A 57,671-nucleotide genomic window follows, 5' to 3' on the forward strand; every position below is an offset into this window, starting at 1 on the left:
AACCAGTTCATGCGCCGGATTGACCTGATAATAAGTACGGGACAAATCCTGTAGCGCATTAAGCAAGATATTCACGCTGTCATCTGTATCACCTGGCGTGATAAGGCACAGAATATTGTACATGTCGCTAAGCTCTACTTCGATATTATAATGCTCACGCAGCCAGTTCTCGGTTTCGTAGCCTGTAATGCCGAGATGGCGCACATGAATCGTGACTTTCGTTGGGTCATAATTGAAAGTGGCTTCTGTGCCTAACAGTTCTTTTCCGAAACAGTATAAGCCATCAATGTCATTGATTGTACGCCTTGCAAACTCAGCAAGATCAATCGCCTTTTGCGCAATCTCATGACCATGGAGCGCCAGGTTGCGTCTGGAGGTGTCCAGCGATGCAAGCAATACGTATGACGTGGATGTGGATGTCAGCAGGCTGAGAATGGTCTGTACACGTTGTGGGTTGACATACCCGTTCTTGGTATTCAGATTCAGCACAGAGCTCTGTGTCATCGAACCACCAAGCTTGTGCACACTTGTAGCAGCCATATCGGCTCCAGCGGCCATTGCAGACAGCGGCAGATCCTCATGGAAATGAATGAGTACCCCGTGTGCTTCGTCCACCAGAACAGGCACTTGATAGCTGTGAGCCAGCTCTACGATGGACTTCAGGTCTGTACATACACCGTAATAGGTCGGGTTAATGACCAATAAAGCTTTGGCATCCGGATGGCGCTCAAGGGCACGACGGATCGATTGGATGGTTACACCGTGATCGATGCCAAGGTTAACATCCTGTGCAGGAGAAACAAATACAGGTTTGGCTCCTGAGAAAATAATGGCAGACAGGACAGATTTGTGTACGTTGCGGGGTACGATAATTTTGTCCCCAGGTCCGCATACCGATAGAATCATCGTCATAATCGCACTGCTTGTACCCTGTACACTAAAATAGGTATAATCGGCTCCAAAGGCATCTGCGGCAAGCATCTGTGCTTCCCGAATGACAGCTGTGGGTTGATGCAGGTCATCGAGTGGTGCGATATTGATTAAATCTATGGAGAAGGCGTTATCGCCTATAAATTCACGGAATTCGGTATCCGCTCCCAATCCTTTTTTATGTCCCGGAATATGAAACTGTACGGGATTGAGTGCCGCGTGATCTTTCAAAGCGGTAAACAGCGGCGTACGGTGGTGATTCATCAGTGCTGTCACAACCCTTCCTAAGTAAAATGGTAAACAAAGATGAGTATAGCAAAATAAGCACTGAATGCAAGCGGTATGAACGACAAATTTTTGAATTGGTGAGATTTGCTTGTCATGCCCCCGGTTACACTATGTGTAGAGGAACGGTAAATGAACCTTGAAAGGGGAAAAAGAATGCAAACCGACATCAAACCAGCCAAGATCTTAAGATCGCCTTTTTTTATTGCGATGTGGCTGACACTTTTTCTAGTGGAGATCATCAAGGGGGCACTGCTGGTCGCCGTTCTCCCCGTATATATGGACAATATTCTGGGGTTGTCTGCTGGCGTTATCGGCGTAGCATTTGCTCTTCAATATCTGGGGGATAATCTGTTCAGAGCCCCTTCAGGCTGGGCAGCAGAACGAATCGGTTTCCGCGCCACGATGGTAACGGCTCTGATCTGTACTTTGATTGCCGTGATCATGATTCTTTTTCTCAAAAGTGCAGTTGGACTATCTATGGCTTGTCTCATTCTCGGAATCGGCACGTCACCCCTGTGGCCCTGCGCAATGACGGGAGTAACTGCAATGTCAGGCCCGCAGAATAAAAATGGAACAGCGATGGGTGCGCTGGAAATGGCGGCTTTGGGAGGCACGGGGCTCGGGCCTGTTGGCATGAACTGGCTACTGGAGCGGACCGATCATGATTACCGTACAATCTTCCTAGTTCTGATGGGATGTGCGATTCTGGTCATTCTGGTCGCTATGATTCTTCCGGGCCGCGTTGTGGCTCAGGGGGAACAAGCAACAGGAGCAGGAGATGCTAGAGAAGACCGAATGTCTGCAAATCAGAAATATCCAGCCAAGCCGAATCTTCTTACTCCGTTTATTCGGTTACAACAGAGCGTAAAGCGTACATTACACCGGGTGCGTAGCACACTCAACGTTAATCCGCTGGTCTATCCTGCGCTGTTTATGCAGTCGTTTGTGATTGGTCTTCTTAGCCCTGTCATTACGCTGTATACACGAACAGATCTGAATATCTCACCGAATCTGTACAGCCTGTTGCTCATTGCAGGAGGAGGAATTACCGTCGTTGCACTGCTTCCTGTTGGCAAAATGGTGGACAAGTTCGGCACGAAGCCGTTCCTGAATATCGGGTTTTTAATGGCGGCAGCAAGTTTGTTTGTTTTCTCGACAGTGACAGCCATTCCTGTTGTTTTTGGCATTGTAATGCTTGTCGGCGTCAGTTATGCGATGATTCTTCCGGCTTGGAATGCATTTGTTGCCACACTGATTCCAGAAGGGGAGCGCGGGGCAATTTGGGGATTTTTCCTTACTTTGCAAGGCTCGGGTATGGTTGTAGGTCCGATTGTGTCGGGGTTGTTGTGGGATCACATCAGTCATCCGGCCCCGTTTATCGCGAGCGCTATTGTGATGGCAGGACTTTTCGTCGTTCACTTTGTCTTGGCGCGCAAGCCTTACCGTACCGCACCTACTGGATAGATGAAGGATAGTAAACTAGGAGATCCCTAGACCCTGATCAGGGTTGAGGATCTTCTTTTTTTGATTTTGTCGTGATGCCTGGGAGGTGTCAATTAGTGCAAACGAAGTGAGATATCTCAGCTACACAACACAATGATCATGATTTCGACACTTGTACGATTGGAGCAGAAGAAATTCGGAATTTTTCTGTGCCTTTAGAAAATTAACAGCCTTTTCCTTTCGCGTCCGTTATACGGTGAATTTCCGGGGGCTTGCCCCTGTGCACCTGCGGAAAGCTTCAATTCAGATTCGTATTCCGTGAAAAATAGTCAAATAACCAAGTACCCTTACATAAAATGAAGTATAAAATAGGGTAAGCCGATGTAACACAAGCGCTTGAAACATGAGGCCGGAGCAGATCCGGTACAGATGGAGGGAGTGCCGTGAACAAGAGTTATGAAGTTGAATATTGCAATCTGGAGCTGCGGTTCAACCGTCGGCATATCCAAAATCTAATCAAAGACCTAATTCGTGAGGGGTATTCACTATATTGGAGCGAGGACGAATCCTTCTTTATCCTGTCAGTCCGCACCGGACGTAAGCTGGTAAAGCTCCGTTTTCAACAAACACGCAGTGGGAACTATAAAATGACAGGAGATTATCTGATCAAGGATGCCAAGCTCGCAGAGTGGTTGGAGAAACTGATTGGCGATACACGCGGGCATGCTGTGGTGAAACGCTTCAAAGATCAGCAAATGACGGTGGAGAATATTCTGTTTGGTGAAGTCATTCGTCTGGTGGAAGTGTCGGGATTTAAGCAACGGGTTATTTTTCAAAAAGAACCTGCGCCTACGGCGGAAGAGATGGAAGAAATGTTCCTCTCGCGCGAAGGCGAAGAACGGCTGATGCTGCTGCGTATGGAGATCGATGATGAACTGGAGCGCCTGTATAATGCTGTACAGATCGATAATACAGAGAAGGCCAATGCCTGCCGTGAAGCACTGCAGCGATTGTCCGGGCATCTGCTGATGCTGGAAGGATGAGACAAAGCGTGTTTGAGCATCGTTTTTGTTGAAAGGGGCTGTTCCCAAAGGTCATTAACGGACTAGGGGCGGCCCCTTGATATGTAGAGGGAATGTTAGTTTTGGATTCTGAATCTCTGGACTTGTACTTTTCCGCTCGTCTACGGACGCTGAGGATCAATAATGGAATAGTCCGAACTGTCTACATGAGTATCAAATTCCACAATCCCTTGTTCCAGGATTAGATCTGCCTCATCTGGGGTGATCGGAATGACCCACAACAGAGGGACTGTCTCCTGACCAATTTGAATAAGTTCGAGAGCTTCCTTTTCTCCCCGCAATTCGTCAATAAGTAAGGCAGTCGCATTCCATTCTGTGGGTGCTAGCGTACTTGATTTCATCACACGCGGGATATCCGAATCTGGAGCATTTTCGATATGATGCGTAATGATATCTGCCAAGTAGGTGTTGACACGTTCTACACTTACACCGCCTAAATCGGAAGGTAGCGCAAGCATCCACTCTGCGGAGACTTGTTCCCCCGAAGGTCGGATAGCTTGAGATAAACCTACAGTAACAAATCGGGAGATCTCTGATTGCGACGTTGCAGGGAAATAATAGATTTCCACATGGACGTTGCGCTCTGTTTTAGAAAGTACGATTCTGCTCTCAGGCATACCCCATTCATTCATATACGTTCCCAAAAGAAAAGTTCTACGGATATCCAGTGAAAACCGTTCTTCGTTTGAAAGCTGCTCATAGCTCATTCACAAGTTCCTCCACTCTGATGGTGATTCATTACTCTTACTATAATAACGTATTTTATGAAAATACGATGAACACCTTTGCTGATTACAGCGATTTCCCGCTATCCTGCTCGGGTGGAGGGTTCACTTTCATACATAAAACCGTTAAAATGGGTGTATTGTTGAGATTTTTTTTCAATAAAATTAATTGGAGTAAAGGATGGAGGACCAGATGACAAAACAACAAATCGGCGTAATCGGCCTGGCAGTCATGGGTAAAAATTTGGCCTTTAATATTGAAAGCAGAGGATTTTCAGTATCGGTATTCAACCGTTCCCCAGAGAAGACACATGACCTGCTGAAAGAAGCCGAGGGTAGAAACCTGACAGGTGCATTCTCCATTGAAGAATTCGTAGCCTCCCTGGAATCCCCGCGCAAAATTCTGATCATGGTACAAGCAGGTAAAGCTACAGATGCTACTATCGAGCAATTGCTTCCTCATTTGGATGAGGGCGACATCATCATCGACGGCGGAAATGCCTATTTCCCTGACACGGTTCGCCGCAGCAAAGAACTGGAAGACAAAGGCATTCGCTTTATCGGTACAGGCGTATCTGGCGGTGAAGAAGGTGCACTGAAAGGACCTTCCATTATGCCAGGCGGACAAGAAAGTGCTTATAAACTGGTGGAACCGATCCTGACGGCGATCTCGGCCAAAGTCGGTGACGACCCATGTTGTACATATATCGGACCAGACGGTGCCGGACACTACGTTAAAATGGTGCATAACGGTATCGAATACGGTGACATGCAATTGATTGGTGAAGCCTATCACCTGCTGAAATCGGTACTGAATGTATCGGTAGAGGAATTGCATCAAATTTTCACAGAGTGGAACCAAGGCGAACTCGACAGCTACCTGATCGAGATCACAGCGGATATCTTCTCCAAATACGATCCAGAAACAGGCAAACCAATGGTTGATGTTATTCTGGATGCCGCTGGACAAAAAGGAACAGGCAAATGGACAAGCCAGAGCGCGCTTGATCTCGGCGTACCACTGTCCATGATTACGGAATCCGTATTCTCCCGTTTCTTGTCGGCGATGAAAGACGAGCGTATCGCTGCAAGTAAAATCCTGAGCGGACCTAAGGCAGAAGCGTTCTCCGGTGACAAAAAAGCGTTCATCGAGAGCGTGCGCAAAGCGCTGTTCGCAAGTAAAATCGTATCTTACGCTCAAGGCTTCGCACAGATGCGTGCCGCATCTGACGAATATGGCTGGGATCTGAAATACGGCAACATCGCGATGATCTTCCGCGGGGGTTGCATTATCCGTTCACAGTTCCTGCAAAACATCAAGGAAGCATACGACAAAGATGCAGCCCTGAAAAACCTGCTCCTTGATCCATACTTCCAAAACATCGTGGAATCCTACCAGGATGCATGGCGTGAAGTGGTAGCCGTTGCGGTGAAACAAGGTATTCCGGTACCAGGCTTCTCCAGCGCGTTGTCTTACTACGACAGCTACCGTACAGAACGTTTGCCGGCAAACTTGCTGCAAGCACAACGTGACTACTTCGGCGCACACACATTCAAACGTGTCGACAAAGAAGGAAGCTTCCATCACAACTGGATGGAGTAGTATTCGAATCATAGCATGTAAAGAGGGACTTGGAGGATCGGTTTAAACCGACAACCACCAGGTTCCTCTTTTTTCATACGATAAGAGAAACTAAAAGTCTGTTGAGTAACATTAATGAATGAAGATCATTGGGAGAGGAGGGACAGTATATACGGTCGTGGCTCGAAAGGAAGCTTGGTACAAGCATGGCCTTCCCCCGTTCGCAGGGCTGTGTTATGATAGGACAAAAGTGCTCACGAAATGCTTGAATTAAAGGAGTGTACACCTTGAGCAAGTCTAAAAATATTATTCTCATTGGCATGATGGGAACGGGCAAATCAACTGTTGCTGATATGCTTTCTCATGAGCTGGGATACCGGTTAATCGATGTGGATGCCGCGGTTGAACAGGAGGAAGGCTGTACCATCCCGGAATTGTTTTCGGGCAAGGGAGAAGCGTACTTTCGTGACGTAGAGAACCGGGTGTTGTGCACGGTCCTTAAAAACGAAGGACAGGTCATTGCAACTGGAGGCGGGGTCGTACTTCGTACGGACAACTGTGAATCGATGTCAGCGAATGGCTGGGTTGTTGCCCTAACCGCAGACCCTGAGGTCATTGTGGAACGTGTGAGCGGGTGTGATAACCGTCCACTACTTGCAGGTAATGCCGAGGAACGCATTCGCACGATAATGGAAGAACGCAAAGATGCATATCGTTTTGCGGATTACACGGTGGATACTACTGCGTTGTCTGCGGCCGAAGTGACTCATTTAATTTTAGCGCATTACCGCGTCTAAGCTTGTTATCATCGAAGTTGAACGAGAGAGGAAGATTGAAAAACGGGCCATGTGGGCCCGTTTTGGGAAAGGCAGAGTGTGTGCTCCATTGGAAATTAACACTTTGAAAGGTTCGCCAGCGATAACAATGGCCCTAACTTTTTAATCTTCTTGTTGCCACTCCAGCATACCGCCGACCATATTGGTACAGCCGTTGTATCCAAGCTGTTGCAGATATTCACAAGCTCGTTCACTGCGATAACCGCTACGGCAGATGATCACGATCTCACCGGACTTATCAATCTCCGACAAGCGATCTGGAATCTGTCCCAGTGGAATATGTTTGGCACCGGCAATCATGCCTTGCGCGACCTCTTCGTCCTCGCGGACGTCTATCATCTGTAGCTTCTCCCCCGCTTGTAAACGGCGACGTAGCTCGGATGGTTGAATTTCTGCGATTTGTGTCATATTCAGGTCCTCTTTTCTATATGGACTTAACGCCTATAATGATACCCAAGGGAACCAGGGGATGTCAATTTGGCCTTACAGAGACTCACTAAAACCATTTATGCAGCTTCACTATTACAATCAATAAAAGGAGAATATCATCCATGGACGTTATTGTTAACCCTACCCCTAATTTGAACGGGGAAATCGGAGCTTTGTCCTCCAAAAACTACACCACCCGTTACCTGCTGGCCGCTGCGCTGGCGGAAGGAACAAGCACGATTCATTTTCCGGCACATAGTGAGGACAGCGATGCGATGCGCAGATGTATTCGCGATCTGGGCGCTGTGCTGGAAGAAGACGACAGCAAAATCGTCATTCAAGGTTTCGGAAGCCACCCCCGTGATGTACGTGAATTAAACGTAGGCAATGCCGGGGCAGTACTTCGTTTCCTGATGGGGGTTACCGCACTATGCCCTGAGGTAACTTTTGTGAATACATACCCTGATTCACTGGGTAAACGGCCGCATGATGATTTGATTGATGCACTTGGTCAAATGGGGGTACAGGTAGAGCATCAGCAAGGACGACTGCCGATTACAATTAAAGGCGGTCAGGCCAAAGGCGGACATATTCGCGTGTCTGGTTCTGTAAGCTCTCAGTATTTGAGCGCCTTGCTGTTTGTTACTCCGTTGCTTGCTGAAGACAGCACAATTGAGGTTCTGAATGATTTGAAATCCAAAGTGGTCATCGGTCAGACGCTGGAGGTTCTTGAACAAGCAGGGATCATCATCCACGCAAGCGATGATTACATGTCCTTCCGTGTACCTGGCGGACAGGCATACAAGCCAACAACGTATACTGTGCAAGGGGATTACCCTGGCTCGGCTGCCGTACTTGCTGCCGCAGCAGTTACACAGTCTGATGTGAAAATTCTCAGGCTGATGGAGCAGAGCAAGCAAGGGGAACGTGCCATCGTCGATGTGTTGCGTATGATGGAAGTGCCGCTCACTCATGAGAATGATGTGGTTCATGTTCAAGGAAATGGCCGATTGAAGGCGGTTGAATTCGACGGAGATGCGGCTACGGACGCCGTATTGGCTATGGTAGCGGCAGCAGTATTTGCGGAAGGGACGTCACGGTTTTATAATGTAGAGAACCTGCGTTACAAGGAATGTGACCGAATTACGGATTATTTAAATGAACTCCGCAAGGCCGGAGCGAACGTCGAAGAGCGTCAGGCTGAGATTATCGTACACGGGCGTCCGGAAGGTGTCGAGGGCGGGGTAGAGATTAATGCTCACTATGACCACCGTGTCATTATGGCGCTTACTGTCGTGGGTCTGCGAGCCAAGCAGCCTATCCGAATTCGGGATGCACACCATGTAGCCAAGTCATATCCGCAATATTTTGATCATTTGCAGGCGCTTGGCGCCTCGGTTCAGTGGGTAAAAGAGTAAATTAACACGTTAAGCAGAAAAGGATGGTGCTTGAACATGGAATTTAACAACCCTACTCGAGAAGAAATTGGACACATTTTGCGCAATGCAGGCAACATCGCTGTTGTCGGCTTATCGGACAAATCAGATCGTACCTCGTATATGGTCGCGGAAGCGATGCAGAGCAGAGGATACCGCATTATCCCTGTTAATCCGCAAGCACAGGGAGAGATTCTTGGCGAGAAGGTGTATGCCACACTCGCAGATATCCCCGAGCCTGTAGATATTGTTAATGTTTTTCGGCGTGAGGAGTTCTGCGCGGAAGTCGCTCGTGAAGCTGCTGCGATCAAGGCCAATGTATTATGGCTTCAACTCGGCATTCATAACGATGAGGCTGTCCAGATTGCGGCAGAGAACGGCATGACTGCAGTCACCAATCGTTGTATCAAGGTAGAAGATTCCATCGTTCTGCGCGGCGCTGGCCGCGGCTAAGAGGCCATGCTGTCGTCATGAATTCGTTCTTGGCATCGCATATCCAATTCAGGATTGTAATGAACATCCCGCGTCTTTTCTAAGACACGGGATTTTTCCTGTTAAACATGATGCTTTTGCTTTGACAAAATGCTGTGTAAAGCTTACCATCTAGGATAGAAAGGAGAGGTCGCCATGAATTGGCTCGGATCCTTGCAGCAGCTCGGAAGAGCGGTTATGCTGCCTACAATGGTCCTGCCCGCTGCTGCCATTTTGCTCAGTGTGGGCAGTCTGCCCTGGGACGCCTGGGGAATGAGAGTTGTTGGTGATGTGTCTACCGTGGCCGGACACGGTATTTTTTATTTTTTGCCGTATTTGTTCGCTGTCGGTGTGGCGCTGGGGCTCTCCAACCAGGCCGGTCAAGCTGGACTTGCAGCGCTGGCTGGTATCGTTATCTATGATCAGGTTACCCGAAATTTCGGGGATGGCACGGTGCAACCTGCATCATTAATTGGAATTATACTCGGTGCGTTAGCCGGTGGAATGCATAATCGGTTCAAAAGTATCAAACTGCCTGAAATCTTGCAATTTTTCGGCGGATCAAGGTTTGTTTTGCTTATCGTCGGACTCTGTTCGGCTCTTTTTTCCTGCTTTATGTTATGGCTTGCTCCGGTTCTGCAACATGGCCTGAATTCCATTGCAACATGGGAATACAGTCTTGGCGGTTTCGGATTGTTCATCTATGGTGTGTTATACAGGGTGCTGGTTGCTTTTGGGCTTCATCATCTGCTGAATAACGTATTCTGGTTCCAGCTAGGAACCTATGAAACGCCGAGTGGCAATATTGTGCAAGGGGATTTACCACGTTTCTTTGCTGGTGATCCGTCAGCTGGATTTTTTATGGCTGGACTTTTCCCGATTATGATGTTTGCTATCCCTGCGATTGCATTTGCCATTATTCAAGAGGCCAGGGAAGATTTAAAACCAAAAATCAGAAAAACGTTTCTGACTTCTGCATTGGTTTGTTTTTTAACAGGGGTGTCCGAGCAGATCGAGTTTGCTTTTCTTTTCGCGGCGCCGTATCTGTTTATCGTACATGCAGTGATGTCCGGGGTGGCTATGTGGCTAAGTTATTGGCTAGATATAAGGCATGGTTTCTCATACTCGGCTGGCGTTATTGATTACATACTCAATTTCCATCTGTCTGAGAATGCTTGGAAGCTCATTCCGATTGGCATACTATATGGGTTGGTCTATTATTTTCTGTTCCGCTGGGCGATTCGTACGTTCAAAATTCCGACACCAGGGCGAGAAGAAGGGTCTATGCTGGAAGATTGGGTTGGAAATATCCCTTATCAAGCCCCGTTGATTCTCGAAGCATTGGGCGGGAAAAGCAACATCGTGCAGGTGGAGGCATGTATTACACGCCTGCGTCTGACGGTTCACGATGATCGGTTGATCGATACGGGTGCAATGAAGAATCTGGGTTCTGCTGGACTGATCAAGCTCGGCGGTGGTAACGTGCAGGTTGTATTCGGCACCTATTCCGAACTGATTCGGGAAGAGATTGCGAAGTTGCTGGAACGGGATTTGCAACAGGTACTGTTCGCAGCACCTGTGCAGGGGAAAATGCTCCCGATTGAGGAAGTTCCAGATCAGATTTTTGCAGCCAAGCTCGTTGGAGACGGTGTTGCTTTTGTACCGGAGCGAGGAGAACTGGTGTCGCCTGTCTTTGGAACGATCATGCATTTGTATCCGACGATGCATGCCCTAGGCATTTCTACACGAGAGGGACTGGAGGTTCTGCTTCATATCGGGATCGATACCTCACAGCTGAAAGGGCATTTTGAAGCGTTTGTGCAAGAAGGCGATACGGTTGAGCCTGGACAACTGCTGATCAAGTTTGATCTAGCCGTACTACGTGAACAAGCTGCGTCACTCACGACTCCAATGGTCATTACGAATCCGGATCGTGTAAAATCATGGAGTTTTGCTCCATTCAAGCAAGTGAAGAAAGGTCAGGCATCCGTCATGTCCGTGGTGCTCTATGACAGGAACGTTGGAGGGGTAGAATGAAGATACAAGGCATCAATGGAGCTGCAGGCATCGCCATCGGCAAAGCATTTGTCCTGCCCAGCTGGGAATGGGATCTACCCGACCAGAAGATGGATTCGGTGGATCTTGCCCAGGAATTCGAACGGCTGTACGAGGGGATACGGACATCGAAGGATGAGATCGAATATATCAAAAATGAGTTCAAAGAAGTTGTAGGACCTGAGGAATCCAGCATCTTTGATGCGCATCTGGCGATTCTGGAAGATCCGGTTTTCATGAATGAGATCCGCGGCATTATTGAGCGTCAGTATAAGGCGGCAGAGGTGGCGGTAAAAGAGGCGATAGACCACTTTGTCACCATGTTTGACCTTCTGGAAGATGAATATATGAAGGAGCGGGCGATCGATATCAAGGATGTCGGTAACCGCCTGCTTAAACATCTTCTGGGTGCACCTGAGATTACGTTACCTTCAGATACACAACCTTACATTCTCGTTGCTAAAGAGCTGTCACCGTCTCAATTGGCGCATTTAAATCCAAGCTATGTTTTGGGTATTGTTACGCTTATTGGAGGTAAAACGTCTCACTCGGCCATTATGGCACGTGCACTCGGGATTCCTCTCGTTTCCGGATTGGAAGCGAGTCTTGGCATGCCGGTCGAAACAGGGGACATGCTTGTCGTTGACGGTGATAATGGGTTGGTATTCACAGACCCGGATCGCAAAACCATTGAACGTTACACGATGCTTCGCAACAAGGAGATGCAGAAAAAAGAACAGTTGCAGGTGCTTGCCACCGTAGATGCGGTGACCAAGGATGGATCTGTGCTGAAGCTTGCTTCCAACATCAGCTCCGTGAAGGAGCTTGATCTGGCTTTGAAACACGGAGCCAAAGGTGTAGGTTTGTTCCGCACTGAATTCCTGTATATGGATCGTTCGACCTTCCCTGGAGAGCAGGAACAGTATGAGGTGTACCGGCTTGTTGCCGAGAAAACAGCTGGACAGTCGGTTGTGATTCGCACACTCGACATTGGGGGCGACAAGGAGCTCGATTATTTTGAATTACCGGAAGAAGATAATCCGTTTCTGGGCTATCGAGCCATTCGAATCAGTTTGGATCGCAAGGATCTGTTCAAAACGCAGCTGACGGCCATTCTACGCGCAAGCGCAGCGGGCAATGTGAAAATTATGTATCCCATGATCTCATCGGTTGAGGAGTTGCAACAAGCCAACGAAATCCTTCGGGAAGCGATGGCTGATCTGGATGAACGGGGCTTGGCCTACGATGCAAATATTCAGGTAGGCATCATGATTGAGGTCCCTGCTGCCGTGATGATTGCAGATCTGCTTGCGGAAGAAGCAGATTTCTTCAGTATCGGAACGAATGATCTGGTACAGTATGTGCTAGCAGTAGACCGAATGAATGAACAGATTGCTCATATGTATCATCCGTATCATCCGGCTGTGCTGCGTATGCTACGAGCGACCGTAGACGCAGCACATACGGCTGGGATTGACGTTAGTGTGTGTGGTGAGATGGCAGGGGACGAGCGCTCCATTCCGCTATGGCTGGAACTCGGGATTCGTCATCTCAGCATGTCTCCGCAATCCTTGCTGCGCGTGAAGCATAGAGTTTTGAATACTACGGCTGCTGATGCGAAGGAGGAGGCACGCAAGTGTTTTACCCTCAGAACGAGCAGTGAAATTGAACAGCGTTTGCAGATATTTAATGATGCGAGCGGCAGTCCTGACGATCAGAGCGGATCAAACGCATCTTAAAGTAAACTGACTGCACGCATTAGTAGACGAGCAATACCTTTAAATTAATATATTCACTTTTGTACCACTTTTTCCAAAAGATATAAAAACCGCCATGCATAGGATTGCATGGCGGTTTTTACTTTATTTTCGTTTTAGCTCGCTTTTATTTGGTAGCTTTTGCAGCGAGTGCATCACAGAAAGCTTTTCCATAAGGAGGGAGATCCGGTGGACGACGAGCGGAGATGATATGCCCATCCACGACAACGGCTTCATCTTTCCATATCGCACCTGCATTCTCCATGTCGTCCCGAATGCCTGGCGTTGAGGTTACGGTGACTCCGTTCAAAATTTTGGCAGAGATGAGTACCCAGCCTGCATGGCAGATTTGCCCGATCGGCTTGTGGTCTGCATGCATCTCTTTTACAAGCTCCAGCACTTTGGGGTAGCGCCGTAGTTTATCTGGAGCCCATCCTCCCGGCACCAGTATTCCATCATAATCGGAACTGCTGAGCTCACCGAAACTGTATTCAGCGGTAGCAGGAACACCATATTTGCCGACGTATGTTTTTCCTTTTTGCTCGCCAGCCAGATGCACTTCGGCACCTTCTTCACGGACGCGGTATACCGGGTACCACAGCTCCAGATCTTCAAATTCTTCATCAACCAGTGCGATGACTTTTTGACCTGATAATCTCATATATGAACTCTCCTTCGATAATGAATTTGGCAGATCGCGTCTTATATTGTACCAGATTTGCTAATTGGCTTCCTAATTTAAGTATGTTTAAGTACAAGTTCTCATCTGGATAGAACGATTTCAAACCAACCCGAGCCTTCATTCGACAACCTTCATCTGGTGACAGTGGTAATTTGTGCAACCTTTAGTTTACAGCAGGATTTAGGCGGAAATAGGTCGAATGGTACATACATAGAGAGTAAAGAACGAATGAGGTGATGGTTGTGCGCAAGTCGTGCAGATGTGGACATGTAATGGAATTGGAATTAAGAACGGTCGTATACGCCAAGAAGGTAGAAATTCGTAATGTACCTGTTTTTGCGTGTGCAGACTGTGTATCATACGAGGTGTTGCAGCCGGTGAAACCGGATTTGACAGAATGTATTAGCAAACTGGGTGAACAGCCCGTGAAGCAGGATGTCTCTTTTGGGGAACAGAATGAACTGGCTGACCTGCTTCACGAGCAGCTTCTGGCCTGGCCGGAGGCCACGGATCAAGAAATGGAATACCGAATGAAAGAGGCGGTAGAGGCACGAATCAATCTATTGCTCGATATTATGAGCTACGCACACAAAGCGGAAGACAAGGCGTGGATTGAGGATACGGAGCGCAGACTGGCACAGTTGTCGGGTTTTGTATGGCAGGCGCATTTCTCAAATGCCGTCTAGTTTTGACGTGTAGAATGCTTGTTTTCATGAAAATTGGATTTTTTGCTCACTTTTTGTTAAGATATCGAAGAGTGAAAACGCTCAACAAGGCGTTATTGCTGATTAAGGGGGATGTATAACGAATGGCTGACATGACTAAAATGACAAGTATTGAACAGCTAAACTCCGCTGTGCAGGCGACGGAGGATCAACCCTTGCTTCTGTTCAAGCATAGTACCCGCTGTCCAATCAGCGCACATGCTTATCAGGAGATGAATGATTATCTGCATAACTCTCCGAATGAAAGCGTGAAATATGGCATCATCTATGTGGTGGAAGATCGTCCGGTATCTAACGAAGCAGCTGAGAGACTGGGTGTTAAGCACGAATCTCCCCAAGTTATTTTGGTCAAAAAGGGAAATCCAGTATGGCATACTTCCCATTCAGAGATTACCAGTAAGATGCTTGCTAACACTTTAAGTGAGTCCTAGAGCCTATTTTAATTGATTAATGCAATAATTTGTCGTAATATAAATCTTAATGAAAATGGAATGAAAATTTACTGGTAATGGAGCGAAGTACTGTGACGGTAACCATTTATGATGTGGCACGTGAAGCTGGAGTGTCTATGGCAACGGTATCACGGGTAGTCAACAATAACCCTAATGTCAAACCGCAAACGCGGAAAAAAGTATACGAAGCAATTGAACGACTCGGATATCGTCCGAATGCGGTAGCCCGTGGTCTGGCGAGCAAAAAGACAACGACAGTTGGAGTCGTTATTCCGGACATTTCGAACTCCACCTTTGCGGAGATTGCCCGCGGAATCGAAGATATTGCGAATATGTACCACTACAATATCATTCTGTGTAATGCGGACAAAAAGAAAGAAAAAGAAATTCGTGTTATCAACACCCTGCTGGAGAAACAAGTGGATGGACTGCTCTTCATGGGCGGTACGGTAACGGATGAACACATTCAAGCGTTCCAGTCTGCAGCAGTTCCAATCGTATTGTGCGCAACAAGTGATGAGAAGGGCACATTCCCTTCTGTTGATATTGATCATGAAGCAGCTGCGTTTGATGCTGTCAACACACTCATTCGCCACGGTCACAAAGAGATCGCGATGATCAGTGGAACGTTGCAGGATCCGGCTAACGGGTTTGCACGTTTCCAAGGGTACAAGAAGGCACTGGAAGCAGCGGGTATTGAATATCAAGAGGATCTGGTACGCATCGGTAACTATCGTTATGAATCCGGTGTGGAAGCGATGAAATACTTCCTTGGACTCAAGAAAAAACCGACTGCGATCTTTGCTGCAACAGATGAAATGGCGATTGGTGCAATTCACAGCATTCAAGACGATGGATTGAAAGTACCGGATGACTTCTCCATCATTAGTGTGGATAACATTCGTATGGCTTCCATGGTGCGTCCACAGTTAACAACTGTTGCACAGCCGATGTATGATCTGGGCGCGGTAGCGATGCGTTTGCTGACCAAACTGATGAAGAAAGAAAATGTGGAAAATCCAAGAGTGATTTTGCCGCATGAAACCATTCTTCGTCTGTCTGTAAGTCACGCGGGTTAATTGACTATTTTATTAAGTAAGCGAAAGGGAGATTCAATTCTCTCTACATAGATATTGATTGTGCAGGAGCTCCGGAAACGGAGCTTTTGTGCTTAAAACGGCTTGGGTAATGACATGATCTCACATACAGAACGGGAACAGGGAGGATACAACAGTGCGTGAAACGATAGGAATTATGGGTGCTATGGATGAGGAAGTGGAACTTCTGCTTCAGGGCATGAAACAACTTGAAACGGTGAAGCAGACAGGGATTACGTATGTCGCCGGTGAGTGGCTTGGCAAGCAGATTGTGGTATGCAAGTCAGGCGTAGGGAAAGTAAATGCGGCGGTAACTACGCAGATTCTGATTGATCGTTTTCAGGTGAATCGAGTGATTTTTACAGGTGTGGCAGGAGCGGTTCATCCCGAATTGAACATTGGCGACATGGTTATTTCTTCAGTGTGTGTGCAGCACGACATGGACGTAACGCCACTAGGATTCGAACGTGGAGTGATACCGTACCAGGAGACATCGGCATTCCCGGCAGAGCCTGCGTTAATCTCGCTTGCTGAAGAAGCATGCAAGGCGCAGGGCGCTCAATATCGGATTGGCAAGGTGTTGTCGGGTGATCAGTTTATTGCCAGCAAGGAAACCGTAAACATGCTCTATAGAGAGATGGACGGAGCTTGTGCAGAGATGGAAGGGGCTGCGGTGGCTCAAGTATGTCACATGAACCGTGTACCCTTCGTTGTGCTACGTAGCATGTCTGACAAGGCAGACGGTTCTGCACATGTGAATTTTGCCGAGTTTACGGTGCAGTCTTCTCAGCGTTCCCATCGTATTGTTGAGCACATGCTTGAACATATGTGATTCGAAACACGTGACTTACCCGCAATGAGACACGAATAAATCGAAATGAGACACCAATAAACCGCCTCACAGATGCATTTTCCGTTTACGATGGAGAATGATCTGTAAGGCGGTTCTTTTATGTATTCAATTCGCGATTCGTACCTTTTATCTTTTTCTTTAATACATAAACCGATGACGAAAGCGGACACGGTCAAACTGTTCCTCCGAGGTCATGGGTACTTGACTGCCGATCCGAACCATAAGGCAATTCGCAGGATGGGAGCAGATTTCAGGATCATCTGTCGCGTACCAGGTCATATCAATGTTTTGCATAAGCCGCTCCATCATTTTGCGATAATCCCATACCGATAGTCCGCTGCCTTTCAAGTCCCAGTGCCAGTAATACTCTGTCGTGAAGATAATGTAGTTCTCCATATACGTATCTTGCATCGCAGTAAGGAGCATTTCACGGCCTACACCAAGAGAGCGATACTCGTCTGCGACTTCGATGGCTCCAAGCTCGATTAGGTCTGTCATGTTGCCCTCGGACCAGCGTTCACACTCATCTGCGTAGTGAAAAGTAACGTATCCGATGATGATATTATTCTCATGGGCAATTATAATTCGCCCTTCGGGTAAGGCAGCAATCTCAGCAATGGCTTCTTGTTGCTCTGTTGGGCGCCGAAAGGCATCCAGATCGGAGTGAAACGTCAATTCCATAATCTGTTCAGCGGGCACGGGCCCCTCAACCGTAATTCGGTGGTCGGACTTGAAAATGGAACGTATATGATGCTTCTTGATATGCTCCATGGTTCATACCCCTCTCTCCCCCTACTTATAGCAAAAAACCAAAAAAATGAAAAGCCGTAGACGATGTTTGATCCAATTTGCTATAATTGCGTTGACAAAAAATGTTCACAATTCAACACCGTTTGAGTGCATCGGTTGGGTCAGGCAAGTACATGACGAGAAGTTCTCTCTACTAATGTAAGCGCTAACTGGAAGTTCAGTCAACACAAAGGCAATACGAATGAACCCTGAAGGGAATCGAAATGTCGAGTTGAAGGAGGCTGGCAAGCATGAGTCAAGCACATAATGAGATGCTGCAAACGGTGGTGTCTGAATCGAATCTGGGTGATTATACAGAAGCAAGAAGCCGGTTCGATTGGGAAACGGTAGAAAGGCACTTTACGTGGCACGCCAGCGGCAAAGTGAATATGGCACATGAGGCGATTGATCGCCATGTCCTGGAAGGCAGAGGTGGGAAGACAGCCTTGCTCTACAGCGATGCTTCTCGTGAGGAAGCTTACACTTTCGCAGATTTGAGCGAGCAGTCGAGTCGTTTTGGTAATGTGTTGCGTAAATATGGCGTAGCTAAAGGAGATCGTGTTTTTATTTTTATGCCACGAAGTCCTGAGCTGTATTTCAGTTTGCTGGGAATTTTGAAAGTGGGCGCTGTAGCGGGTCCTTTATTCGAGGCCTTTATGGAAACGGCGGTGAAGGATCGGCTGGAGGACAGCGGAGCGGTAGCGCTTGTGACAACGCCGGAGCTTCTGGGACGGATCAAACGTTCCGAATTACCAGAGCTGAAACATATTTTTGTTGTTGGTGGCGGCCCACAGTCTGAGGATGGACTGATTGATTTTGATGCAGAGATGTCTGTGGCTTCAGATGATATGGAGGTAGAATGGCTGACGCGTGAGGATGGACTGTTGATTCATTACACCTCGGGTTCAACAGGGAAACCGAAGGGTGTGTACCACGTTCAGAATGCGATGATTCAGCATTATTATACAGGTAAAGTTGTACTTGACCTGCGAGAAGATGATATATATTGGTGCACAGCCGATCCAGGTTGGGTAACAGGCACGTCGTATGGCATTTTCGCCCCTTGGCTTAACGGGGTAACAAATGTGATTCGTGGGGGACGTTTTAGTCCGCAGGACTGGTATAGCACAATCGAGAAAAACAAAGTAAGTGTATGGTACAGTGCCCCTACGGCGTTCCGTATGCTTATGGGCGCAGGGGACGAGACGATTGCCCAACATGATTTAAGTAGCTTGCGTCATGTCATGTCGGTAGGGGAACCGCTGAATCCGGAGGTCGTACGTTGGGGGTGGAAAGCGTACGGTCAACGAATTCATGACACATGGTGGATGACCGAGACGGGAGCACAGTTAATCTGTAACTACCCCGGTATGCCGATTAAACCAGGTTCCATGGGACGTCCTTTACCGGGTGTTGAAGCAGCTATTATCGATGATCGTGGACAAGAGCTCCCTCCATACAGTATGGGGAATCTGGCGATCCGCACACCTTGGCCGTCGATGATGGCAAAAATCTGGAATAATCCAGCGAAGTATGAGGAGTACTTCAGACTGACAGGCTGGTATGTATCCGGGGATTCAGCGTACATGGACGAAGACGGATACTTCTGGTTCCAGGGACGCATCGACGATGTCATCAACTCTTCAGGTGAGCGCATTGGACCATTTGAAGTGGAAAGTAAACTGGTAGAGCACCCAGCGGTTGCTGAGGCTGGCGTGATCGGTAAACCCGATGTGACACGCGGAGAGATCATTAAAGCGTTTGTCGCGCTTCGTGAGGGGTATGAGGCGACGCCGGAACTGAAGGAAGAAATCTATCGGTTTGTAAAAGAGGGCCTGTCCGCTCACGCTGCACCGCGTGAGATCGAATTCAAAGAAAGACTGCCGAAGACTCGTTCAGGCAAGATTATGCGCCGTGTGTTGAAGGCATGGGAACTTGATCTGCCAACAGGTGACTTATCCACCATTGAGGACTGAGTAGCTAGCATGTAGAATTAAAAAGGACATGAACATAAACAAAGCCGCATGTCAGTGTATTTACACTGGACATGCGGCTTTTTCATTCGTTTACGATATTGGTTTGTCAACGGGTTTGCCACCCGTATTAAGGCTGATAGTGTATCGCTTCCGAGGATGCGGACTCTCCTACACTGTTGCTGGCAGATACTTTGAACCAACCCCCCGTTGATGAAGGTACACCATAAACCATACTGGTGCCTGAAGTGGTGCCAATCTTGGTGAAGGGGTCCGAACCTGTCTCGCTATAGAAGACAGCGTAGCTCTGCACGCCGTCCGTTTCCGAGTTCGGTGCCCACTGAATACGAAGCCCTTGGGAGAGCGCTGATACGCTCACTTGGCCTGGTGTGCTTGGAGCCGCCGTTGGTGCATTGTTGTTACTGACGGTTTCTCCAGGGGTTACCACCGTACCAGGTACCTCAATAGGCTCTTTGACTTCTGTATCAGGCGCACCAGCGCCTGCACTGCTCACCGTCGCACTTGGAGCAGATTCCTTGCCAGCAACGTCTACGGCAGTAACATAGAATGCAAAGTTGCCACTAGCTGTTGCGTAAGCTGAGAACGATCTGGACTCACCTGTCAGTACAACCTGGCCTTGATTCTGGAATCCGGCACCACCGACTGAACGATAGAGACGATACCCAACAACATCACTTTCAGGTGTAGCATTGAATGTGATGGATGCCCGTTCTCCCGAGATGGAGATGCGGACATTGCCAGGTGCATCTGGAGCTTTGCCGTTATCCTTGCGTGGATCAACCTCAGTTGGCAGATCAGCACCGGCATCCTCAGGCAGATAATATGCAAGCGACTCATGACGACTCATCCGTTTAAATGCATTTTGCAATTCTTTGATGAGATCGGAGATCGGTTTCTTACGCTTGACAACCGTTTTTTCCTTCAACATATCCGCAGGTGTTTCATCACGTGGAATGTAATTTACACCGTTGTAGGTAATATATTTCGCTTTAGCGACAGCATCATCACGGTCCTTCGGAATAAATTTGCTATTGAAAATGTCAGTAACAAATTTATCGGTCAGGGATGTTGGTAGCTTGCCACTGTATGCTGAGACCGTTCTGGTTTCAATACCAGAAGGTTTTTTGAATGAATTAGTAACAAACAGATCCTTCTGTGTTTCGACGACTTCATTCATAATTTTGGCCCAAAGCTGCTGAGCACGTTTGCGTTGTGATTTGTTTTCGAGTGTATTAATCGGCTGTTTATAACCAACCCACACACCGAGCGTAACATCTGGTGTATATCCCTCAAACCAGACATCGGCGTAGTTCTGGGTTGAACCTGTTTTACCGACAATAGGCACACTTGATCTGTACTTGTAGTTTTCCCGTACTTTATCGGCTGTACCTTCTGTTATAACGGTACGTAACATGTCCGTCATAAGATAGGCCGTCTGTTCCGAAAATGCCTGTACAGGCTCGCTTTCGTGTTTGTATACAATATTGCCTTTGGAATCCACAATTTTGCTGATCATATAAGAATCGTTGTAGACCCCTTTGTTAGCAATTGCACCGTAGGCATTTGTTAGTTCTTCCACAGTTACACCATATTGAAGTCCGCCGAGAACACCGGTCTGGGCCTGGTAATCCTGCTTCTGGATCGTTGTAATGCCAAGCTTTTTCGCAAAAGTCCAGGCTTTATCGATGCCAACTTCCTCATTAAAAAGCTTCAGAGCCGGAATGTTCAATGAGTAGTTCAATGCTCTACGAGCGGTTACCAAACCTTGGTAACGGTTGTTCGCATTCTTGGCGATATGGTATCCGCTAGGGCCGTCTTTCAAAATAATTGGCGCATCGTCGATGACGGAGGCCGGTTGAATAAGACCTTCCTCCAGAGCTGGCAGATAAGCCGCAATAGGTTTCATCGTAGAACCGGGCTGACGAATCATTTGAGTCGCATAGTTCATCTGTTCATCCTGGAAGCTTCGGCCTTCAATCATACCGAGGATTGCTCCTGTTTTATGATTGATCAGCATCGCTGCAGTCTGCTCTTTTCCCTTGACAGGATCATCTGCTGAGAAGTTGCTGTTATCTTCGGCAATCGTACGCATCGTTTTGTAGATGTTCTTGTTAATTGTTGTATAGATGCGATATCCGCCTGTGCGAAGCTGTGACTGAGCCTCTTCCAGCAGGGCACTGTTTTCCTTTTGCGATGCCTCGACGTCTGTACTTTTGCCTGTTGCCTTAGTTTTGTCGGCATTCATCTGCTGCATGATAATCTGTGCTGCTTGACGTTCCGTTTCCATCATAAGGTATGGATAAGTGTTATAGGCTTTAATGGTTTTCGGAGCAAGCGAGCTTTTGATATCAAAGGCAAGTGCATTGTTGTATTCCGATTGCGTGATTTTGCCAAGTTCCAGCATGCGGCGCAGAACCAGTTTTTGACGATTGATTGCGCGATCAAATTTATCCTCTACAAAATCGCCTTTACCGTTAAAGGCGGAGTAGGAAGAGGGAGACTGAGGTAATCCAACCAAATAAGCGGCCTGAGCTATATTTATTTTTTCGAGATCATTGATATTAAACAATCCCTTGGCGGCTGCTTTGATTCCGTAAACGTTGTATCCGCTGGAACCATTGCCGAAAGGCACCTTGTTCAGGTAAGCGGTCATAATCTCGTCTTTGGTTAGAAAACGTTCCAGTCGAAGGGAAAGCAAAATTTCCTTTACTTTACGATCTTCCGTACGGTCCAAATTCAGAAATACACGTCTAGCCAATTGCTGCGTAAGCGTACTGCCACCCGTTTGTACTGATTCTTTCAGCACTTTTTGTTTCACGGCACGCAGTGTTCCGCTCATGTCTACACCTTTATGTTCGTAAAAATGATTGTCTTCAATCGAGATCACGGCATCAATAACTTTTTTGGGGATCTGGTCAAAGGTGACCGGACGTCTGTCTTCTTCCGTGCGAAGTTGACCAATCGGACTGCCGTCAGAAAAGTAAGCAAAGCCTGTGATGGAGTTTTCGCTGACTTTTTGTTCAATCAGGGCCCTTGACCGGACAGGTTCGTCTTTGACGATCGAACTGACGTAACCCATTAAAGCACCGCCAACGAATAGTATGCCCATAAATCCAAGGACAACCATCCACATAACGAAGCTACCTAGTTTGCGTGCAAAGCTACGCTTGCGTACAGGCGGATCTTCAGGCTTTTTCTTAGTAACATCAACCATTCAGTGTCTTCCTCCTTTTAACAGCACTAATTATAGCATAAAAAGACCCGTTTGCATGCCTGAGAAATACAAGTAATGGTCGAAATTTGCCAATCTGGAATGGATTATGATATATAGCATGTGATATCGAACAGCATTTCATGAGTTGCAAAAGTAAGGAAAAAGGCTGGAACTGCATGCAAGCAGGCCAGCCTTGAAGTCTATATAGAAAAGAGTGTTTGAAGAAAAATATAGTATCTTAGGCTCATTAGGTTCTGAAACGCTGGATAAGTTCCAACAGTTCTTGTGTGAGGTGTGCCAAAGAAGCGGATGCAGCAGTGATTTCCTCCATAGATGCAAGCTGTTTCTCCGAAGCTGAGGCAACCTGGCTTGCGTGCGCTGCTGTTTCAAGACCAATCGTTTTAAGTTGCTCAAGTGATGAATCGACCTGTCGGGACTCACCTGACATCTGTTTGGCAATGGTGGAGACTTGTGCAATTTGTTGATTCACGTCGGCGATCTGTGATGAGATGGATGAGAATAGCTCACCACTCTCGTTCATTACATCGGCAATGTGAGTCACCTCGGTGCTTCCTTTTTCCATATTTTCAACGATAGCCGAAATCTCTTGTTGAACGGATTGGATCAACGCGGCAATGTCAGCAGCCGATTGTCTGGATTGCTCGGCTAAATTGCGAATCTCTGCAGCTACAACGCCAAAGCCGCGTCCGTGTTCCCCCGCTCGCGAAGCTTCAATAGAAGCGTTGAGGGCGAGAAGATTCGTTTGTCGGCTTACTTCGGTAATCATACCCGTTATATGACCAATCTCTTCCGAGCGCTTTTTAAATTGCTCCAGTGCAGTCATGGAGGATTGGACAGAAGTGTTTGCACTCTCCACCATATGGATAGCTGCCTGCATTTTGTCTGTTCCGTATGAAGTTCGTTCCGTCACTGATTTTGATGTACTACTTACTTCGGCAGCAGCCTCAGCTATTCTTCCGATGCCCGTGGATATTTCGTTCATCGAGCGGGAGGAATGAAGTAACTCCTGAACTTGCTTCTCCGCTTTGTTTGCAACTTCCATTCCGGTAAGTGCCATCTGTTCGGCGGCTTTGCTTGTATCCTCTGCCCCGGCGGTTAATTGTTGCGAAGTTGAACCGACCGATAAGGCATGTTCAGATATAACAGAGATCGTATGGCGTAATGTATTCATCATGTTGTTCATGTGAATGGCCATGACTCCAAATTCATCCTTCGATTTAACAGGCAACTTTTGTGTCAGATCACCATGCGCGAGTTGTCCTGCGACAACATTTACACGGTTCAATTGCTTTACTATGGATATGATGGTGTACGCGACCACACTTGCCAGTAGAAGTACCGCCAATATAGCGATGAGTACAGACCATTTCAAGCTATCATAAAAAGGCTGGAGTATCACGCTTTTGGGTAATGCAGATACTAGATGCCAGCTAGAATCGGAGCCTTGAAGCTTGGCAGGTTCGGCAATAAATAATTCTGGTTTGCCATTGTCAACCGCAGTGTAGAACCCTGTATCATTCGACTGGATCCGCTGAATAAGTGCTTGGGTACTGGAAGAGAGCTCGGCATTCTCTTTGGTCAGTTCCGGTCTTGAGCCGTGCGCAGCAACGTGCCCTTCACTTGTAATCAGCATGGCATAGCCTTGGTCTGGATTCAGAGATGCAATATTTTGCTGGAAACCTTCAATCGTAAAATCGGCCCCAACGATGCCAAGAAAAGCATTGTTCTCATCAAGTAAAGGCAGAACGATGGATACGAGCAAGGTCTCTTTACCAGCAACTTTGTACGTAGTGGGCTCGGACCAATAGATGGTTTTGGTCGCCTTCGGCTGTTGATAGTATTTACTGGTTTCACTGTTTCCCTCATAAGTAGTGAGCGGTTCAAAATGCAAGGAGCTTCCATCCCGGATAACGTAAGGGATAAAACGGCCTGTTTCATCATCGTATTTATCCTTATTCACATGTTCTGCATCTTTGCCGTCAAAGGCATTGGGCTCCCATCCGGTATAAAAACCAAAAACCTTTTCGTCCTTTTTCAAGTATTCTTCCAAAAGCCTTACGATATCTTGACGGCTCAGCGTCCCATTTTTTGAAGCGTCCAGCAGGGTTGTACTCAAACTGTCGAGCGTATTTTTTACCTGGTTGATGTAAGTCATGAATTCGCTAGTAGCTGCACTTGCTGAGTGTTCGGCTACAGCTTCACCATATTGTAGGCTTTTGTCGTATATGGCTTTGGTGTTAAAGGCAATTAATGCGCCGATCGAGCAGAGGAGCACTAATCCGAGCAGTAATCCTAGCTTTACCGCAAGCTTGGTATTTCGAAAAAATGACATGTGTAGCCCCCTAAGTTATCTTTCTATTTTGTGCGTGTTTCGATAAACATATTATCGTTATGTAGAGGCTAGTAATGAAGAGGGTCTGGGGAAGGAGTGAAAAAAAACAACAAAAAAGCAACTGCCGAGGAAATCTCGAACAGTTGCTTTTTTGTTGTGATGCAACGATTAACGGTTGTAGAACTCGACGATTTGTTTTTCATCGATGTCTTGGGACAATTCAGCACGCTCAGGCAAGCGGATGAATTTACCTTCTACAGCTGCTTCGTTGTATTCAACGTATGCTGGAAGATGCGAACGGTTTTCCAAAGCTTCCTTAACGGAAGTCAGACCGCGGCTTCTTTCACGCAAGCCGATTACATCGCCAGTGCTTACTTGGTAAGAAGCGATATCGACTTTTTTGCCGTTTACAGTTACGTGACCGTGTGCTACCAATTGACGCGCTCCAGCGCGGGAGTTAGCAAAGCCAAGACGGTAAACGAGGTTGTCAAGGCGGCACTCAAGCAAGAACATGAAGTTCTCACCGGCAATACCTTGCATTTTTTGCGCTTTGGAGAACAATGTGCGGAATTGTTTTTCACCCAAACCGTACATGTGGCGCAATTTTTGTTTTTCTTGCAACTGCATACCGTAGTTGCTCATTTTTCTGCGTTGGTTAGCTCCGTGCTGACCTGGAGGGAAAGGGCGTTTCAATTCTTTGCCTGTTCCGCTCAGGGAAATGCCGAGGCGACGGCTTAATTTAAATTTAGGACCAGTGTAACGTGCCATGTTTAAAGTAGCTCCTTTTTAGTTAAAGTTCATATAGGGCTCTGTTTGCGCTCCAATTTGTTGATGCGGGCTTGGCCTCGCATAGAACGATCAGGAAAGTTCAGCCGCTGTCCTGAAAGCAACAAAAAGAATGAGGGTGACACAACCGGTAATGCCCAAATTTAAAGACCGTATTAGTAGTCTTCATCAACAATTTATTCTACATTCTGAGAGGAGTAAAGTCAAGCAATACATAAAGCCAGAAAAACGTCTAAATTTGTCGATAGGTCATTAGGCCTAAAATAATGGGACAATTTTCTGAAATATGAGTGCAAAAAAGCTTCAAACAGAGTAAAATAGATGGTATCTTAACTTTAAACAATCTTATGTATCAAGGTTTTCGCTAATATTTTGCAGATTTGCGATAATTGATGCAGATTAATGCATCCCCCAAGATGCAAAAACGGTGCAAAGGAGCGCCTGACATGTTGGAACATCTAAGAAGTTTACCTACCAGTCTGAAGTTGCGAAGCGCGGGCGATTCCACATCGTTTACAGTGCTTCCATCTCATGATGACCATGCGTTGTGGATGCAAAAAATGGATATCACACCTTTTGACTTCTCATATTTAAGCAGTTTGTTAGGACAAGCCTTCACGGATTGGACAAACCAGACAGATTCTGTGCCAGGTGGGCCAATTGCTGCATACAGTGTTTGGAATACGGAAGGAGAGTGCATAGGAGAGGACTCCGGTCAGATTACCGATTCGGATATCAATGTACGTTCGATGGTTTTGGAGTGTGCTGAAAAGGAACAGACGTTATCTAGACGCGGAATTAGTAAACATGGGGAGTATCTGCTGATTGCCGAGCCTCTGTTTTCAAGAATCAATAAAGATATATTTGCTGTGTTTGTTGCGCTGGTCTTTGAATCCCACCGATCCGAAACGTCAGAAGCTGTGGTTCGATCTGAGGCATTGCATTACCGCACCTGCTTTTACCGAAGATTTGAATACATATTTATGACGGACTTGTTGCACTCACATGAACAAACCGCTCGGGAGGAACACCGAAGATCCATTCTTTTTCAGATCGTACAGCGTATGCATGACAAAATGGATGTCGGGGCGATATTGGACGAAGTATTTGTCAGTATGGACTACCTCTATCCTTCCACACACATTATGCTCTATATGTCTCAGGACCAGAGAAGCTTTAATCCTCGTATTAAGCCACTCCTTATTCAGGAGCGTGGAGAAGATATCTGTGTTCGCTCATTTATGGAGGGCAGACTGATTGTCTCCCGGTCTGATGAGTTGGACAAACGAATCATTGAGGTGGGCTTGCCGCTCAAAGGCAAACAGGGCATATACGGAGTGTTTCATATCGAAATGAACGAGGAATTGATGGAAGACTCCGATTTGCAACTGATTGCGATGATGGCGGATACAGCAGGGACAGCGTTCGAAAATGCAAAACTTCATGAGCAATCCCATATGTTGATTCAGGAACTTCGTGTAATCAATGATTTGACACAGCGCCTTAACAAAAGCCTGCAATTGATGGAAATCTATCAGTTTTCCGAGCAAGAATTTAAAAATATCTTTCAGGCCGACTATTGCTGCATTTTGCAATTGAATGACAGTACGAACAGGTTTGAGGTGATGGCGACCAATGTAAAAGAGATTCGGCAGAGAACGTATCCTATGGATTCTGGTATTGCGGGTTACATGTATCAGACTGAAGAGCCATTAATCATATCTGACTATACGCAGTTTGATAAGGTGACTTCCAGTTTCATGGAATTAACAGGCGCGATGTCTCTGATTGCAGCACCAATTCGCGTGGATGGACAGGTGAAGAGTGCTATTTTGCTTGCCCATGTGCGGGAACATTTTTTCTCCTATGAGAACTACAGGTTGCTACAAATGTTATCGATTCATCTGGGCCTTGCTTTAACCAATGCTACCCTGCATGCTGAGGTGCGCCGGTTGGCCAATCTGGACATGTTGACCGGACTGTACGTAAGGCATTACCTGGACAATATTATTCACGAACGTCAGGCTCATGATTACTGCGGCTCATTGGTTGTCGTGGATATCGATCAGTTCAAACAGGTGAATGATACCTTTGGGCATCAAACCGGGGATCAAGTATTAAAACAAGTCAGTGATATTGTTACAAGTTCGGTTCGAGCCGAGGATATTTGCGCAAGGTGGGGCGGTGAAGAGCTGGCTATCTACATGCCTCAGATCGGAATTCAGCAAGCGCTTGTGTATGCGGAACGAATCCGTACCCGAGTTGAGGCCGAGACGAGACCGTCTGTTACGGTGTCAAGTGGCATTGCTGAATGGAACTGGATGGATGAGAAAGTAAGTGTAGAGTCCCTGTTTTACCGTGCAGATATGGCGCTGTACAGCGCAAAGAACGGGGGCCGGAATCGAATTGTCATAGAGGAACAGGAAGGTATACGATGAGAGAGAACATTCCGGTTGCGGAGTCGTTTCTCTCCTTTTTTTGTTTTTTTATGGGACCGGTATGTGGATCAAAGTCCATGTGGTTTGTCTGGTCGCATAGTAAGGAAGTATAAGCACATATTGTGAGGGCAATCTATGGAGAAAATGACTGAAAGGTGGAATAGACATGTTGAACCGCCAGTCTACGTTTTCTTTATCGCTAATCCTTTGCCTTGTGCTAGCCATTGTTCCGGGGTGCGGGATGCTCCAGCATGATCGGACGCCTGAAGAAATATTTTCTCTGGCATTATCCGGCATAGCGGGGAAAGAGACGTTGACGTTTGAAGGACAGGCTGGATTGAGACGAGAAAACAGTGGAATGTTTGAAAATCAATTTAAATTTGAAGGCAAGCTGGAAGACCATGACCGGCTGACATTGCAGACCCGATTACCAGGTGCCGTGACTGCAGCGGATTCAGGAGTAAGTTTGAATGCGGTGAAAAATAATGGCCAACCGAGCGGATTCAGTGCCTCTTTTCAACGTAAAAAAGGACAATGGAATGCTTTAACAGCGCAGCATGAACCATTACGTGGCTCCTTATCCCGTTTTAACCCCATTGCGCAATTAGAAAAGATCGATCGTATGAAGAAAACGATTCAGTCCGAATATGGTTCGGGGCGCCAAACACGCATATTGCGGATTGAGCTTGCGCCAGAGGACGCCAAAACCTGGGCTACAGACCAACTGACAGATGAGATGAATTCCATTCGGGCAGAGTACATGCACAAGGCGAGTCAAGTGAAAGGTGCGAGTAAGCAGAAACTTGAGCAGGAATTGCAAAAGGTATGGCAGCAGGGTGAGGACACGATGCAGAAGTTGATTCAAAAGGCTGAGGTGCATACGGTCTATCATCTGACGGTTGATCGCAAAACCAGCTTACCAATGCGCCTTTCCTCTGAGAGTCAGGTGAAATACACGGATAACAGTAGCCGAAGCAATGTAGAAGCACTGGTAACCGATGTGAACTTTAAATCATATCAATAAATAAAACCTGTGACTGCCTGCTGACGGGATGTCTGGTGCGTGCTACAATAGTAACGTAATTTACCGTTGTTCAATTCATTGAATGGCAGATGACAGGAGGATTAATCGAATGAAGGACCCTAGAATTCAGAAGCTTGCAGCGAACCTCGTAGGTTATTCTGTTGATGTACAGCCTGGCGAAAATGTATTGGTTGAGATGATTGGATCAGAACGTGATTTGATCAATGCCATTATTGAAGAAGTGGGCAAAAAAGGCGGTAACGTTTTTGTACAGTTGACAGATCGAACCGTTCAGCGTGTGATGTTGCAAAATGCTACGGAAGAGATGATGAAAACGTGGGCAGAGATTGATTTGAACCGTATGAAACAAATGGATTGTTATATCGGCATCCGTGCGGGAGAGAACGTGAATGATCTGTCCGATGTGCCGGAAGAAAAAATGAAACTGTACAACTCCCTGTATTCCCATCCAGTACATAGCGAACAGCGTGTCAAACATACAAAATGGGTGGTGCTTCGTTACCCTAACGCAAGCATGGCGCAACTCGCGAACACCAGCACGGAAGCATTTGAAGACTTCTATTTTGACGTATGTAACCTGGATTATGCAAAAATGGACAAAGCCCAAGACTCACTTGCAAGCCTCATGAAACGTACAGATAAAGTGCGGATTACGGGGCCAGGCACGGATCTGAGCTTCTCCATTAAAGATATCGGTGCAGAGAAGTGTTCCGGACAAAAAAATATTCCGGATGGTGAAGTATACAGCGCACCCGTACGCAACTCCGTTAATGGAACAATTAGTTATAATACACCGACGCTGTATAACGGAATTACGTTTGAGAATATCAAGTTTACATTCAAAGACGGTAAAATCGTAGAAGCATCCAGCAATGATACGAAACGCCTGAATGAAATTCTGGACTCAGATGAAGGTGCGCGTCATATCGGTGAGTTTGCGATTGGTTTCAACCCGCACATTCTACATCCGATGAAAGATATTTTGTTTGATGAAAAAATTGCAGGTAGCCTGCACTTTACGCCAGGTCAGGCATATGAAGAAACAGATAACGGAAACCGCTCATCCATTCACTGGGATCTCGTATTGATTCAGCGTCCAGACTACGGCGGTGGCGAAATCTATTTCGATGATGTGCTGATTCGTAAAGATGGCATCTTTGTCATTCCTGAGCTGGAATGTTTGAATCCGGACCAGTTGAAATAGGAACTGTATTTTGCAGTTGCTAGGAAAGCGGATTCACGGTATCATGTAGTGGTAATTAATAGATGATACCAAAAGTGAAAAGACGGAGGGATTCCTATGTCGAGTAATAACGCGGCTGTAGTGGAAATTGCTCAAACAGCAGGCAAGTTTACTTCTTCAATCGTGCTTCATTCAGAGAACAAGTATATTGACGTAAAAAGTATTCTTGGGTTGTTTACAACGCTGATTAGCACGCACAGTTATGAACTGCACGTTCATGGCCCGGATGCAGATGAAGCGAAGGCAGCAATGTCTGAAGTATTTGCAAAGCATGGCCTGAATGTAAACATCGCATCTGAATAACATCATTAAGAACACCTCTGCCTTCGGGCAGGGGTGTTTTTAATCATAGCAGAACACAATGTCCGTTAGAGTGAATTAGACAAAGCGAGAAAAGGCTGTAACAGAGCTCACAACTCGTGCGGTTATTTTGGTCAGGTTCTTGTATTAGCTCTTCATTTCGTCTAATATTAGAGGTAGAACGTCTTTACGCGATTTTGGGACATAGGGGGGAAATGATGCATGACTTCATCTGATCTGCAGGACCAGCTGAACCTGAAAGCAATCAATCTTCTTCAAGAAGATGCAGATAAAATACAGAAGCTTATTGAAGTACAGATGGAGAATCTGGCTACCCGCTACTGCCCTCTCTATGAGGAAGTATTGGATACACAGATGTATGGGTTCTCCAAGGAAGTTGATTTTGCTGTCCGTGCAGGACTCCTTCCAGAAGGTACAGGTAAGCAGATGGTTAGCGCGCTTGAGCGGAACTTGGCGATTTTATATGAAGCTTTGAACAAAAAGAATGAGCAATAGCCTGCAATCGCGCGGGTCAGAATAGAAGGCATGCACATTCCGTTGCATGCTTTTTTTGTATGTGTTGATGTATATGTCTAGTGTTGCAGTAGGCGTAAAAAGACAGCCGGGGAAGTAGTCCCTCGGCTGTCTCTTGATGTACGCAGGAGTGGTATAACGTTAATCAACAGTTCTGTTATACCAGGAAGAATGAGACACCTAGAATGACATACACAACAAGCAGAAGCAGACCTTCATACCAGTTGGTGGAGCCATCCTGTGTGATCGATTTGGCAATAAAAACAGACACACCGATGGCGACCAGTTCAATGGTGGTAAACACGATATCCATCGTACGACCCGTAAAATAGCTTACAAAGATCAGCACTGGTGCTACGAATAGTGCGATTTGCAAACTGCTGCCTACGGCAATTTCAACAGCGGCACCAATTTTATTTTTCATCGCAAGCATGATGGCCGCACTGTGTTCGGCTGCATTACCGATAATGGCCACGAGGAAAGCACCAACGAACAGCTCACTTAGTCCAAACTCTGAAGTAAATACCTCAAGTGTGCCAACCAGCCATTCACTGACAAAGGCGACCATAACGGTAGCGATCACGAGATAGAGGATCGACTTTTTCTTCGACCATGCAGGAGCATGCTCATGAGGCAATTCTTCGTCCTGGTCATCCGTTACATCGGCAAGATAGCTTTTATGCGTGACCATAGAGAAGATAAGCCACGCAATATAAGCCAGGATAAGCAAGCCAGCCACAATGAGACTGAGTGTATTCGTATCCCGCTGTGTGATAGAGTGGGTGTTCAGGAATACGGCCGGGACGAACAGGGCAATGATGGCAACGATCATCAGGGAGCCGTTGAGCCCCGCAAGCGAAACGTTGTAATTCTGTGTTTTATACTTTAGTCCGCCGGCAAAAATGCTGAGTCCCAGCACGAGTAGCAGGTTACCGATAATGGACCCGGTCAGACTGGCTTTGACCATGTCGAACAAGCCCTCTTTTACGAGGAAAATCGCAATAATGAGTTCGGCTGCATTGCCAAAGGTTGCATTTAGGAATCCTCCTAATCGTTGACCGGCATAGTGGGCTACACTTTCGGTCGCTTTACCTAAAAAACCGGCCACAAAAATAACCGAAATGGCAGATATCACGAACTGCAGAATCGAATCCCATTTCAAGAAGTGGGCGATGGCACTGAGCGCAAAAAATGCAATCAGCAAAAAGGATGAAATCCGGTTTCTCACAAAAAACACCTCGGTTATATACATATTTTGTTTTGAAATTCACGATATGTACCTATGCGATTAATTTCATATTTCAATATAACCAAAGGGGGGCAGGTTGTAAACGCATGTTTACAGTTAAATTTGCTTTTTAGGGTGGAAAGGATTTAAAATACGAGTAACGAAGTGAAGGAGGATGTGGCATGGCAGAACAACTTCAAATGGAGAGCGGAAACATCCGGATTGCCGATGACGTGGTTGCGAAAATTGCTGGAATGGCTGCAATGGAAACGCCTGGAATCGCCGCAATGTCTGGAGGTTTGTCAGAGGGCTGGGCGAAGCGTCTCAGTGGTAAAAACGTACAGAAAGGCGTAGGCGTGGAAGTCGGTCAGCTGGAAGCAGCCATTGATCTGCGTATCATCGTCCTGTATGAAACTCCGATTCATGAAGTTTCCCGTATGCTCCAGCAGAATGTAAGAGAAGCGGTAGAAACGATGACCGGACTACGTGTAGTCGAAGTGAATGTGAAGGTTGAAGGTGTCTCTTTCAAAGGCGACGACCTGTAAATCTTTAGACTCCACGTAAGGTATGAACAAATCTATGTTTTGTTCCTTATCTTTATACAAAAAAACACAAAAAAGACTTTGCATCCATCAGATGCAAAGTCTTTTTTCATTCCATTAGCGAACTCGGCGAATCGAATCCCGTGAACGAAGTGCCGGGGAGGTGCGTGTCTGCACCGTTACCGATTTCGTTTTTTGTTCCTTAATTGCTTCTAGGTTATTGGTCCGTGAAATACTTAGCACAATACCCATCGCCACCATCATGACAAAGAGTGAAGTCCCCCCATAACTGATAAACGGAAGTGTAACTCCCGTTACAGGTATCGTTTGAGTTACCCCGCCAATGTTGATGAAGGCCTGGATCGCAATAAGCCCCATGATACCTATACCCACCAGCGTTCCGAAAGGATCAGGACAACGTAGGGAGACGATAATGCCTCTCCAGATAAAGTACAGATAAATGAGCAGGAACAATGCACTCCCGATGAAACCGAGCTCTTCTCCGATGACGGAAAAAATAAAGTCATTATAGGCATTTGGCAAATAATGCAACTTCATGGTGCCTTGTCCAATACCCGAACCTGTAATACCGCCGTCCCCGATGGCAACCAGAGAACGGTAGAGGTTGAGACTTCCGCCATTGATATCAGACTCTGGATTAAGGAAGGCTTGAATACGACCAATTTTGTAGTTTTGCTCTGCTGTCACTGTTGTTGTGCTGTCCAGCGCAGGAGTGTCCGGAGACATGGAGGAAAAGAGGGCACTGGCTCCAAAGGCAAGTGCACCACCAAGCGCAACCAATAAAATAGAACCCAGGATGTGCTTCATGTTAGCTCCACCAGCGTAAATGACAAGACCGCAGGTAGATACCAGAATGAAACAGGTACCAAAGTCAGGTTGCAACATGATCAATCCTGCAATAAATCCGACGATGAACAGGACAGGAAAATATCCGGTCTTGAAATCACGGAAACGTTCACCTTTTTTGGTGATGAGTGCAGACAAATATAAAATAATTGCAATTTTGGCGAACTCTGCAGGCTGCAAACTGAATCCAAACACGCGAATCCAGCTTCTTGCACCATTTAACACGGCACCGGATACCAAGACAACTAAGAGTAGTGCGGTGGTGAACAGGAAAAACGGTGCATAGAGCTTTTTGTACTTGTTAAAGCGGATATTCATGGCAAAAAACATGCCAACCAGACCGATCATCGCCCACATAAGTTGTTTTTTCGTGAAGTAAAGGGCATCGTTGTTAAAACTTTCGCTTGCGATTGCGATGCTGGAACTGGAGCTAAATACCATCACCAGTCCAAAGCCCACCAACAATAAAGTGAGGATTAGCAGTTGAAAATCCGGCGTGCCTCTCTTCGTTCTCGTCTGGGCCGTTTGTTGTTTCATAATCTGGCCCGCCTAAGCTTCGAGCAGTTCTTTGAGCTGCTGCAATTTTTGGGTGGCCAGCTTCACGACTGGCTGCGGAACGGAAGAGTCGTAATCGAGTCCATGGGGGAAAGTAGCTTTGCCCAGATAAACGGCTTCAACGGCCAGAACCGTATCGGGTTTCTCCAGTTTGCCTTCTACCGCGCGCGTATTAATGCGTACAAAGTATTCTGAGTTGGTTTGTTCATCTTCGATTTTGTAGTCATATGTAGCACGGTAATATTCCCATTGCCACCGGACGAATCCGACTTTCTCGGCGCTCTCATCCAGGTATGCCAAGTCGCTTTTCAAGCCATCCAAGCCTGTATTCTCAAAAATCATAAGCGTTTGATCCTCCTCATAAGCTTCCGAGTATAATTCTCGTGTGTTTCTCTAGTTCATGATAGTATGTTTCCCCTTCCCGTGCAAGCTTTCCAAAGGCCTTTCGTATCGGTTTTCGTTCAATTCTGCTACAATATACTGCAATAGGTTTGAAGAGGAAGGTTTGGGGCTATGAACAAGCCCTGCTGATGATCGAAAGGATGGGGTTACATGACAAATCAAATATGGTGGGAAGATCTGCAGATCCATATGGTGGAATGGCGGCGTCACCTTCATCGCAATCCTGAAGTTTCCTTTCATGAGGAGAAAACATCCTCTTTTGTGGCAGATATGCTGGAGAGCTTTGGCATTGAGGTGAAACGTCATATAGGTGGCCATGGGGTGATTGGAATACTTCGCGGGGACAGGTCAGGGCCTGTAGTCATGCTTCGCGCTGATATGGACGCCTTGCCAATCCAGGACGAGAAAGATGTAGAATATGCCTCCCAACAAGCTGGGGCAATGCATGCCTGTGGTCATGATGGTCATATTTCTATGTTGCTCGGAACGGCACTGTATTTTAGTCGGCATAAGCAGGAGGTGCGGGGAGAGATCCGTTTTCTGTTCCAGCCGGCGGAAGAACTGCTTCCAGGCGGTGCAGTTCAGGTCATAGCAGACGGAGCACTTGAAGGCATAGATGTTATCTATGGCATTCATCTATGGACACCGCTTCCCGTTGGTATCGTTGCAAGCACAGCAGGACCGATGATGGCTGCGGCAGATGACTTTTACATTGATATCAAAGGAAAAGGTGGTCACGGCGGCATGCCGCAAGCTACCGTTGATAGTATCGTTGCGGGCTCTGCGCTTGTGATGCAGCTTCAGACTATCGTTAGCCGCTCCGTTGACCCGTTGCGTCCAGCAGTGCTAACGATTGGCACGATGCAGGCAGGGTCCGCACAGAATGTGATTGCAGAGCAGTGCAAGCTCAGTGGCACGGTACGAACATTCGATGAAGAGACACGGATGAATATGAAAGAGCGTGTGCTATCTATGGTGACACAAACTGGGGCTGCTTATGGTGCGGAAACACAGGTGAAATACATCATGGGGTATCCGCCGGTGGTTAATGATGCGCAGGAAACTGAACGTTTCTTTAATGAAGCAACGGCGATATTTGGCCCAGACCGGGTGCAGAACTCTCCGATGCTGATGCCTGCAGAGGACTTTGCGTATTATTTGCAAAAGGTGCCGGGGTGCTTCATGTTTGTCGGTGCGGGTAATCCGGAGAAAAATGCAGTGTACCCTCATCATCATCCGATGTTTGATTTTGACGAGGACGCTATGCAGACGGGCGTCAAATTGTTTGTGGCAATGGCGAAAGGCTACGCAACCGAATGCTGAGAACTATAGTTGGGCATCCTGAACATACCAGGGGTATGGACAGGGTGCTTTTTTTTGTTGTGTATGAGATGAAGTTTGCGGTCGGAGTATACGAGTCAGATCTTTGTTTGAATGATATAGATTAGGAATGGATGTGGGAAAGATGGAGATGTTCAATCCGCAGGGAGCTTGCATTGTACAGCGTGATTTCACAGTATTGCTCGAAGTGGGGCATCCCGAGTTTGAAACAGCCAGAGCGGAGCTCGGTATGTACGCGGAGCTCGTAAAGACACCTGCAACGTTTCATATTTACCGGATCACCCCGTTGTCGCTTTGGAATGCGGCAGCACTAGGCTGGAATTCTGAATGGGTTATCAAGAGTCTTGAGAACGTGTCACGCTGGAATGTGCCTGCGGCTCTCACTCAGGATGTGTGCAGAATAATGGAACAATACGGCAAATTAAAGTTACATGCTGAGCCTGACCATGCCAAAATGCGCCTGACAAGTGAAGACGAGCAATTGCTAGATGATTTAAGCGACATCAAATCGATATCTGCTTTCCGTATGGAACGAACGAGCGTGAACGAGCTTGTGTTATCGGGAGAAAAGCGTGGTTTATTGAAAAGGGAACTGACACGTCTTGGTTACCCTGTATTGGATTATGCCGGTTATCGGAAAGGGAGCGAACTTTTATTTAGTTGGCGGTCTAATATTAATGATTCAACGACGAGTATGTCTAGTAGATGCGGAGAGGGAGAACGACCTACATTTGCGCTACGTCCTTATCAGCAGAAGGCAGTGGATGCTTTTCAAGAGGGTGAAGGAATCGGGGGGAGCGGACTTCTGGTACTACCCTGCGGAGCGGGCAAAACGATTATTGGCATGGCTGTGCTGGAACGATTGCAATGTGAATGTCTTATTTTAACGTCCAATACAACGTCTGTCAGACAGTGGATACAGGAGATTCAGGATAAAACAACGATAACTGCGGAACAGATCGGAGAGTATTCGGGGCAAAAAAAACAGGTGAAACCGGTAACGGTAGCAACGTATCAAATTTTGACTCATCGAAAATCGAAAGATGCGGATTTTACCCACATTCATCTTTTACAAGAGAGAAAGTGGGGACTGATCATCTATGATGAAGTGCATTTGTTGCCAGCGCCGGTTTTCCGGGCTACTGCGGATATTCAGGCCACTCGTCGTCTGGGTTTGACCGCCACGCTTGTTCGTGAAGATGGATGTGAACAGGATGTGTTCTCGTTGATCGGCCCCAAATTATATGATATGCCATGGAAAGAGCTGGAGCAGCAAGGCTGGATTGCAGAAGTGAAGTGTCAGGAAGTGAGGGTGCCCTTGTCTCCTGAATTAAGATCAACTTATGTGCAGGCCGAGAGTAAACATCAATTTCGCCTGGCAGCTGAAAATCCGGCAAAATTGAAGGTTGTAAAGCGTTTACTGGAACGACATCAAAATCTACCGACACTTGTCATTGGGCAGTACCTTGATCAGCTTGAGATGATTGCCCGGGAAATTGATGCGCCACTAATCTCTGGATCAATGTCTCAACAGGAGCGTATTCACTGGTTTTCTGCTTTTAAAAAGGGCGAGATTCGCACGATTGTTGTGTCCAAGGTTGCCAATTTTGCCGTTGACTTGCCGGATGCGGCGGTAGCACTCGAAATCTCTGGCAGCTTTGGTTCCAGGCAGGAAGAAGCCCAGCGGCTTGGACGGATTTTGCGCCCCAAAGCAGGTGAGAACAAAGCTTATTTCTATGCACTGGTTTCCGAAAATAGCAAGGAACAGGAATTTGCGTTAAATCGCCAGATGTTTTTGGTAGAGCAGGGTTACGAATATGCGATTGTGCATGAGCAGGACAAGGTTCATTAACATGTTGCAGAAGGGAAGGGAAATGCTGATGTCTGGTCTGGAATTTGAAGTGGAGAAATCGATGCAATCGAGAAAGTTGGCTGATCTGGCACAGTGGTCTGCACTTACGTCAGCGGAGCAACGGGTGCTTGGTGCTCTTTTTCACAAATATGCGGGTCAAACGTTCTCTTCTCTTCTGCCTTCGGAGGTTTGGGCTAAGGAAGGGTTAAGTGGAGCTGAAGCGAAGCTTGCTTTTGCCATGTTGCGCCGTAAACAATGGATTAAATCCGTACATAAAAGCTGGGGAGAATGCTCTTTTCATATCCCTGAATGTCATCTGGCAACATTGACCTTATCGTATATAAGTCGCGTGGACCGCATTGTTGAACCGATGGTCGGTTCTGTCAGGCGTGTCATTAAGGAAGGAAAACCGCATATCGCAGGGGAATTACTTCATCTTCTTGCTTGGATTGATAGAGAAGGTCTGCCTGTCACTGGAAAAGGTACAATACATAAGAGAACGGTACAAAAGTTAAGCACATTAACGATCATGTCTCCAGAGGATTTCGAACCGTTGGAGATTGCGTATGATCATAAGGCATTATACCCGGTGCATGTAGTTATTTTGCTGGATTTACTGCTCTGCTTAAACTTGGTGCAACAAACAGATCGGGGTTTCGAAATCAGGCAAGATAAATTGCAACAGTGGATCAAGTTGTCCTGGTTCGAGATGCATGGTGAAGTGTTTAGAGTATGCATGGAGCGATATGGGGCGTCCGGATCAGAGATGCAACATTCTCGCTATCAGCTCGCGGTACTTACGCCTGGAGTGAATCAATGGTTCCGTGTACTGTGCGGAGGAGGTAATTCAGGGTTTCAAGGCTGGTTGCATGCTTTAGCTGGCTGGGGGTTTGGTGAAGTCGGTGAGAATGAGAATGGGGAGGCTGCATTTCGCTGGTTGATCGATCCAGCCGAATTCTTGAATAGGGGAGTAGACTGTGGTGTTTATCATGTAGATAGGCTACACAAGCAGGGGGAGATACACTACGGCAAATTTTATGTGCAGCCCGACTTTGAAGTTATGGTGCCGCCCGATGTGCCAGCTGAAGTCTGTTGGAGACTCGAACAATACTGTGAACGGATCACACGCGACCAGATGTCAATCTATCGTTTAACCAAGGCCCGGGTGGAAACTGCTGCTGCGAGTGGAGTGAAGTGGGAAGGCATCGCTGATTTTTTACAGAGACATGGACAAGGGGAGTTGCCCGGCCAAGTATTTGTTACGTTGAAGGACTGGGCAACAGTCGGAGAGAATGTTCAAGATAAGCAAGATATGCTGATATTTGCTACGAATCCGGATCACCCTGAACAGCGGAACTCCCTTTTCTTTTACAACGGTGAGACTCAAGGCTTATTGCAATTCCCATTGATGCCTGGTATGACGGTGGACTACGATGAGGATGGGTCTGACTATGATGCGATTGAAAAATCGGCATGGAACGAGAGGAAGGCTGATGTACCTGAGACTTGGCACAGGGAATGGAGAAAGTATCACCTGTCAACTGAGCGCCAAATTGCAATGCAAGCCATCGAATGGCAAGTGAAACTAGGAATTCAAAAGGGGAAGGATACGTTTGTTCTAATTCCGCATCAGGTGAAAGAGCAAGAGCGATGGATACTGGAAGGATGGTGCATCCTTGATCCGCACGAAACTGCATCGCGTACGGAATGGCGAACGTTTACCCCGGAAGACTGGGATGCAATGCGTCTTATTCTACCGGATGATGTCTAGTTTAGTGGAAAAACTCTTCTTAACCTTTCATGGATATGCTATGATGAATAAGTCTACGTTAAGTAGAACTTTATATATAGATAGGATGAATAATTCATGAGCGTAGCGGAAATAAACACGGTCGATATGGCCCAAGTGTTAACGGGCGCATATGAACTGGGCGACATGATTAACCAATCTGCCGAAGTATCGGATTATTTATATTGGAAGCAGCAAGTCGAAACAAGTTCTGAGATTCAAGAGGGCATCCGCAGATTAAATGCCAAGAAAGAGCTTTTTGAAGAAACACAGCGTTTTGGCCATTTTCATCCTGACTTTCATGCAGCGAAGGATCAGGTGCAAGCGATCGAGAAGGAACTGGAATCTTTTGAAGCTGTAGCTCGTTTCAAACAGGCTGAGCAAGCTTTGGATGAGATGCTGTTTCAGATGTCCGAAACCATTGCTTTTGCTGTATCGAGCACGATTAAGGTGCCAAGCAACGATCCTAATCCTAAAGGTGGCTGTGGTAGCGGCGGCAAATGTGGATGCAGTTAAACTTGAAGACCGTTACATTATAGTTTTTTAGAATTTGAACAGACCGGGCCTTTCGAGGGCCGGTCTCCATTTATAGAAGGGCGGGGAACGATGGTGTTTGCGGAAAGAACAGGATTTATTATTTGGGTCAGTGATTTGAAAGCGGCCCGCAATCTCGAAAAATATGGTACCGTGCATTATATCTCCCGCCGTATGCATTATGTTGTCATGTATGTTAATGCAGAACGGGCTGACGATACGATGAAAAACGTAAAGCGGCTTTCCTATGTGCGCAAAATCGAGCGCTCCTATCGAAACGAGATTAAAACCGAGTATGCTAGCAAAACGGCGGACAAAACAAGTTTTTACGGAGTATAGCAGGAAACATAGGAGGGACCCGCTGGGTCGCTCTTTTCTAAAATAAGCATAAATAGATTATTGCGAAAAAAAGTTACACTTACGCCTTGTTGTTACGGGACTAATGTTGTAATATATTGGGTAATAAATAGATAGAAAGTCCTATCTGGTGGAGAGTGATTCCCATGCGTGATAAGGTGATGCAACGTTGGAGCACCTACGAGCCGTTTTTTGTGGCTCTCGGAGACAAGAAAGTGGCTGACATCGTCATTACCCATCATGCAAAGATGCGGTATGCAGACCGTATTGAGCCTGCACGTAGTGATGATGACCATATTGCGGCTTGGTTATGGGAGTGTCTGAAGCAGGACAGGGTAACGCCATATTACCGCAATGAGCAGGATGTTTATCTGATTGACGATGATCTGGTGGTGGTTGCTGAGTTTTCCGAGCTTGAAGGAGAATATGACATTACAGGCAATCCGCTACACAAAATGATTGTAGTGACGTTTTTGGGACGTATGTCGGAGACGATTGAACTGAGAGATCTGAAGTCATATTATTCTTGGCTGAGGCATTCCAGAAGAATGACGCTGGTCAAAAATAGCCGGAAGCATAGATGATGAAACAGATTTGAGATTGCAATCATAAAAATTTATGGATGAGAAGTGAAGAATCATTTGTACCAACGCATGCAGACAAGCTGCATGCTTTTTTTTGTTGCCAGACTGGAAATCGGATACAATATAGTAAGTGTAGTAGAAGAGGGGCGAAGATATGAATTTTCATCAGTTGCACATTTTTTATACGGTAGCGGAAAAGGGGAGTTTTTCCGCAGCTGCGCAGGCGTTACATATGACTCAACCGGCCGTGACGATGCAGATCCAATCGCTGGAGGATTATTTTGGGACTAAACTGCTGCATCGTTCCACCAAAAAAATAGAATTGTCGGAGGCAGGGAGGACATTACTGCCTCACGCCAAGCGAAGTGTGGAACTGGTTCGTCAGACAGATGAAGCCATGTCTGCTTTTACGCAGAAATTGCAGGGAAGATTACAGCTTGGAGCAAGTCTGACCATTGGTGAATATGTGTTGCCACGTATGCTTGGGCCCTTTGCCAAGCAGTATCCCGATATCTCGATTGTGATGAAAGTGATGAATACCACGCAGATCATGGATGAGATTTTGAAGCACCAGTTGAATTTTGGATTAATCGAAGCACCGGTAAATCATCCGGATATGATCGTCGAACCTGTGATGCAGGACGAACTGAAACTGATTGTACCAGCAGGACATGATCTGGCAGGACGTGGAAAAGTAAACTTGGAAGAGGTAATGAACTACCCTTTTGTGCTACGTGAGGAAGGTTCAGGTACTCGCCAAGTGATGGAAGGTCAACTGCAAAAGAAAAAAATAGATCCGAATGACATGAATGTGGTTATGGAGCTTGGGAGTACAGGTGCGGTCAAATCGGCTGTAGAGGCTGGCGTGGGCATTACGATGTTGTCTCCTTCGTCCGTGCAGCATGAGCTGGCCCTGGGGCTTGTACATATTGTGGATATTCGCGGGCTTGAATTCAAACGGCAGTTTTATGCCATTCACCTTAAGTCATCTTTGTTGCCTTTGTCGGCTGTTGCCTTTCTAGGGTATTTGCGACAACAGGAGCTCGAGCAGGGAGAACGGGCTTAAGGATGAAAGGGCTGTAAAATTTCAATCAGAAAGGAATGGGAGCCAATGGATCAGCATCAAGGACGCTGTGATCTTCATACGCATAGTCAGGCTTCAGATGGGATGCAACCACCGGCTGATAATGTGAAGCTTGCAAAACAGAGAGGACTGGCTGCGGTAGCCTTAACGGATCATGATACGGTAGCAGGTGCAGCCGAAGCGAAGCAAGCGGGAAAAGAGTACGGTATCGATGTTATAGCTGGAGTTGAAATCAGCACGCGGGCTGGTGGTAAAGATATTCATGTGCTCGGTTATTACGTGAATACGGAGGATGAGTTATTTCTGCAAAGGTTGCGCGGATTGAGAGAAGCGCGGGAGGAACGGAATCATCTGATTATTGGCAAGCTCCAGCAACTAGGATTGGATATAAGCTGGCAGGAAGTACTGGATGGACTCGGACGACCGTTAGCGCTAGATGAGAGTATTGGTAGACCTCATATGGCTGATGTATTGGTGAAAAAGGGATACGCTACCGACATGCGAGATGCATTTGATCGATATCTTGCTGAAGGCAAGCCTGGCTTCGTATCTGTCCCCCGAGTTACGCCTAAGGATGCTTGTGAGTGGATTAGAGCTGCAGGAGGTGCTGCAGTAATTGCGCATCCGGGTCTCTATAGCGATGATGAATTAGTACGCCGTATTATCACAGAATCCCTTCCGGATGGCATTGAAGTCTTTCATTCAGACCATGGCCCGGAAGAGGAACGTAGATATGCAGAGATGGCTAAAGCTTATAATCTTATAGTGACCGGCGGATCAGATTACCATGGCGAACGACAAGGCGTTGTTTTTCATGGAGATCTGGGTAGCAAGACGGTACCTTTTGATGTGCTCGAAAGACTGCAGGCGGCTTCACACAGCAAGAGATAACATCATTAGGATGTGTTTATCCTTAAATTGAATAGTTAACCCAATCGCCACGTTTAGCTCCAAGCCGATCGAATAATTGTTGCGCACGCTCGTTAGTCATGGCTGTAATCCATGACATATATGCACATCCATGTTCATGCGTGTATTGCTGACAGCGTGCGAATAAATTGGCTTCGGTTTCTCCTTCTCTGAATGCTTCCGTGACAAAAAGGTCATTCATAATCGTTACACGTTCTGCTTTCATCGTACTGTACGTGAAAAACAACGTAGCGAATCCAATCAACTTTCCGTCCTCTTCTGCTACAAATTGAGCGCCGATCTGCTGCTCCAGCAGGTTGTTAATCAAAAGTTCGATTGCTTGGTCACCTGGCCACGGATTATTGTAGAAACCTACGACGTAGTCATGCATCAATACTGTCAGTTGTTTCAGATCTTCCGAGCGAGTTTCTCTGATATGAATCGGCATAGTACACATCCTTCTTTTATGTTTTATGTATTCATTGAATTAATACGGAGTTATTATACGGTAATGTGAATAAATATACAATAAAATTAATAAATGGAGTGACATGTGTTACTTTTCTAAACATATATGGTAACCAAAAAAATCCCTTCAGCCTTAGCTGGCAGGGGATTTTTTTGGTTATCGTTACATCTCATCCTATAAGATAAGTGGCAGCTTATCCATTTTTTATCGTGGATGGTAAGCTTTTAATTAATTCATCGTTTGGTGTTACAAACAGAGTTTTCTGATGGTCGTATATGACAAATCCGGGTTTTGCACCACTTGGTTTGCGAACGTGACGGATATACGTGTAATCCACAGGCACACTGCTTGATTCCTTTGCTTGGCTGAAATAAGCGGCGAGTTGAGCGGCTTCCTCCAGCGTAGCTTCACCAAAATCAGTGCTGCGAATAACGACATGGGAACCCGGAATGTCCTTAGTGTGCAGCCAAGTATCATTAGCTGATGCCAGGCGATTGGTCACGTACTCGTTCTGTAGATTGTTTTTGCCGACCAGAATGTCAATTCCCTCTGATGAAGTGAACTGATGCACAGTTGGACGATCATTTTTCTTCTTTTTCTTGCCTTTTTTGTTCCGATCACGCAGATAACCTTGCTGTACAAGTTCGTCTCGAATTTCTTCGATATCGTTCATGGAGGCGATGGAGAGCTGCTGAAGCAGATTATCCAGATAGGCGATTTCATCCTTGGTTTTACCAAGTTGCTCGTGAATGACAGCCAGACTGTTTTTATATTTGTTATAACGTTTGAAGTAACGCTGAGCATTATCAGAAGGTGTGAGCAGTGGATCAAGCTGAATCGTAATGTTGCCCTGATCTTCATCGTAGAAGTTAATCAGCTCTACACTCTTATCACCCTTGTTGACCAAGTGCAGGGATGCGAATAACAACTCGCCCCATAGTCTGTACTTGTCCGCATCGTCGGCTTCAAGCAAGTCTTTGTTAAGATTATCGAGCTTTTTAATGTTTTTGCTACGCTCATTCTGCAGGAACCGGAGCAGATCGCTTACTCTTTGTTTAACGGTATCTCGCTCGGCCTTGTCCCCGTAGTAATCCTCCATACATTTGCTCATCGTATCGTACGTTTTTTCCTGATCCTGAATGCTCTCTAGTCGAATAGCGGAAAAGATCATTTTGCCTTTGGCGTTCAGCCCTGTTACAGGGGTGTACTGATGTTCTTTTACAGATTCGATGACTGACTTAAAAGCAGTCCAAAGTGCTCCTGCTTCCATGCGATCTGAATCGGAACCTGTTCGCGTTGCAATCTCACCTGCAATCAGCGGACTCATCCCACTAAAAGCATTGACGAGCCAACGTGAGGCGTCTGCTTTTGTTTCTATAGCCGTTTTAGTTGTGTCCGTTTGTGATCCAGCTTCATTTTCGTCTGCATCTACATTTGCTGCAGTAGCAATCTTCTGCTCAAACTCGTTTTGGGATACCTCTAACGGATTGCTTTTATGTTGCTCTGGCGGTGCAGTATAGGAAAAACCAGGCATAACCACACGATAACTACTGATGGATGGTGTGACATGGTGAATCCCGTCCAATATCGCATCCGTCGCAGGATCAAGCAAAATGATGTTACTGTGACGTCCCATCAGTTCAATGATGATACGTTTGGCCGAAACATCGCCAAGCTCGTCCCGCTGACGTACATCGATATGAATGATCCGTTCCATTCCAATCTGACGGATATTTTCAATGATAGCCCCTTCGCAATGCTTGCGCATCAGCATGCAAAACATCGGTGCCTCTGTCGGATTCAAAAATGTTTTCTCTGTAAAATGTACACGCGGATATGTCGGGCTTGCCGACACAAGCAGTTTGCTGTTACCGCGCTGAGCGCGCAGGGTAAGCACCACATCATGGCCGTTAGGCTGATGAATTTTGCTAATACGTCCTCCGATACAGCCTTGCAGCTCATGTACGATGGCTCGGGTTACAATACCGTCAAGTGCCATATTGTCCACTTCCTCTCTATCTGGCATCCGAATGAATTCATACAGAATGCCTCATCTATAACGGCTCACAGGCAACCGCAGCATATGTAATAACATTTGTTATAACGATGGCTGACTGCATTTTTCCAAATAACGGAGTTGAGCAGTAATCTACGCAGACCTTTATTTTAGCTTATTCTGCCCATGAGGGAAAGGATTCAGCTTCCGGGTGCTATTCACGGACCTGTCCGAATACATATAGAGCAGGTAGTTTGTCCGGCATAGTGTACAGCCTGCCCTAGCAGCATGCCGGTGAAACATGTGAGCTTGCATTGCAGATGAAATAGGACTGGGAGGGAATTTTGGAGCATGGAACATACCAAGTGGCACCAACTAAACGACGAAGAGCTTCGTGAAACTCTCGGCGTGAGCCCGCAGGAAGGGTTGACGGACGAAGCGGCAGCAGAGAAACGGAAGATTGCTGGTTCAAATGAACTGAGCGAGGGACAGCGAATATCCCCGATCACCCTGTTGCTGAATCAGTTTAAGGACTTCATGGTGTTAGTTCTCATGGGAGCGACGCTGGTATCCGGTTTACTTGGAGAGTATTTGGATGCAGTAACGATTGTGGCAATTATTGTATTGAATGCTATTTTGGGATTTGTACAGGAGTTCCGGGCAGAACGTTCTCTTCGAGCACTGAAGCAGTTGTCGGCTCCTGCCGCCAAAGTACTCAGGTCGGGACAGGAGGTACATCTTGCGGCCAAACAATTGGTACCGGGAGATGTTATCATGGTGGAAAGTGGTGACCGCATTCCTGCGGATGTGCGCTGGCTGGAAACCAACAGCCTCGATGTAGAGGAGTCGGCACTCACCGGAGAATCCGTGCCTGTCAGCAAACATTGCAGACCTATAGCTAGTGACGATGTTCCTTTAGGGGATCAAAAAAACATCGGTTTTATGGGCACTATGGTCACACGCGGTACAGCCAAGGGAGTTGTCATTCGGACGGGGATGGACACCGAGATGGGGAAAATCGCTGATCTGATCCAAAATACGGAGGAGCAGGAGACTCCGCTACAGCACAGACTCGAGCAGTTAGGCAAAATTCTGATCTTTGTTGCGCTTGGATTAACGGTGATGGTCGTAGTCGCAGGTATCCTTCATGGACAACCCGCAGTAGGCATGTTCCTGGCAGGTGTCAGTCTCGCCGTGGCAGCCATACCGGAAGGATTGCCGGCTATCGTTACGATTGCGCTGGCGTTAGGTGTACAGCGGATGATCAAACGTAAGGCCATCGTACGTAAGCTGCCATCTGTAGAAACGTTAGGTTGCGCGTCGGTGATCTGCTCGGATAAGACAGGTACACTTACACAGAACAAAATGACGGTAACGAACGTGTGGCTTGAAGGGCGCAGCATTAAGGTGACTGGAGACGGTTATGCACCAGAAGGTCATATGTTGGAAAATGATCGAATACTCGACCTGAAAAATGACCAGTCCTTACGAAGAATGCTACAGATCAGTGCACTTTGTAACAATGCCAGTATTGTCGAGACGATTGTAAACGATCCAGCCAGCAAGAAAAAGAGTAAAGAGTCCAAAAAAGAGAGCAAGAAAGGCCGGAAGAACGGCCAGCAGGAGGAGGAGCAAGTTAGTGCTAACCAAGTGCTCTGGGAGTTAAAAGGGGACCCGACAGAGGGTGCACTGGTAGCCATGGCTTCTAAAATGGGTCTTACTCCTGCAGGACTCAAGGAATTATACGATCGAGAGCAGGAATTCCCGTTCGACTCCGAGCGAAAACGGATGTCTGTTATGATCAAACATCAAGGTGGGCGTATGGTGTATACCAAAGGAGCGCCTGATGTACTGATTGAGCATTGCAGTTACATTTTGTGGGAAGGCAAGGTGGTTCCGTTCACCGGCACACTGCGCCAGAAAGTGATGGCTGCCAACGAAAGTATGGCTGGTAACGCCCTGCGAGTTCTTGGTATGGCCTATCGTGAAGTCAAGCCGAAGGAACATGTGGCTGACGAGCATGCAGCTGAAAGCCAGCTTGTATTTGTTGGGCTCGCTGGCATGATCGATCCACCTCGCCGTGAAGTTCGTGATGCCATTGCGACATGCCGCAAAGCGGGCATCCGGACAGTGATGATCACGGGAGATCATGGAACAACAGCGGAAGCGATCGCTCATCAGCTGGGTATTCTCCCGCGCGGAGGAGCATCGTTAAGCGGGCAGCAACTGGCAGGCATGACGGATGAACAATTGGATAAGACGGTCAATGATATCTATGTGTTCTCCAGAGTCTCGCCTGAGCACAAATTGCGTATCGTCAAATCGTTGCAGCGCAAAGGACACGTTGTCGCGATGACTGGGGACGGCGTCAACGATGCACCTGCGATCAAGGCTGCGGATATCGGGATTGCCATGGGCATCACGGGAACGGATGTGACGAAGGAAGCTTCATCTCTCATTTTGAGTGATGATAATTTCTCCACCATTGTGGCGGCTATTGAAGAAGGGCGTAACATCTATGAGAACATTCGCAAGTTTATCCGTTATTTGCTGGCTTCGAATGTCGGCGAGATTTTAACGATGTTCTTTGCCATGATGATGGGTTTGCCATTGCCGCTCGTGCCAATCCAGATTCTATGGGTAAACCTGGTGACAGATGGTTTGCCAGCGATGGCGCTCGGGGTGGATCAGGCGGAAAAAGATTTGATGGAGCACAAACCTCGCGGCGCAAAGGAAAATATTTTTGCACGCAGGTTGGGCTGGAAAATCATTAGCCGCGGTGTATTGATCGGACTATGTACGCTCGGTGCCTTCTGGTTGACACTTCAGGCCGCACCGGATCATCCTGGTCAACTACTCAAAGCTCAGTCCGTCGCTTTTGCTACATTGGTGCTCGCCCAGTTGATTCATGTGTTTGACTGCCGAAGTTCCCGTTCGATCTTCCACCGCAATCCGTTGCAGAATAAATATCTCGTTCTGGCAGTTATCTCATCGGTTGTGCTGATGCTGGTGGTAATGTATGTGGAGCCGTTGCAACCCATCTTCAAAACGGTACCTCTCGGTCTGCGCGAATGGGCTATCTGTATCGTAGCCGCAGGCATCCCAACATTCCTTATGGGGGCTGGCAGTGTCTGGGGTGGTCGCCGGAATCGTCGCCGCATGGGCGGTCCTGGACGCTTCGTACCGAAAAGTACAAAGTTTTCAGCATAAAATCAATAGCTTTTAATATCTCGTTTCGATATGCTATCCTCAAAATGATTCAAAGCGAAAGCTTTGATATTTTGCAGGATAGCTTTTTTTGTATGCTTTGTGCGCATGATATGAAGATTAGCTATAAATAAACTATAAAGCTTTGGCGGAAGACTGCCAAAAGGAGTGGGCAAGATATGGAATTTACGAAAATGCACGGACTAGGCAACGACTTTATCGTTGTATTTGGTGAAAAACAGCTTCCAGCAGATGCGGCTGAACTTGCGGTAAAATGGTGCAATCGGTTCTTCGGTATCGGAGCAGATGGTCTGGTTTATATACTGCCTTCGGAGAAGGCGGATTTTCAGATGCGCATCATGAACTCGGACGGTTCTGAAGCGGAGCAATGCGGCAACGCGATCCGTTGTGTGTCCAAGTATGTATATGACCATGGGCATGTTGATCGCGAGCAGATTACGATTGAAACGATTGGTGCAGGGGTTCAACCTGTAACTCTTAATATCCGGGATGGCAAGGTAGAGACCGTAAGGGTAGACATGGGCGAGCCGATTCTGGATGGTCTTCAAGTACCTACCACAGTGGATGCGAATCCGGTGGTCAATCACAACATTGAAGCGAATGGACATGCATTCAAATTCACAGCGGTGTCTATGGGCAACCCTCACGCGGTCATCTATGTCGAGGATGCGGTGAATTTTGATCTGACAACATGGGGGCCATTGCTTGAGGTTCACCCGATGTTCCCGAAAAAAATTAATGTTGAATTCGCAACGGTACGCGACCGCGGGTATGTAGACATGCGTGTATGGGAGCGTGGCGCTGGTCCGACACTGGCTTGCGGAACAGGCGCTTGTGCAACGCTGGTATCCTCTGTACTGAATGGTCATACAGATCGTACTGCGGTAATTAGCCTTAAAGGCGGGGATCTGAACATTGAGTGGAACGAGGCGGATAACCACGTCTATATGACGGGACCAGCCGAAGTTGTTTTCAAAGGATTTACTTCATAGTTTCTTGAAAAAAAGTAGAAGGTTACACGGAAGAGGCCTGCAGGGCCTCTTTTTTTATCCAAATTAGACAAGATGTTACATGCTGTCCGGTCATCAAGGACGAATTCAGCACATATTTCGCAGGAATGTCCACTGGAGTCGGACATACAGTAAATACCTGTGTTTTTCTTCGTTTTTAAGCATTCTTTGTGTTACATTAGTATGAAAACGATCACAGTCAGGCGGGGGGAAACGGGATGAAGGCAGATTTACGTACAGCGATGAAGCAACGTGTCCTTGTTGGGGATGGGGCCATGGGGACATTTCTATATCAAATGGGATTTCCGGTAGGGATATCTTATGAAGAGTTGAACTTAATTTCACCTGAAGTTGTGGCTGATGTGCATCGTCGTTATCGTGATGCAGGCACGGATATATTCGAGACCAATACGTACTCGGCTAACTTTGACAAGTTGTCTAAATTTGGGCTAGAGTCCAAAGTGGAGGATGTGAACCGTGCGGGCGTACGCATCGCGAAAGAAGTGGCAGGGGCAGAGGGCTACGTTCTGGGTGCAGTAGGTTCGATTCGCGGCGGCAAACGGACAAATGTGTCTACTAGTGAATTGAAACGCTTCTATCAACAGCAGATTTTTGCGTTACTAGACGAAGGCGTAGATGGCATCTTGCTTGAAACGTTCTATGATATCGAAGAGATGGATATCGCTCTTTTGCAGGCCCGCAAGCTGAGCGACCTGCCTGTGATTGGACAATTCGCGGTAGAGGATGTAGGCCATACGCTGGACGGTTACACGATGCCTGAAGCATTTCGTATCATGCGCGAACAGGGGGCTGACGTCATCGGTTTCAATTGCAGGTCTGGTCCGAACGGGATCATGCGTGCGATGGAAACCGTTTCTGGACGTATCGGTGTTCCGATGTCCGTATATCCGAATGCGGGTGCGGCGGACTATGTGGATGGTCAGTTCCGTTACGGTGCAACACCAGAGTACTTTGGTCAGACTGCAATACAGTTTGCGGATCTTGGTGCACGTATTATCGGCGGTTGCTGCGGTACAACGCCGGATCACATCACTGCGATTAAAGAAGCGCTTGCGGATTACGTACCTCAGCCGATTGCTGAACCTGATCCTGCCGAGATTACGTCACGCATTGTACTTCATGAGAATGTGGATGAACGCGCAGGACGAGGGGGCCAGCCAACCATTGTTGATCTGGTCAAACAACGCCACACGGTCATTGTAGAGCTTGATCCCCCGCGTGATTTGGATATTGCCAAGTTTATGAAGGGTGCCGAAACATTGAAAGCGGCAGGGGCGGATGCCCTTACGCTTGCTGACAACTCCCTTGCTGTAACACGTATGAGTAATATGGCACTCGGACATCTGGTGCAGGATCGCACAGGACTTCGTGCACTTGTGCATATTGCCTGCCGTGACCGTAACTTGATCGGAACTCAATCCCATATGATGGGATTTGATGCACTCGGCATTAACCATGTGCTTGCCGTTACGGGCGACCCTGCAAGGTTTGGTGACTTGCCTGGTTCAAGCTCCGTGTACGATTTGACATCGTTTGAAATCATAAGAATGATTAAACAACTGAATGATGGTGTAGCCTTTTCGGGTAAACCGTTGAAACAGAAAGCCGGCTTTGTTATTGGAGCGGCCTTCAACCCGAACGTGAAACATCTGGACAAAGCGGTACAAAGGCTTGAGAAGAAAATTGCCTCCGGGGCAGACTATATTATGACTCAGCCGGTGTATGATCCGGAATTGATCGTGGCGATGCGTGAGGCAACCAAACATCTGGACATTCCTATTTTCATCGGTATTATGCCACTTGCAAGCGGCCGAAACGCAGAGTATCTGCACAATGAGGTTCCAGGTATCCAGCTTTCCGATGAAGTGCGTTCACGGATGGCAGGACTGGAAGGTGAAGAGGGGCGTGCCATGGGAGTGACGATTGCAAAAGAGCTACTGGATGTAGCTACAGAGCACTTCAAGGGCATCTATCTGATGACTCCGTTTATGTTCTATGGCATGACGGCAGAACTGACTCAATACGTCTGGGAGAAATCGGAGCATCAATGTCCTACTTGTTTCAACCCTAATAATCAATTACAATAGTAAAACGGATGTGATGCCGATGTCATTCAGTATGACCGGATACGGTCAATCCGCCTTTCATTTTGGCGGCTACAAGGTACAATTGGAGATCAAATCAGTCAATCATCGTTATTGCGAAGTGATGATGCGTTTGCCGAGAGAGTGGACGTATTATGAAGATGGTTTGAGAAAGATCGTACAGGGCCGCTTGAAGCGTGGGCGGATTGATGTTTATGTAATGAAAGAAAAAGAGGAAGACCAGGCTCTCCCCGCTGTTCTGAATGAGCAGGCGGTCAGGGCCTATCTGCAGGCTGCAGAGCGGCTTGAGTCTCAATTTGGAATGCAGGGCAAGCCAAGTATTGTGGATATGCTAGGTTTGCCGGATGTCATGGTTCAACCGGATGGGACAAGCCCCATCCAAGAGGAACAAAAAGACGAGTGGGAGCAGGTTCTGCAGGCTGGGTTGAACGAAGCTCTGTCCAGTTTGGAGCAGATGCGCGCTCGTGAAGGTCTTCATCTGGCCAATGATCTGGAACGGCGGATTACCCGTCTGGAGTCACTACACACCGAGATGCTTGCACTTGCACCCACTGTGGTGAGCGATTACCGCAACAAGTTGAGACAGCGTCTTACGGAGTTACAGGAGGACGGCTCTTTCCCTTTTGATGAGCATAAATTGGGTATGGAAATCGCAGTCTTTGCTGATCGTTCCAACATTGAAGAGGAGCTTACGCGTTTACTCAGCCACTTTGGACAATGTAGAGAATTGTTGAAGAGCGAGGAATCGGTAGGCCGCAAGTTGGACTTCCTGATTCAGGAGATGAATCGCGAGGTTAATACGATTGGATCAAAAGCCAACCACTTGGCTCTGGTGAACCGTGTTGTCGAGATGAAAGCGGAGCTGGAGAAGATTCGTGAGCAAGCGGCGAACATCGAATGAACGGCTAAATTTCGGCAAAAGAGTCGCATGTATAGGGGGAAGAACCTGATTATGGCAATCAAACTCATTAACATTGGATTCGGTAACATCGTATCGGCGAACCGGATTATATCCATCGTGAGTCCGGAATCGGCGCCGATCAAGAGAATTATACAAGAGGCTAGAGATCGTCACATGCTGATTGATGCAACGTATGGAAGACGTACACGTGCCGTAATCATTACGGATAGTGATCATGTTATTCTGTCTGCAGTTCAGCCTGAAACGGTCGCCCATCGTCTTTCCTCGAAAGATGATGATAACGACGAATAAAATGGAGTGTAATATGTCTAAGGGATTACTGATAGTGTTGTCCGGCCCATCTGGGGTCGGGAAGGGTACAGTATGCAGTGCGTTGCGCCAACGGGTGCCGAATCTGACTTATTCGGTTTCAGCAACCACTCGTCAGCCACGTTTGGGTGAAGAGCATGGAGTGAACTATTTTTTCCACTCTCATGATGAGTTTTTGAGAATGATTGCCGAGGATCAACTGCTGGAACATGCAGAGTATGTGGGCAATTATTACGGCACTCCGCGTAATTTTGTGGAGAAAACGATCAACGAAGGCCGAGATATTATCTTGGAGATTGAGGTTCAGGGTGCACTTAAAGTGAAGGAGAAATTCCCTGAAGGAATTTTTGTTTTCCTGCTTCCTCCTTCTTTGGATGAGTTGAAGGATCGTATTCAAGGACGGGGCACGGAAAGTCAAGCGACGATTGATCACCGGATGTCTGTAGCAGTCGATGAGATCAATCTGCTCGAGCACTATGACTATGCCGTGGTTAATGATGAGATTGATTCGGCTTGCAAACGAATAGAAAGCATCATTATCGCCGAACATTGTAAGATCAATAAATAATCCCTTTTGCCGCCGCGTACAGCGATATTCATGGGGCAGTTGTCATATCATGTTAAGGTTGAGGTTCATTCTGGACTGCTGCTTCTACGTGAGGACACGCAACATCAGGTTCTGTCCGGCGGCAACTTGTGATTATACTAAAGCAAAGAGGTGTTTTGTTAATATGCTGTATCCTTCAATTGATGAAATGATGAACAAAGTTGACAGCAAGTATTCCCTGGTTGTTGCTGCTTCCCGCCGTGCGAGACAGCTTCGTGAAGGCGAAAAAACAGAGCTGAGAAACGCAAAGTCCCATAAACAGGTTGGCGTTGCTTTGGAAGAGATTTATGGTGATCACCTTGTTGTGATTAAAGGGCAGGACGAAGAAGAAGAGTAAGCCCCAGGGCTGCTCTTCAACTGCATACGGCGATAGCCGAAATCATTTTGACAACCGAAAGGTTGTTATTTTTTTACGAATAAGCCTTGATCATATAGATGAACTTGTATTGAACTTGTATTGATGTCTTAACATTATCGGGGGATATTGAACATGTTGAACGGTAAAAAAATCGTGCTTGGCGTAACAGGGGGCATTGCAGCTTATAAAGCAGCAACATTATGCAGCAAACTGGTGCAAAAGGGAGCGGATGTTCACGTCATCATGACCGCTTCGGCGACACAGTTTATTACCGAATTAACGCTGCAAACGTTGACCCGAAACGCAGTATATACAGATACATTCGATGAACGTGAGCCAGCGGTGGTCTCTCATATTAATCTCGCAGACATGGCTGATTTGGTGCTGGTCGCTCCGGCAACAGCGAATGTCATTGCCAAGATGGCACACGGGATGGCTGACGATATGCTAACTACGACCCTGCTTGCTACTACTGCACCAGTGATGATTGCTCCTGCCATGAATGTGCACATGTATGATCATCCGGCGGTGCAACACAATATGAATCTGCTGGCTGAACGGGGCACATTGATGATTGAACCGGGTGAAGGACTTCTGGCTTGCGGATATGTAGGCAAGGGGCGCCTGGAAGAACCGGAGACCATTGTGGATGTGGTAGAGCGTTTTTTTGCACAGCGTGGTGCGGTATCGGTAAAACCTTCAGAACAGACCTGGTTTACAACTGTTGCACAAGGTGGTGCGCAGCCAGGAACTCAAGAGTCGTTGCACAGCGTGATGTTAGGGCAGGATTCGCTCTTAAATGGTAAAAAGGTCGTGGTTACCGCTGGCGGTACGATCGAGCGCATTGATCCGGTTCGTTATATTACGAATGATTCATCCGGAAAAATGGGATTTGCCATCGCCACTGTTGCACGGGATCTTGGGGCTGATGTGAAGCTTGTTATGGGGAATACACAGGCACAGCCGCCAGAAAATGTAGAGATCATACCTGTACAGTCTGCCCAGGACATGTATGAGGCAGTATCCCGTGAGTGGGATGGTGCGGATATCGTCATTAAGGCAGCCGCTGTGGCTGATTATCGCCCGAAAGAAGTTTACATGGAAAAAATCAAGAAAAAAGGCGACACGTTGTCGCTCGAACTTGTGAAAAATATAGATATTTTGGAGACGCTGGGTAAACGGAAAACCCATCAGTATTTGATTGGTTTTGCTGCCGAGACCCAGTCGCTCGAGATGTATGCACGTGAGAAACTGGAACGGAAAAATTGTGATCTGATCGTAGCCAATGATGTCACCCGTTCGGGAGCAGGATTTGGAACAGACACCAATGCGGTGCATATTTATGACCGTGATGGGTTGGTAGAGGAGCTTGAGCTGATGTCCAAGGAAGAAGTGGCACATCGTTTGCTCCGAATTGCGGCGGAGCGCATTGCCGGGAGGAATTAGAAGATGGAGATTGCCAAGGTCATTGTCGATGTGCCTGTGAAGCAGACCGACCGGCCTTTTGATTATCTGGTGCCCGACTCCATGAAGGAATGGATTGAGGTGGGGAGCAGGGTAGGTGTACCTTTTGGACATCGCACCGTGCAAGGGTTCGTCGTTGATCTGGTTCCCCGTACGGGAGAAGAATCATTTAAGCTAAAACCTATTCAGGAGCTACTGGATATCGTGCCGCCACTATCGAAGGATCTGGTGGAACTGGCGGAATGGATGAGCGAGCGATATGCGAGCAATCGGATTTTGTCCTTGCAAGTGATGGTGCCAACCGCGCTGAAAGGAAAAGCGGAGCGCTACATTTCGCTAGGTGATGCACTGGATGGACATGTTGGAGGTGAATCTTCTAACGAGGACGTTCTGTTTATGTGGGGAGAGGAATCGACAACCGAGAAGGTACAGCAGGATATTATCCGTTTTGTCAAAAGCCGGGGGCAGGTTCCGCTGCAACAATTAAGCCGAAAATACCCCAACCATGCAGCCTTGATCAAAAAGCTGTTGCTCGGCGGTGTGCTTTTGGAAAGTCAGGCGATTAAGGATAAGCTGAATAAAAAAACGATGAAGTCCGTAAATCTGGCTGTGGATATCGCTGTCGCGGAAGAAGCGTTGTCTTCGTTCCCGTCAAAGGCACAACGGCAGAAGGAAATTCTTTCTTTTTTGCTGGAGATGAAGGATTTGCTGCCCATGCCTTTGAAGGAAGTATTGTCTACGCTTCAAGTTTCGGCAGCAACGATTAAGGGGCTTGAGGAAAAAGGCTTGGTTGTAACAGAGGACGTGGAAGTATTCCGCGATCCGTATCAGGGAAGACGTTTTAAACCGACAGAACCACTGAAATTGACAGACGAGCAACAAGGCGTATACAGCAGTATCAACGGTCGGTTGCAGGAACAGCGTCATGGTGTATTTCTTTTGCATGGTGTTACCGGAAGTGGTAAAACGGAAGTATATCTGCAGACGATTCAACAGTGCATCAATCAGGACAGACAGGCCATCGTGCTGGTGCCCGAGATTGCTCTTACTCCACAGATGGTGGAGCGCTTCAAAGGACGTTTTGGTGATCAGGTTGCGGTCATGCACAGTCGTCTTTCCGGCGGTGAACGTTATGATGAATGGCGTAAAATCAGGGAAGGTCAGGTGAAAGTTGCGATTGGTGCCCGCTCTGCGGTATTTGCTCCATTCAGCCGTCTGGGACTGATTATTATGGATGAAGAACATGAGACTTCCTATAAACAGGAAGAAACGCCGAAATACCATGCGCGTGATGTAGCTGTCAAAAGAGCGCAACAACATCAGGCCGTGGTGGTTCTGGGTTCGGCTACGCCTTCGTTGGAAAGTTATTATGCTGCGCGTTCGCAAAGCAATGATGATTTTGCTCCTCTCTTGCTTGAAATGCCTACAAGGGCGCTTGGCAACAATCTGCCAGCTGTACGAATCATCGATATGCGTGAAGAACTGAAGGATGGCAATCGTTCCATGTTCAGCAGAGCGTTACACAAAGGGTTGGAAGAGCGCTTGGAGCGCGGAGAACAGACGGTGCTGCTGCTGAATCGGCGCGGATATTCAACCTTT

At 47.0% G+C, this 57,671-nt stretch carries 49 protein-coding genes (2 of these 49 only partly in view); 36 read left to right on the plus strand and 13 right to left on the minus strand.

From position 1 onward, the window contains the following. On the minus strand, nucleotides 1-1,194 hold the 5' portion of the coding sequence (locus H7T88_RS14650; RefSeq protein WP_090923785.1) for an aminotransferase class I/II-fold pyridoxal phosphate-dependent enzyme. The gene continues 282 nt to the left of window position 1, outside the view; only the first 1,194 of its 1,476 coding nucleotides appear in the window; its start codon is at nucleotides 1,192-1,194; its stop codon lies beyond the left edge, outside the window. 177 nt (nucleotides 1,195-1,371) lie between these two features. On the opposite strand from H7T88_RS14650, the gene H7T88_RS14655 reads away from it, so the two are divergent. Both H7T88_RS14655 and H7T88_RS14660 read left to right on the plus strand, forming a co-directional pair. Then, on the plus strand, nucleotides 1,372-2,682 hold the full coding sequence (locus tag H7T88_RS14655; RefSeq protein WP_221789030.1) for an MFS transporter: 1,311 nt from the start codon (nucleotides 1,372-1,374) through the stop codon (nucleotides 2,680-2,682). A 422-nt stretch (nucleotides 2,683-3,104) separates the two neighbouring features. Beyond that, complete coding sequence (locus tag H7T88_RS14660; RefSeq protein WP_090923682.1) at nucleotides 3,105-3,704, plus strand: YkzI domain-containing protein; 600 nt, start codon at nucleotides 3,105-3,107, stop codon at nucleotides 3,702-3,704. A 140-nt stretch (nucleotides 3,705-3,844) separates the two neighbouring features. Here H7T88_RS14660 and H7T88_RS14665 read toward each other — a convergent pair whose 3' ends face one another. Beyond that, the gene (locus H7T88_RS14665; RefSeq protein ID WP_221789031.1) at nucleotides 3,845-4,450 is read right to left on the minus strand and encodes a suppressor of fused domain protein; all 606 of its coding nucleotides are present in this window, start codon (nucleotides 4,448-4,450) and stop codon (nucleotides 3,845-3,847) included. A 211-nt stretch (nucleotides 4,451-4,661) separates the two neighbouring features. Between H7T88_RS14665 and gnd the strand changes: the two genes are divergently transcribed. Together gnd and H7T88_RS14675 are read left to right on the plus strand one after the other, a co-directional pair. Beyond that, nucleotides 4,662-6,071 (plus strand): NADP-dependent phosphogluconate dehydrogenase, encoded by a 1,410-nt coding sequence (gene gnd / locus H7T88_RS14670; protein WP_221789032.1) that lies wholly within the window; start codon nucleotides 4,662-4,664, stop codon nucleotides 6,069-6,071. Between the two features lie 266 nt (nucleotides 6,072-6,337). After that, on the plus strand, nucleotides 6,338-6,847 hold the full coding sequence (locus tag H7T88_RS14675) for a shikimate kinase (RefSeq protein ID WP_260510921.1): 510 nt from the start codon (nucleotides 6,338-6,340) through the stop codon (nucleotides 6,845-6,847). A gap of 141 nt (nucleotides 6,848-6,988) precedes the next feature. On the opposite strand, the gene H7T88_RS14680 is transcribed toward H7T88_RS14675, so the two are convergent. Next, nucleotides 6,989-7,294: a rhodanese-like domain-containing protein gene (locus H7T88_RS14680; RefSeq protein WP_221789033.1), complete on the minus strand. Its 306-nt coding sequence runs from the start codon at nucleotides 7,292-7,294 to the stop codon at nucleotides 6,989-6,991. A 143-nt stretch (nucleotides 7,295-7,437) separates the two neighbouring features. Between H7T88_RS14680 and aroA the strand changes: the two genes are divergently transcribed. The 4 genes from aroA to ptsP all read left to right on the plus strand — a co-directional run bounded on the left by aroA (nucleotide 7,438) and on the right by ptsP (nucleotide 13,016). Continuing rightward, nucleotides 7,438-8,733, plus strand: a complete 1,296-nt coding sequence (gene aroA, locus H7T88_RS14685) for a 3-phosphoshikimate 1-carboxyvinyltransferase (RefSeq protein WP_154888272.1) — start codon at nucleotides 7,438-7,440, stop codon at nucleotides 8,731-8,733. A gap of 36 nt (nucleotides 8,734-8,769) precedes the next feature. Further along, nucleotides 8,770-9,204: a CoA-binding protein gene (locus H7T88_RS14690; RefSeq protein WP_090923677.1), complete on the plus strand. Its 435-nt coding sequence runs from the start codon at nucleotides 8,770-8,772 to the stop codon at nucleotides 9,202-9,204. A 174-nt stretch (nucleotides 9,205-9,378) separates the two neighbouring features. Next, entirely contained in the window at nucleotides 9,379-11,259 is a 1,881-nt protein-coding gene (locus H7T88_RS14695; RefSeq protein ID WP_154957729.1) for a glucose PTS transporter subunit IIA, read from the plus strand. Continuing rightward, a complete protein-coding gene (gene ptsP, locus H7T88_RS14700) occupies nucleotides 11,256-13,016 on the plus strand; it encodes a phosphoenolpyruvate--protein phosphotransferase (protein ID WP_221789034.1) in 1,761 nt (586 codons plus the stop codon). Before H7T88_RS14695 ends, ptsP begins: the two co-directional genes overlap by 4 nt. 145 nt (nucleotides 13,017-13,161) lie before the next feature. Here ptsP and H7T88_RS14705 read toward each other — a convergent pair whose 3' ends face one another. Continuing rightward, nucleotides 13,162-13,695, minus strand: coding sequence for a type 1 glutamine amidotransferase domain-containing protein (locus H7T88_RS14705; RefSeq protein WP_221789036.1), 534 nt, complete (start codon nucleotides 13,693-13,695; stop codon nucleotides 13,162-13,164). Nucleotides 13,696-13,988: 293 nt separating this feature from the next. On the opposite strand from H7T88_RS14705, the gene H7T88_RS14710 reads away from it, so the two are divergent. The 4 genes from H7T88_RS14710 (at nucleotide 13,989) to H7T88_RS14725 (ending at nucleotide 16,822) form a co-directional block, all read left to right on the plus strand. Then, nucleotides 13,989-14,402: a hypothetical protein gene (locus tag H7T88_RS14710; protein ID WP_154957727.1), complete on the plus strand. Its 414-nt coding sequence runs from the start codon at nucleotides 13,989-13,991 to the stop codon at nucleotides 14,400-14,402. Nucleotides 14,403-14,524: 122 nt separating this feature from the next. After that, nucleotides 14,525-14,872 (plus strand): bacillithiol system redox-active protein YtxJ, encoded by a 348-nt coding sequence (ytxJ, locus tag H7T88_RS14715; protein ID WP_090923672.1) that lies wholly within the window; start codon nucleotides 14,525-14,527, stop codon nucleotides 14,870-14,872. A 92-nt stretch (nucleotides 14,873-14,964) separates the two neighbouring features. Continuing rightward, nucleotides 14,965-15,972 (plus strand): catabolite control protein A, encoded by a 1,008-nt coding sequence (ccpA, locus tag H7T88_RS14720; protein ID WP_090923671.1) that lies wholly within the window; start codon nucleotides 14,965-14,967, stop codon nucleotides 15,970-15,972. Between the two features lie 175 nt (nucleotides 15,973-16,147). Beyond that, nucleotides 16,148-16,822 (plus strand): 5'-methylthioadenosine/adenosylhomocysteine nucleosidase, encoded by a 675-nt coding sequence (locus H7T88_RS14725; RefSeq protein WP_090923783.1) that lies wholly within the window; start codon nucleotides 16,148-16,150, stop codon nucleotides 16,820-16,822. 159 nt (nucleotides 16,823-16,981) lie between these two features. Here the strand turns inward: H7T88_RS14725 and H7T88_RS14730 are convergent, their stop codons facing one another. Further along, nucleotides 16,982-17,614, minus strand: a complete 633-nt coding sequence (locus H7T88_RS14730; protein WP_145331936.1) for a GNAT family N-acetyltransferase — start codon at nucleotides 17,612-17,614, stop codon at nucleotides 16,982-16,984. A gap of 269 nt (nucleotides 17,615-17,883) precedes the next feature. On the opposite strand from H7T88_RS14730, the gene acsA reads away from it, so the two are divergent. Next, nucleotides 17,884-19,608: an acetate--CoA ligase gene (gene acsA / locus H7T88_RS14735; RefSeq protein WP_221789038.1), complete on the plus strand. Its 1,725-nt coding sequence runs from the start codon at nucleotides 17,884-17,886 to the stop codon at nucleotides 19,606-19,608. A gap of 127 nt (nucleotides 19,609-19,735) precedes the next feature. Here the strand turns inward: acsA and H7T88_RS14740 are convergent, their stop codons facing one another. The 3 genes from H7T88_RS14740 to rpsD form a co-directional block, all read right to left on the minus strand. Continuing rightward, entirely contained in the window at nucleotides 19,736-22,840 is a 3,105-nt protein-coding gene (locus tag H7T88_RS14740; protein WP_221789040.1) for a transglycosylase domain-containing protein, read from the minus strand. Between the two features lie 247 nt (nucleotides 22,841-23,087). Then, nucleotides 23,088-25,193, minus strand: coding sequence for a methyl-accepting chemotaxis protein (locus tag H7T88_RS14745; RefSeq protein WP_221789042.1), 2,106 nt, complete (start codon nucleotides 25,191-25,193; stop codon nucleotides 23,088-23,090). A 168-nt stretch (nucleotides 25,194-25,361) separates the two neighbouring features. Beyond that, nucleotides 25,362-25,961, minus strand: a complete 600-nt coding sequence (rpsD, locus tag H7T88_RS14750; RefSeq protein ID WP_154888288.1) for a 30S ribosomal protein S4 — start codon at nucleotides 25,959-25,961, stop codon at nucleotides 25,362-25,364. A gap of 464 nt (nucleotides 25,962-26,425) precedes the next feature. Here rpsD and H7T88_RS14755 point away from each other — a divergent pair, with 464 nt between their 5' ends. The 5 genes from H7T88_RS14755 (at nucleotide 26,426) to H7T88_RS14775 (ending at nucleotide 31,521) form a co-directional block, all read left to right on the plus strand. Next, nucleotides 26,426-28,417: a sensor domain-containing diguanylate cyclase gene (locus tag H7T88_RS14755; protein ID WP_221789044.1), complete on the plus strand. Its 1,992-nt coding sequence runs from the start codon at nucleotides 26,426-26,428 to the stop codon at nucleotides 28,415-28,417. 166 nt (nucleotides 28,418-28,583) lie between these two features. Continuing rightward, complete coding sequence (locus H7T88_RS14760) at nucleotides 28,584-29,441, plus strand: hypothetical protein (protein WP_221789045.1); 858 nt, start codon at nucleotides 28,584-28,586, stop codon at nucleotides 29,439-29,441. 109 nt (nucleotides 29,442-29,550) lie between these two features. Then, nucleotides 29,551-30,666, plus strand: coding sequence for an aminopeptidase (locus H7T88_RS14765; protein ID WP_090923663.1), 1,116 nt, complete (start codon nucleotides 29,551-29,553; stop codon nucleotides 30,664-30,666). 96 nt (nucleotides 30,667-30,762) lie between these two features. Further along, entirely contained in the window at nucleotides 30,763-31,008 is a 246-nt protein-coding gene (locus H7T88_RS14770) for an HPr family phosphocarrier protein (protein WP_090923662.1), read from the plus strand. 219 nt (nucleotides 31,009-31,227) lie between these two features. Next, on the plus strand, nucleotides 31,228-31,521 hold the full coding sequence (locus H7T88_RS14775; protein WP_090923661.1) for an Fpa/YlaN family protein: 294 nt from the start codon (nucleotides 31,228-31,230) through the stop codon (nucleotides 31,519-31,521). Between the two features lie 175 nt (nucleotides 31,522-31,696). Here H7T88_RS14775 and cax read toward each other — a convergent pair whose 3' ends face one another. Next, nucleotides 31,697-32,767: a calcium/proton exchanger gene (cax, locus tag H7T88_RS14780; protein WP_090923660.1), complete on the minus strand. Its 1,071-nt coding sequence runs from the start codon at nucleotides 32,765-32,767 to the stop codon at nucleotides 31,697-31,699. 182 nt (nucleotides 32,768-32,949) lie between these two features. On the opposite strand from cax, the gene H7T88_RS14785 reads away from it, so the two are divergent. Next, nucleotides 32,950-33,312: an Asp23/Gls24 family envelope stress response protein gene (locus tag H7T88_RS14785; protein ID WP_090923659.1), complete on the plus strand. Its 363-nt coding sequence runs from the start codon at nucleotides 32,950-32,952 to the stop codon at nucleotides 33,310-33,312. Between the two features lie 114 nt (nucleotides 33,313-33,426). Here H7T88_RS14785 and ftsW read toward each other — a convergent pair whose 3' ends face one another. Together ftsW and H7T88_RS14795 are read right to left on the minus strand one after the other, a co-directional pair. After that, nucleotides 33,427-34,713: a putative lipid II flippase FtsW gene (ftsW, locus tag H7T88_RS14790; protein WP_090923658.1), complete on the minus strand. Its 1,287-nt coding sequence runs from the start codon at nucleotides 34,711-34,713 to the stop codon at nucleotides 33,427-33,429. 12 nt (nucleotides 34,714-34,725) lie between these two features. Continuing rightward, entirely contained in the window at nucleotides 34,726-35,073 is a 348-nt protein-coding gene (locus tag H7T88_RS14795) for a YugN family protein (protein ID WP_090923657.1), read from the minus strand. A 210-nt stretch (nucleotides 35,074-35,283) separates the two neighbouring features. On the opposite strand from H7T88_RS14795, the gene H7T88_RS14800 reads away from it, so the two are divergent. From H7T88_RS14800 to H7T88_RS14835, 8 genes are all read left to right on the plus strand, one after another. Further along, nucleotides 35,284-36,456, plus strand: a complete 1,173-nt coding sequence (locus H7T88_RS14800) for a M20 metallopeptidase family protein (protein WP_221789049.1) — start codon at nucleotides 35,284-35,286, stop codon at nucleotides 36,454-36,456. 142 nt (nucleotides 36,457-36,598) lie between these two features. Then, a complete protein-coding gene (locus tag H7T88_RS14805; protein WP_423246137.1) occupies nucleotides 36,599-38,326 on the plus strand; it encodes a DNA repair helicase XPB in 1,728 nt (575 codons plus the stop codon). Next, the gene (locus tag H7T88_RS14810; protein WP_221789050.1) at nucleotides 38,304-40,097 is read left to right on the plus strand and encodes a helicase-associated domain-containing protein; all 1,794 of its coding nucleotides are present in this window, start codon (nucleotides 38,304-38,306) and stop codon (nucleotides 40,095-40,097) included. The genes H7T88_RS14805 and H7T88_RS14810 overlap by 23 nt, the downstream gene beginning before the upstream one ends. Before the next feature lie 96 nt (nucleotides 40,098-40,193). Then, a complete protein-coding gene (locus H7T88_RS14815; RefSeq protein WP_221789051.1) occupies nucleotides 40,194-40,631 on the plus strand; it encodes a YlbF/YmcA family competence regulator in 438 nt (145 codons plus the stop codon). 93 nt (nucleotides 40,632-40,724) lie between these two features. Continuing rightward, on the plus strand, nucleotides 40,725-40,988 hold the full coding sequence (locus tag H7T88_RS14820) for a YlbG family protein (RefSeq protein ID WP_090923781.1): 264 nt from the start codon (nucleotides 40,725-40,727) through the stop codon (nucleotides 40,986-40,988). A 164-nt stretch (nucleotides 40,989-41,152) separates the two neighbouring features. Then, nucleotides 41,153-41,590 (plus strand): hypothetical protein, encoded by a 438-nt coding sequence (locus H7T88_RS14825; RefSeq protein ID WP_090923653.1) that lies wholly within the window; start codon nucleotides 41,153-41,155, stop codon nucleotides 41,588-41,590. Nucleotides 41,591-41,744: 154 nt separating this feature from the next. Then, entirely contained in the window at nucleotides 41,745-42,656 is a 912-nt protein-coding gene (locus H7T88_RS14830; protein WP_221789052.1) for a selenium metabolism-associated LysR family transcriptional regulator, read from the plus strand. 45 nt (nucleotides 42,657-42,701) lie between these two features. After that, nucleotides 42,702-43,565 carry a PHP domain-containing protein gene (locus tag H7T88_RS14835; RefSeq protein WP_221789053.1) on the plus strand — a complete coding sequence of 288 codons (864 nt, stop codon included), beginning with the start codon at nucleotides 42,702-42,704 and terminating at the stop codon, nucleotides 43,563-43,565. A gap of 22 nt (nucleotides 43,566-43,587) precedes the next feature. Here H7T88_RS14835 and H7T88_RS14840 read toward each other — a convergent pair whose 3' ends face one another. Both H7T88_RS14840 and H7T88_RS14845 read right to left on the minus strand, forming a co-directional pair. Then, complete coding sequence (locus H7T88_RS14840) at nucleotides 43,588-44,031, minus strand: GNAT family N-acetyltransferase (protein ID WP_221789054.1); 444 nt, start codon at nucleotides 44,029-44,031, stop codon at nucleotides 43,588-43,590. A 214-nt stretch (nucleotides 44,032-44,245) separates the two neighbouring features. Beyond that, nucleotides 44,246-46,051 carry an Rqc2 family fibronectin-binding protein gene (locus tag H7T88_RS14845; protein WP_221789162.1) on the minus strand — a complete coding sequence of 602 codons (1,806 nt, stop codon included), beginning with the start codon at nucleotides 46,049-46,051 and terminating at the stop codon, nucleotides 44,246-44,248. A gap of 348 nt (nucleotides 46,052-46,399) precedes the next feature. Here H7T88_RS14845 and H7T88_RS14850 point away from each other — a divergent pair, with 348 nt between their 5' ends. The 9 genes from H7T88_RS14850 to priA all read left to right on the plus strand — a co-directional run. Beyond that, a complete protein-coding gene (locus H7T88_RS14850) occupies nucleotides 46,400-49,258 on the plus strand; it encodes a calcium-translocating P-type ATPase, SERCA-type (protein ID WP_090923648.1) in 2,859 nt (952 codons plus the stop codon). A 176-nt stretch (nucleotides 49,259-49,434) separates the two neighbouring features. Then, the gene (gene dapF, locus H7T88_RS14855; RefSeq protein ID WP_221789055.1) at nucleotides 49,435-50,268 is read left to right on the plus strand and encodes a diaminopimelate epimerase; all 834 of its coding nucleotides are present in this window, start codon (nucleotides 49,435-49,437) and stop codon (nucleotides 50,266-50,268) included. A gap of 236 nt (nucleotides 50,269-50,504) precedes the next feature. Then, nucleotides 50,505-52,394 (plus strand): bifunctional homocysteine S-methyltransferase/methylenetetrahydrofolate reductase, encoded by a 1,890-nt coding sequence (locus tag H7T88_RS14860; protein ID WP_154888309.1) that lies wholly within the window; start codon nucleotides 50,505-50,507, stop codon nucleotides 52,392-52,394. Between the two features lie 19 nt (nucleotides 52,395-52,413). Next, nucleotides 52,414-53,313: a YicC/YloC family endoribonuclease gene (locus H7T88_RS14865; RefSeq protein ID WP_090923645.1), complete on the plus strand. Its 900-nt coding sequence runs from the start codon at nucleotides 52,414-52,416 to the stop codon at nucleotides 53,311-53,313. 51 nt (nucleotides 53,314-53,364) lie between these two features. After that, nucleotides 53,365-53,625, plus strand: coding sequence for an extracellular matrix/biofilm regulator RemA (remA, locus tag H7T88_RS14870; RefSeq protein ID WP_006209218.1), 261 nt, complete (start codon nucleotides 53,365-53,367; stop codon nucleotides 53,623-53,625). A 13-nt stretch (nucleotides 53,626-53,638) separates the two neighbouring features. Beyond that, nucleotides 53,639-54,211: a guanylate kinase gene (gene gmk / locus H7T88_RS14875; protein WP_154888312.1), complete on the plus strand. Its 573-nt coding sequence runs from the start codon at nucleotides 53,639-53,641 to the stop codon at nucleotides 54,209-54,211. 163 nt (nucleotides 54,212-54,374) lie between these two features. Continuing rightward, the gene (gene rpoZ / locus H7T88_RS14880; protein WP_090923643.1) at nucleotides 54,375-54,587 is read left to right on the plus strand and encodes a DNA-directed RNA polymerase subunit omega; all 213 of its coding nucleotides are present in this window, start codon (nucleotides 54,375-54,377) and stop codon (nucleotides 54,585-54,587) included. A 153-nt stretch (nucleotides 54,588-54,740) separates the two neighbouring features. Further along, the gene (coaBC, locus tag H7T88_RS14885) at nucleotides 54,741-56,054 is read left to right on the plus strand and encodes a bifunctional phosphopantothenoylcysteine decarboxylase/phosphopantothenate--cysteine ligase CoaBC (protein ID WP_221789056.1); all 1,314 of its coding nucleotides are present in this window, start codon (nucleotides 54,741-54,743) and stop codon (nucleotides 56,052-56,054) included. Between the two features lie 3 nt (nucleotides 56,055-56,057). After that, nucleotides 56,058-57,671, plus strand: partial view of a primosomal protein N' gene (gene priA, locus H7T88_RS14890; RefSeq protein ID WP_154983138.1) — the 5' portion only. Its footprint extends 936 nt past the window's final position; only the first 1,614 of its 2,550 coding nucleotides appear in the window; it begins with the start codon at nucleotides 56,058-56,060; its stop codon lies beyond the right edge, outside the window.

The sequence above is a fragment of the Paenibacillus cucumis (ex Kampfer et al. 2016) genome, from assembly GCF_019748695.1.
Classification (GTDB): Bacteria; Bacillota; Bacilli; order Paenibacillales; family Paenibacillaceae; genus Paenibacillus; species Paenibacillus polysaccharolyticus.

What these genes read in the sequence shown, in the direction of transcription:
- H7T88_RS14655 (WP_221789030.1), top strand. Translation starts at nt 1,372, where the DNA reads ATGCAAACCGACATCAAACCAGCCAAGATCTTAAGATCGCCTTTTTTT.
- H7T88_RS14665 (WP_221789031.1), bottom strand. Translation starts at nt 4,450, where the DNA reads ATGAGCTATGAGCAGCTTTCAAACGAAGAACGGTTTTCACTGGATATC.
- gnd (WP_221789032.1), top strand. Translation starts at nt 4,662, where the DNA reads ATGACAAAACAACAAATCGGCGTAATCGGCCTGGCAGTCATGGGTAAA.
- H7T88_RS14680 (WP_221789033.1), bottom strand. Translation starts at nt 7,294, where the DNA reads ATGACACAAATCGCAGAAATTCAACCATCCGAGCTACGTCGCCGTTTA.
- aroA (WP_154888272.1), top strand. Translation starts at nt 7,438, where the DNA reads ATGGACGTTATTGTTAACCCTACCCCTAATTTGAACGGGGAAATCGGA.
- H7T88_RS14690 (WP_090923677.1), top strand. Translation starts at nt 8,770, where the DNA reads ATGGAATTTAACAACCCTACTCGAGAAGAAATTGGACACATTTTGCGC.
- H7T88_RS14695 (WP_154957729.1), top strand. Translation starts at nt 9,379, where the DNA reads ATGAATTGGCTCGGATCCTTGCAGCAGCTCGGAAGAGCGGTTATGCTG.
- ptsP (WP_221789034.1), top strand. Translation starts at nt 11,256, where the DNA reads ATGAAGATACAAGGCATCAATGGAGCTGCAGGCATCGCCATCGGCAAA.
- H7T88_RS14705 (WP_221789036.1), bottom strand. Translation starts at nt 13,695, where the DNA reads ATGAGATTATCAGGTCAAAAAGTCATCGCACTGGTTGATGAAGAATTT.
- H7T88_RS14710 (WP_154957727.1), top strand. Translation starts at nt 13,989, where the DNA reads ATGGAATTGGAATTAAGAACGGTCGTATACGCCAAGAAGGTAGAAATT.
- ytxJ (WP_090923672.1), top strand. Translation starts at nt 14,525, where the DNA reads ATGGCTGACATGACTAAAATGACAAGTATTGAACAGCTAAACTCCGCT.
- H7T88_RS14725 (WP_090923783.1), top strand. Translation starts at nt 16,148, where the DNA reads ATGGGTGCTATGGATGAGGAAGTGGAACTTCTGCTTCAGGGCATGAAA.
- H7T88_RS14730 (WP_145331936.1), bottom strand. Translation starts at nt 17,614, where the DNA reads ATGGAGCATATCAAGAAGCATCATATACGTTCCATTTTCAAGTCCGAC.
- acsA (WP_221789038.1), top strand. Translation starts at nt 17,884, where the DNA reads ATGAGTCAAGCACATAATGAGATGCTGCAAACGGTGGTGTCTGAATCG.
- H7T88_RS14740 (WP_221789040.1), bottom strand. Translation starts at nt 22,840, where the DNA reads ATGGTTGATGTTACTAAGAAAAAGCCTGAAGATCCGCCTGTACGCAAG.
- H7T88_RS14745 (WP_221789042.1), bottom strand. Translation starts at nt 25,193, where the DNA reads ATGTCATTTTTTCGAAATACCAAGCTTGCGGTAAAGCTAGGATTACTG.
- rpsD (WP_154888288.1), bottom strand. Translation starts at nt 25,961, where the DNA reads ATGGCACGTTACACTGGTCCTAAATTTAAATTAAGCCGTCGCCTCGGC.
- H7T88_RS14755 (WP_221789044.1), top strand. Translation starts at nt 26,426, where the DNA reads ATGTTGGAACATCTAAGAAGTTTACCTACCAGTCTGAAGTTGCGAAGC.
- H7T88_RS14760 (WP_221789045.1), top strand. Translation starts at nt 28,584, where the DNA reads ATGTTGAACCGCCAGTCTACGTTTTCTTTATCGCTAATCCTTTGCCTT.
- H7T88_RS14765 (WP_090923663.1), top strand. Translation starts at nt 29,551, where the DNA reads ATGAAGGACCCTAGAATTCAGAAGCTTGCAGCGAACCTCGTAGGTTAT.
- H7T88_RS14770 (WP_090923662.1), top strand. Translation starts at nt 30,763, where the DNA reads ATGTCGAGTAATAACGCGGCTGTAGTGGAAATTGCTCAAACAGCAGGC.
- H7T88_RS14775 (WP_090923661.1), top strand. Translation starts at nt 31,228, where the DNA reads ATGACTTCATCTGATCTGCAGGACCAGCTGAACCTGAAAGCAATCAAT.
- H7T88_RS14785 (WP_090923659.1), top strand. Translation starts at nt 32,950, where the DNA reads ATGGCAGAACAACTTCAAATGGAGAGCGGAAACATCCGGATTGCCGAT.
- ftsW (WP_090923658.1), bottom strand. Translation starts at nt 34,713, where the DNA reads ATGAAACAACAAACGGCCCAGACGAGAACGAAGAGAGGCACGCCGGAT.
- H7T88_RS14795 (WP_090923657.1), bottom strand. Translation starts at nt 35,073, where the DNA reads ATGATTTTTGAGAATACAGGCTTGGATGGCTTGAAAAGCGACTTGGCA.
- H7T88_RS14800 (WP_221789049.1), top strand. Translation starts at nt 35,284, where the DNA reads ATGACAAATCAAATATGGTGGGAAGATCTGCAGATCCATATGGTGGAA.
- H7T88_RS14805 (WP_423246137.1), top strand. Translation starts at nt 36,599, where the DNA reads ATGGAGATGTTCAATCCGCAGGGAGCTTGCATTGTACAGCGTGATTTC.
- H7T88_RS14810 (WP_221789050.1), top strand. Translation starts at nt 38,304, where the DNA reads ATGAGCAGGACAAGGTTCATTAACATGTTGCAGAAGGGAAGGGAAATG.
- H7T88_RS14815 (WP_221789051.1), top strand. Translation starts at nt 40,194, where the DNA reads ATGAGCGTAGCGGAAATAAACACGGTCGATATGGCCCAAGTGTTAACG.
- H7T88_RS14825 (WP_090923653.1), top strand. Translation starts at nt 41,153, where the DNA reads ATGCGTGATAAGGTGATGCAACGTTGGAGCACCTACGAGCCGTTTTTT.
- H7T88_RS14830 (WP_221789052.1), top strand. Translation starts at nt 41,745, where the DNA reads ATGAATTTTCATCAGTTGCACATTTTTTATACGGTAGCGGAAAAGGGG.
- H7T88_RS14835 (WP_221789053.1), top strand. Translation starts at nt 42,702, where the DNA reads ATGGATCAGCATCAAGGACGCTGTGATCTTCATACGCATAGTCAGGCT.
- H7T88_RS14840 (WP_221789054.1), bottom strand. Translation starts at nt 44,031, where the DNA reads ATGCCGATTCATATCAGAGAAACTCGCTCGGAAGATCTGAAACAACTG.
- H7T88_RS14845 (WP_221789162.1), bottom strand. Translation starts at nt 46,051, where the DNA reads ATGGCACTTGACGGTATTGTAACCCGAGCCATCGTACATGAGCTGCAA.
- H7T88_RS14850 (WP_090923648.1), top strand. Translation starts at nt 46,400, where the DNA reads ATGGAACATACCAAGTGGCACCAACTAAACGACGAAGAGCTTCGTGAA.
- dapF (WP_221789055.1), top strand. Translation starts at nt 49,435, where the DNA reads ATGGAATTTACGAAAATGCACGGACTAGGCAACGACTTTATCGTTGTA.
- H7T88_RS14860 (WP_154888309.1), top strand. Translation starts at nt 50,505, where the DNA reads ATGAAGGCAGATTTACGTACAGCGATGAAGCAACGTGTCCTTGTTGGG.
- H7T88_RS14865 (WP_090923645.1), top strand. Translation starts at nt 52,414, where the DNA reads ATGTCATTCAGTATGACCGGATACGGTCAATCCGCCTTTCATTTTGGC.
- remA (WP_006209218.1), top strand. Translation starts at nt 53,365, where the DNA reads ATGGCAATCAAACTCATTAACATTGGATTCGGTAACATCGTATCGGCG.
- gmk (WP_154888312.1), top strand. Translation starts at nt 53,639, where the DNA reads ATGTCTAAGGGATTACTGATAGTGTTGTCCGGCCCATCTGGGGTCGGG.
- rpoZ (WP_090923643.1), top strand. Translation starts at nt 54,375, where the DNA reads ATGCTGTATCCTTCAATTGATGAAATGATGAACAAAGTTGACAGCAAG.
- coaBC (WP_221789056.1), top strand. Translation starts at nt 54,741, where the DNA reads ATGTTGAACGGTAAAAAAATCGTGCTTGGCGTAACAGGGGGCATTGCA.